This window comes from Stenotrophomonas sp. 2619, assembly GCF_040548725.1.
GTDB lineage: Bacteria > Pseudomonadota > Gammaproteobacteria > Xanthomonadales > Xanthomonadaceae > Stenotrophomonas > Stenotrophomonas maltophilia_AP.
This window is the reverse complement of record NZ_JBEPSF010000020.1, coordinates 1-57048: the sequence shown is the minus strand read 5'-3', so window position 1 is coordinate 57048 and position 57048 is coordinate 1. Positions and strand designations below refer to the sequence as shown.

The window sequence follows — 57048 nt, the reverse complement described above, 5'->3', positions numbered from 1 at the left end:
CAACTTCATTCGCGAAGCGCTCGATCTGGCGCCCATTCCCGCCAGCGTGGCCATTCCGCGCCAGGGCCCGGCCCGGCCCGCGCCCGGTGCGAAGGGCAAGGGCGAGGCCGACAAGGCCGGGGGCAAAGCGGGCGGCGGCGGTGGCGGAGGGATGGGTGGAATGGGCGGTGGCGGCATGGGGGCCGGCAGTGCCCATCACGACGACGACACCGCGCCGCGCTGACCTCACCCGCCGTCGTGCTGCCTGCCCAGTTCGTAGGCGGGTGGCGTGTCACCCATCAGGTGCATGACGAAGTAGTCCCACATGCGGCGCATGTAGTACGTATCGTTGCGGAACAGTTCGTGGTCCTGGTTGGCCAGGTACAGCAGGTCGTAGTCTTTGTTGGCGGCGTTGAGCGCGCGCGCCAGCTGCAACGTCAGCGCCGGCATGGCGTTTTCGTCCAGGTCGCCATACACCAGCATCAGTTTGCCCTGCAGCTGCGCGGCCAACGCGCTGTTGTCCAGCGGCTGGAACACCGCAGGTACGGCCGCCGCATCGGGTCGCACCGCGCTGCCGTCGGCATACACCGGTTGCCCACCGACCAGCCGGTCCATGCCGTGGATGCCGCCGCCGTACATGCCCTGGAAGCTGTGGCTGCCCGCCGATGCCACGCCCACGCGGTAGAAGGACGGATGGCGCAACAGTGCCCGCGCGGCACTGTAGCCCCCGAAGGAATGCCCGTAGATACCCACGCGTGTCAGGTCCATGCCCGGGTAGCGCGATGCCAGTTGCCGGATCGCGGCGACGTGGTCGTCCAGCTGCACGTCGGCAGCGGTCAGGAAGCTGCTGTCGTGAAACGCCTTGGAGCGGCCGGGCGTGCCACGCGCATCGATGCTGACCACCACGAAGCCCAGCTGCGCCAGGCTGGCGCGCGCCACCGGATTCATCATGGCGGTGGCGTCCAGGTAGGCCACCGGGGCGTTGCTCACGTGCGGCCCGCCGTACATCGCATCGATCACCGGGTACCGGCCGTCGGCGGTGTAGCCGGGTGGCAGGTACACGGTGGCGTAGATGGGGGTGCGGCCATCAGCGGCCAGCAGCTGCTCACGGTGCGGTGGCTGCCAGCCGGCCGCACGCACGGCGCTGTCGTCGGCGTGTTCCAGTGGCAGCACCACGCGGCCGTCGCCGGTGTCGCGCAGTACGGTGATGGGCGGTGCGGCCACGGTCGAGTAGCTGTCCACCACCCAGCGGCCCGACGGTGCCAGCAGCTGCGGGTCACGCCCGCCCATCAGCGCGCCCGCCCCCGCATCGATGGCATGGTCGGCCGCTTCGGGGGTCAACAGCACCGGCGCGCCACCGTCCAGCGCCACCCGGTACAGGCGTCGCTGGTACGGGTCGCCGGGCTCGCGCCCGCCTGCGCTGAAGTACAGCTGCTGCTCGTCCGGATCAACGCCGACGATATCGCGCACCAGCCACGCGCCGCGGGTCAGCTGCCGGATCACCGCGCCGCTGGCGGCATCCACCAGGTACAGATGGCCCCAGCCATCCCGTTGCGAGAACCACACCACCTGGTTGCGGCCCGGCAGCACGCGTACCGCCGCGCGGTTGTAGGGATAGCTGTTGAGTTGCACGCGGGTGCTGGAGCTTTCCTCCACCAATGTGCGCACGGTGCGGCGGTGCAGATCGATTTCGACCAGCCGGATCCGCGCCGGGCGGTCATGCCGCACGATGGCGGTATATACCTTGTCCGCCCCACGCGACCAGCCGAGTACGCCGGCCTCGGTCAGGCTGTGCCAGCCATCGGGCACCGCGATGGTCTGCGTGCGCGCCGCAGCGACGTCGGTGACAAACCACGCATCACGCACCTGCTCGGCATCGCCCAGCAGGCCCAGCCGCACCTGGTGCAGCACCGGGCGAACGCCCTGCACCGGTGCCGTCGCCAGGTAGGGATAGGCCTGCACGTGGCGCTCGTCATAACGCACGCCGAACAGGCGGGTGCCATCGGGCGCCCAGGACACCGCGAACGGCGGCGGCTGCAGCCGGCCCTCGCGATAGGGAATGCCGCGCAGGGCGAAGTCGGGCAGCACGCCGTAGCCGTGGGAGGCCTCGCCATCGTGGGTGAGTGCGACGGCCGGTGTCGTGCCGGCCGGCAGCAGCCACAGGTTGTGGTCGCGTACCACTACGGCCCGCTGTCCATCCGGTGCCGTCAGCGCCTGCGGGTTCGGCGCGGGCAACGCGACTACCGCACACTGGTAGGCCGGTAGCGCGCACTGCAGGCCCTGCGCGGCGCCGCTGCGCAGCACCAGCTGCAGCGCGCCGGCATCGGCCGTGGGGGTGACGCTGGCCACCTGCTGCAGCACCTGGTCGGCGTCTGCAGCGCCCGCGGCCTGCAGCGCCACCCGCAGCCGCGCGCGATCGAACAGGGGCGTGCGCGCGGGCACGCGGGGGTCCACCAGCAGGTAATCGGTGCTGCCCTGGGCAGTTTGGTGCCGATACCAGAACCGGCCATCGTCCAGCCAGTTCGGCAGCACCGTGGCATTGCGCACTTTCCCGCGCAGGTGTCCATCCAGTACCCGTTCGGCGCGCGCGTAGTCGTCTGCGGTGGGGGCGGCCATCGCCGGCGCCAGGCTCACCCCAAGCAACCCCAGTAGTCCGGCCAGCACGTGCCGGTGGCGCGGTGCAGATCCTTCTGTCATCGATGCAGCTCCTGTACGGCGCCCAGTGCGGCACGCGCCGCCGGGCCTGGCCGGTGGGCCTTGAGCATGCCGCGCACCCGCCAACCGGGCAAGCGCATCCCGACGCGGATGCGCTGCCCCCGCCGGCGCGCTTAACCGCCCAGTTCCACCACCGGCACGAAGCCGCCGTAGATCATGCGCTTGCCGTCAAACGGCATCGGGTTGTTTTCCGGGTTCATGCGCGGGTCTTCCATCATCTTCTGCATGCCGGCATCGCGGGTGGCCTTGTCGGGCCATTCGATCCAGGAAAACACCACCGTTTCATCGTCCTTGGCCTCCACGGCGCGGAAGAAGTCGGTCTGCTTGCCGTGGCTCACATCGTCGCCCCAGCATTCGACCACGCGCAGCGCGCCGTGCTCGATACAGATCGCATCGCCCTCGCGGGCGTGGGCAAGGAACTTCTCTTTGTTGGCGGTGGGTACTGCAAGCACGAAACCGTCGATGTAGGACATGGCTGCCTCCAGGGTGGGCGATGGCGCGCCGGAACGGGCGCCTTCATGGCATACGACGTGCGGGGAAGGGGGAGATCGACAATGCGCCCGGGCATGCGTGGCCGACGTGATGGATGTGCGCCCCGTCTTGCGACAATGTCAACACTTTCAATGACTTGCCCGATACGTGGTAGCAAGCTTCCGTATGGGGGGTCAGAAAAATCCTAACGAGGGAGAGGAACATCCTGATATTCCAGCTGACGCGTTCAGCACACTATGGGGACGCCGGGCAGGACCTTTCCCCAAGGGCCTGCACCTTGTCGCACACCCTGCGCCGAGCGGTGCAACACGGAGATGGACGCGTTAGCCGGTTACTCCCCAAGAGCGGCTTCCCCAGCGCGTGACGCCCCGCAAGGGCATCGTCGTGACCAGAATCCTCCTCGCGCGTATCGCCGCCGCCGTCGCGCGCCGGCAGGTGCCTCGCGCCCTCCCGCGCACCGTTCCTCACCTCGCCTGCACGCTCGACAGCTGTTTTTCCGCTGGAATCTGCGCGCGCGTATGTCACAGCGCAACTGAACCCCTGCCAAAAATTCACGCAGGTGAAGGGGGCTCATTTCAGGGCGGGTTGTGTCGAATAACGGAGAATTTACATTTCCGATGCAACCGACGTCCGCGTCAGCTGCAAGTAGTTCAAGACAGAGGTGTACCCCCATGAAGACTTCGTTGATTGCCCTGGCGCTTGCCGCCGCCCTGCCGTTCGCCGCCTCCGCTGCTGAAGGCCTGTCCTACAACTACGCCGAAGGCGACTACGTCAAGACCGACGCAGACGGCGGCAAGGCCGATGGTTGGGGCGTGAAGGGCTCCTACGCGTTCCTGCCGAACTTCCACGCGTTTGGTGAGTTCAACCAGCAGAAGGCCGATCTGGACGATGCCAAGACCGACCAGTGGCGCGTCGGCGTGGGCTACAACCAGGAAATCGGCAACAGCACCGACTTCGTGGGCCGCGTTGCCTACAACAAGTACGACCCGCGCCATGGCCTGGACTTCAACGGCTACAGCGCCGAAGCCGGTATCCGCACCGCGTTCGGCCAGCATGCCGAAGTCTACGCAATGGCCGGCTACGAAGATTTCAGCAAGAAGCACGGCATCAATCCGGATGGCCAGTTCTACGGCCGCCTGGGTGGCCAGGTGAAGTTGAACCAGAACTGGGGCATCAACGGCGACATCAAGATGGATCGCCACGGTGACAAGGAATGGTCGGTCGGCCCGCGCTTCAGCTGGTAATTCCAGCGTGATCGCATCGCCACGCGCCTGATTGGCGTGGCAGGAAAGGCCCGGCATTGCCGGGCCTTTTTCGTTGCTGCATCGTCGGCCGTGTCAAATCGCCGTGGCCACCCGCGCCGCACTGCGCGACAGCACTACCCGCGACGCCGGCGCCGTGCCCAGCAGGTGCAGGCACGCATGCACCATGCCGGGCAGGCGCTCGCAGTGCACCGCCACCCCGGCCTGCGCCAACCGTGCGGCGTAGTGCTCGCCTTCGTCGCGCAGCGGGTCGTACTCGCACACCAGCACGGTGGCCGGCGGCAGCCCGCGCAGGTCATGCGCCCGCGCAGGCACCGCCAGTCCATCGGCGCTGGCCACGCCCTCGCCGAGGTAAGCGTCCCAGCACCGCTGCATCAACGCGGTGCTCAGGTAGTAGCCCTCGCCGAACTGCCGGTGGCTGTCGGTGTCGATGGCGGTGTCCAGTGCCGGGTACAGCAGCAGCTGGTGGTGGAGGGGCGGCCCACCGCGATCACGCGCCAGCAGGGCCACCGCCGCGGCCAGGTTGCCGCCGGCACTGTCGCCGCCCACCATCAACCGTGCCGGGTCGATGTCCAGCTGCGCCGCCTCGGCATGGCTCCAGCACAGTGCGGCATACACGTCCTCCAGCGGAATCGGGAAGCGGTGCTCCGGGGCCAGCCGGTAATCCACTGCCAGCACCACGCAGCCGGTGGCATTGGCCAGCGCCCGGCATGGGCCGTCGTACACCGCCAGCGAGCACTGGAACCACCCGCCGCCGTGGGCGAACAGCAACCCCGGGCGCGTCTGGCCCGCGCGGTGACCGGCCGGCCAGTACGCGCGTACGGTCAGGGCGTGGCCGTCGCCGGTGGCCACACTGAAATTGCGTACGTCGGCCACCGGCTCCGCCGGGCCCTGCAGGGCGGGCAGGGCATGTTCGCTGGCCGCGCGGATCTGCTGCAGCGTCATCCCTGCCACCGCCTCCGGCGGTCGCAGGGTCTGCAGGAAACGGGCGATGTCCGGGTCCAGGCTCATGCCGCGGCGTCCGGCAGCAGGAAGGGCAGCAGCTGGTCCAGGAAGGCCTGCGGAGCTTCTTCCATCACGAAGTGGCCGCAGTCGGCAATCATCGTGCCGCGCAGGTCGGCGGCGTGCGCGCGCATGGTGTCCATCGGCATGTTGGCGGTGGCATGTTCGGCACCGATGGCCAGCACCGGCATGGCCAGCGGGGTGCGTGCGCGCTGCTGGTTCTGGCGGATGGTCTCGGGAATGGCGCGGTAATAGCCGAAACCACCGCTCAGCCCACCCGGCGCGGCGTACGCGCGGATGTACACCTCGCACGCCACCGCTTCGCGACGGTGCGCCCAGCGGTCGAACATGAAGGTCAGGTAGGCGCGCTCGCGCCCGGCGATCAGCGCTTCGGGCAGGTCGCGCACCTGGTTGAACATGAAATGCCACAGGAAGATGTTGTCTTCCGGTGCCACGAACACTGGCGGTGCCTCGGCCAGGCCGGGAATCACCGCCTCGGTGATGGCCAGCCGCTGCACGGCCTCGGGTTGGTCGCTGGCCAGCGCGTAGGCCACCCACATGCCCACGTCATGGCCCACCACCTGGTAGCGTGCATGGCCCAGCTGCTGCATCACCGCGTGCAGGGTGGCGGCGATGGCGCCGGTGTCGTAGCCGTGGGCCGGCGTGTCCGAATCGCCGGTGCCGGGCGGGTCCACCGCAATGGCCTGGAAGCCCTGTGCGGCCAGCGCCTGCAGGATGTGCCGCCAGGCGTACCAGGTCTGCGGCCAGCCGGGAATCAGCAGTACCGGCCGGCCTTCGCCCAGGATCGCGCAATGCACGCTGCGGCCGTCGATGCGCACGTGGCGGTGGGTAATGCTCTCAAGTGCGGTGGTCATCAGTGGATCCCCAGCATGCCGTGGATCTGCGCACGGCTGACCGGCGCGCCGGCGAAGTCGTCGAAGATGCGGTCGGTCACGGTGATGATGTGCGCGTTGATGAAGGCCACGCCCTCGCGTGCACCGTCTTCCTGGTTCTTCAGGCAGCACTCCCATTCCAGCGTGGCCCAGCCGTCGTAGTCGTACTGGGCCAGCTTGGAGAAGATGCCCTTGAAGTCCACCTGCCCATCGCCCAGCGAACGGAAACGCCCGGCGCGCTCGGTCCAGCCGCTGTAGCCGCCGTAGATGCCCTGGCGGCCGCTCGGATTGAACTCGGCGTCCTTGATGTGAACCATGCCGATGAAGTCGCGGTAGATGTCCAGGAAGCTCAGGTAATCCAGCTGCTGCAGCACGAAGTGGCTGGGGTCGAACAGGATCCGGCAGCGCCGGTGGCCACCCACCGCGGCGTGGAAGCGCTCGAAACTGGTGCCGTCATGCAGGTCTTCGCTGGGGTGGATTTCGTAGCAGAGGTCGATGCCGTGCGCGTCGCACACGTCCAGGATCGGCAGCCAGCGGCGGGCCAGCTCTTCGAACGCGGCCTCGATCAGGCCGTCCGGGCGCTGCGGGAACGGGAACAGGTACGGCCAGGCGAACGAACCGGAGAAGGTGCCCATGCGGTCCAGACCCAGCCGCTGCGATGCCTTGGCCGCCAGTTTGATGCGCTCGATGGCCCAGGCGCTGCGCGCGTCCGGGTCGCCGTGCAGGGCAGCGGGGGCGAAGCTGTCGCACAGCGCGTCATAGGCCGGGTGCACCGCCACCAGCTGGCCGAAGATGTGCGTGGTGAGCTCGCTGATCACCAGGCCGTGGCCGGCCAGCATGGCGATCATGTCATCGCAGTACTGCTGGCTGTGCGCGGCCTGTTCCACATCGAACAGGCGCTCGTCCCACGCCGGGATCTGCAGCGCCTTGAAGCCTTGGCTGGCGGCCCAGGCGGCAATGGAGGGCAGGTCGTTGAAGGGGGGCTGGTCGGCACTGAACTGGGCCAGGTGCAGGCTGGGGCCTTGGATGGTACGCATGGGGGTGTTGCCTCATTGTTTGTCGAGCGACAAAGAATAGGCGTCAAATCCGCCCCGGTCAACGTCGGGTGTCGCTAGAATTGCCGCACCGCTTCTTTCCGTAGTGATGCCCCATGGCCGGCCGCCCCCGCGAATTCGACAAAGACCACGCCCTCAAGCAGGCGATGCTGCTGTTCTGGGCGCGTGGGTACGAAGGCACGTCGATGTCGGCGTTGGTGGAGGCACTGGGCATCGCCTCGGCGCGCATCTACGCCGCCTTCGGCAGCAAGGAGCAGTTGTTCCGCGAGGCCGTGGCGCTGTACGAAGCCGGCGACGGAGGCTTTGCCGACCGCGCGCTGCGCGAGCAGGCGGTGCGCCCGGCCATCGAACGCATGCTGCACGACGCCGTGCTCACCTACACCAAGCGCGGCCGCGCGCAGGGTTGCCTGGTGGTGTCGGCGGCCACCAGTACCGCACCGGAGAACGAGGCGGTGATGGACTGGCTGGCCGAACACCGCCGCCAGCGTACCCAGCAGATCATCACGCGGCTGCAGCAGGCCGCCACCGCCGGCGAGCTGGCCGACGGGGCGGACGTGCACGCGCTGGGCGACTACTTCGCCACGGTGCTGCACGGCATTTCCACCCAGGCCCGCGACGGCGCCAGCCGCGCCCGCCTGCTGGCCGCGGTGGCGGTGGCCCTGCAGGTCCTGCCGGAGCAGGCCCATGGCTGATGCAACTGCTGCCCAGCAACCGCGCGTGGGCTGTGGCGCAGTCATCCAGCGCGCTGACGGCGCGGTGCTGCTGGTCCAGCGCGGGCGCCCGCCCGAGCAGGGCCACTGGGGCCTGCCGGGTGGCAAGGTCGACTGGATGGAAACCGTCGAAGCCGCCGTGGTCCGCGAAGTGCACGAAGAAACCGGGCTGCGCGTGGCCATTGAACGGCTGCTGTGCGTGGTGGACCATTTTGAGCCGGCGCTGCAGCAGCACTGGATCGCGCCGGTGTATCTGGTTCGAACGCTGGACGACACCACTGCCGTGCTGCAGGAACCGGAGGTGCTGCTGGCGTTGGCCTGGTTCAGCCCCGACGCCTTGCCGGCGCCGCTGACCCTGTCCGCGCGCCAGGGTCTGGCACACCTCTCAGCGACGGGCTGAGTCCACCCAACGGGTCAGCGCTTGGCCGCCGCCGCATCACCGCGCGCCACCGCTTCCACTTCCTCCAGGCTGGTGCACGCGGTGTCGCCCGGCGTGGACATCGCCAGCGCTCCATGCGCGGCGCCCAGCTCCACCGCCGCCTGCTCGCCCTTGCCGGCCAGCAGCGCATGCACCACGCCGGCCACGAACGCGTCGCCGCCACCCACCCGGTCCAGCAGGTCCACCTCGCGCCGGCGCGACACGAACAGCATGTCGCGCGTGCGCAGTGCGCCGGCCCAGCCGTTGCGTGCGGCATTGCTGGCATCGCGCAGGGTGAAGGCCACGGCCTGCAGGTTCGGGAAGCGCTGCAACGCGCGCTGCGCGGCCGCGTCGGCCGGGCCCACGTCCATCGGTGTTTCGCGCCTGCCCAGGTCGGCCAGGTCCATGCCCAGGCAGGCCGCGAAGGAATACTCATCGCCCACCAGCAGGTCGCACTCGGCGGCGATGGCGCAGTTGGCGTGGCGCGCCGCGTCCGGATCGGGGTGGCTGTCCCACAGGCTGGCGCGGTAGTTCAGGTCGTAGGACACCGCCACGCCGTGGCGGCGCGCGGCCTGCAGGGCGGTGATGGCGGTCTGCGCGCTGTGCTCGGACAGCGCGGCGAAGATGCCACCGGTATGCAGCCAGCGGGCACCGTCGCGGCCGAACACTGCGTCCCAGTCGTACTCGTGCGGCTGCAGTTGCGAGGCGGCCGAATACGCGCGGTCGGAAATGCCCAGCGGCGCGCGCACGCCGAAGCCCCGCTCGGTGAAGTTCAGGCCCATGCGCGTGTTGCGGCCGATGCCGTCGTAGTCCCGCCAGACGATCTGGCTGGTGTCCACGCCACCGGCCTGGATCAGCTGCTGGGCCAGCGCACCCAGCTCGTTGCGCGGCAACGCGGTAAGCACGCCGCTGCGGTGGCCGAAGGTGCTGCACAGCCCGCGCGCCACGTTGTACTCGCCGCCGCCTTCCCACACGTTGAACTGGCGCGCGTTGCGCACGCGGCCTTCGCCGGGGTCGAAGCGCAGCATCACTTCGCCCAGCGCCAGCGCATCCCAGCGCTGGCCGCTGGAGGCGGCCACCACGAATTGCTGGCCGCTCATCGTGCCCGGCACCCAAGCAGGCCCAGGTCGATGCCGGCGGCCATGCGCCGGTAGCCTTCATCATTGGGGTGCAGATGGTCGCGGGTGATGTCCTCGGGCAGATTCTCCGGCTTGGCCGGGTCGCGCAGGATCGCGTCGAAGTCGATCAGCGCGTCATAGCCGATGCGACCGCCGCGCATCCAGGTGTTGAGGGTGGTGCGGGTGGCCGCGGCAACCGGTTCGTAGCGGTCCGAATCGCCGAACGGGGTGATGGTCGCCGCGATCGCACCGATGCCATTGCCGTGCAGGCGCTCGGCGATCTGCCGGTAGCCCAGCACCATGTCCTCGGCGTTGCGGCCGGCCTTGGGCGGGGTGCCGCCGTCGTGGCGGATGTCGTTGATGCCTTCGAACACGATGACCTTGCTGACGTTCGGCAGCGCGATCACGTCGCGGTCCAGCCGCGCCAGTGCGCTGTGGCTGCGGCCGTGGTCCATTACCTTGTTGCCGCTGATGCCGGCATTCACCACTACGACCTGGTCCGGGCAGGCCTGCTGCAGGCGGGTGGACAGCAGCGCCGGCCAGTCGCCGTTGCTGCCGCGCGTGGCGGTGGCGCCTTCGGTGATCGAATCGCCCAAGGCGACCACCACCACCGGTTTGTTGGCGCGCTCGGCGAGCACCGCCGACACCACGTTCTGCCGGTAGGCCAGTTTGACCTTGTCGCCCACCTCGGCCAGGCGACCGTCGGCAATGCGCAGCGCCGTGCGGCGCACCGCCGGTTTGGTGGGCTGCGGGAAATACACGGTGAGCGATACATCGGCCAGTGCCGGCACCGTCATCGCCACCGGGTCGCTGAGCAGGGCAGCGCCGACCGGCACCACCACTTCGCTGCGACCGTTGAAGGTAACCAGCTTGGCCGGGGTGGCCGTGCCGGTGCGTTGGGCCGATGCGCCGCCGATGGTCAGCGGCGCATCCCCCAGTTCATTGCTGATGCGGAAGCGCAGCGCGGTGGCTGAACTGGCCAGCCGCATGTCCTGGCGCACCGTCTGGTGCGCGAACTGTACCGGCGCTTCCGGGGTGCCGTCTTGGCGGTCTGGCGCGGGTGAGGCGGTCCATGCCGGCACCCACACCTGGGCATGGGCGGGCAGCGCAGCGGCGCTGGTGGCAAGTGCAAGTGACAGTGCAGTGGTCCAGCGCAGCATGGCGGCCCTCCCAGGCGGTCAGCGAAGCAAAACAATCAGGAGAAGTAGGTGCCGCCGTTGACGTCGACGTTGGCACCGGTGATGAAACCGGCCGCGTCCGAGGCCAGGTACACGGCGGTGTCGGCCGCTTCCTGCGGGCGGCCCTGGCGGCGCAGCGGGGTGTTGCCGGCCACGGCGGTGCGCACTTCCGGCTTGGTGAATTCATCGTGGAAGCGGGTGGCGATCATGCCGCAGCACAGCGCGTTGACGCGGATGCCGCGCGGGCCCAGTTCCTTGGCCATGGCGCGAGTGAAGGTCATCACCGCAGCCTTGGCGGTGGCATAGATTGCCGCACCCGGGCCACCGCCATCGCGGCCGGCCTGCGAAGCGAAGTTCACGATCGCACCGCCTTCGGGCATGTGCGGCACCACCGCGTGCGTGGTCAGGTAGACCGAGCTCATGTTGAGGTCCATCACCTTGTGGAAGAACGCTTCGTCGATCTCGGCCAGCGGGCGGCGCTGCACCATGCCGCCGGCCACGTTCACCAGCACGTCGATGCGCTCACCGAAGGCGGCCTGGGTGGCGGCAACCATGCCGGCCACGGCCTTGGCATCGGTCACGTCGGCGCGGTGCACGATGGCGGTGCCACCGGCCGCTTCGATCTGCTTCAGGGTGTCCTGCGCGCTGGCTTCGTCGTTGGCGTAGTTGATGCACACCTTGGCACCGGCCGCAGCCAGCTTGATCGAGATCTCGCGGCCGATGTCACGGCCGCCACCGGTGACGATGGCCACCTTGTTGTTGAATTGGGTCATGGAAAACTCCAGTAGTGCGTTGGGGGAAAGGGAAAAAGGGGGTCAGCGCGGCTGGGCCGGGCCGTCGAGCTTTTCGACGCGGCCGGTCACCAGCCACAGCGCCAGCAGCGAGGCCGGCACCAGTGCGGCCACCAGGATGAAAATGGGTGCGTAAGAGTCGTGGGTCATCGCCGGCACCAGCCAGGTGGTGATCAACGTGCCGGCCACCGCGGCCATGCCGCCCAGGCCGGCTACCGAGCCCACGGACTTGCCGCTGAAGATGTCGCCGGGCAGGGTCTGGATGTTGCCGATCGCGATCTGGAAGCCGAACAACACAAAGGCAATGGTCACCACCGCCCACACCGGGTCGGTGGCCAGCACCGCGCCCAGCAGGGCCGGGGCCATGATCGCCCCGCCCAGGGTGATGACCACCTTGCGTGCCTTGTCCACGCTCCAGCCGGCGCCGATCAGCCGCCCGGACAACCAGCCGCCGCCGAGGCTGCCGATCATCGCGCCCACGTAGGGCACCCAGGCGAAGATGCCGATCTGCTTGATGTCAAAGCCGAAGGTGTCGGCCAGGTAGAGCGGCAGCCAGGACACGAACAGCCACCAGATCGGGTCCAGGAAAAACCGCGAAATCAGAATGCCCCAGGTCTGCCGATGGCCCAGCAGCTGGCGCATGCTGGGCACGTACTCGGCCTTGGGCGTGGCCGGCTGTTCGGTGGGCGCATCCAGGATCAACGCACGCTCGGCCGCGCTTACCCACGGGTGCTTGTCCGGGCCGGCGCGGTAGATGATCAGCCACGGCAGCAGCCAGATGAAACCGATCGCACCGATCAGGATGAAGGTGCCGCGCCAGCCCAGCCACAGGAACAGCACCGCGATCAGCGGCGCCGACACGATCGCGCCGATCGACGCACCGGCGTTGAACACGCCCTGCGCCAAGGCCCGCTCGCGCGCGGGGAACCACTCGGCGTTGGCCTTCACCGCGCCCGGCCAGGCGCCGGCCTCGCTGATGCCGAGCATCGCGCGGACCAGGCTGAAGGACAGGATGGAGTGGGTGACCGAGTGCAGCGCGATCGAGATCGACCACACCGCAATGGACAGCGCAAAGCCGAGCCGCGTGCCGATGATGTCGAACAGGCGCCCGAACACGAACTGGCCGGCGGCGTAGAACAGCATGAACACCGTCACCAGCAGCGCGTAGTCTTCCTTGGTGGCGCCCACGTCCTTGGAAATCTGCGGCCACATCACCGCCAGCGCGTTGCGGTCGATGTAGTTGATGACCGTGGCAATGGCGATGAGCGCCACAATCAGCCAACGGACGTAGGTACGGGCCTGCGTGGTCACTTTCATTTGCTGTCCTTGCCGGTGCTGCTGTCAAAGCGCTTCCAGCCGCCGTCCCAGCGCCAGCTGTGCCCGCCGCCACTTACCTCATGGCTGCCGGGCTTGCCCGGTTCATCGGCAATGCCCACCGCCACCCGCTTGCCGCCGGCCAGGTCCAGCACCAGCACGTCGGCATCCTTGCCGCGGTAATGTGCAATGGCGTCGATGCGGCTGTTGGCACCGCGCACGGTCTCGGCGGTGCCGTCGTACTGGCCGTGCGGTTCCAGCACGCCATAGAAGGTAGTGGCGGCCTGGCCATCCACGCGCTGCAGCAGCATCGGCTCGCGGCGCAGGTTGAACGACGGATCATTCGCGCCGCTCTCGCCGATCAACGCGCGCGACGGCGCGGTGCTGGCGAAGCGGTACGTATAGAAGCGCCCGTCCAGCAGCCAGGTCAGGCTGCGCGCCTCGCTGCTGGGCTCGCTGGAGGCATCCACCCACACGTGCTGGTAGCCGTTGGCCTTGCCCAGCACCGGGCGGCTGGTCACCGCCGACTGGCTGTTGAAGCCCACGTCCATGATGTGGCCGTTGAAGTGCAGCGGCAGGTCGTAGCGCGCCGCCTTGCTGCCGGTCACGCGCAGCAGGTCCAGCACCACCGGCTCGCCCAGCGAAGGGTGGGCCAGCAGCAGCTGGGTGCGGGTGAAGCTCACCCCGTCGTAGGCACTGTCCATGCGTGCCGAGGCAATCTGGGTGTCGTCGCTGGTGGCAAACAGTAACGGCGTCGGCGCCAGCGGCTGGCCCTTCTTCCAGTCGCCGCCGAAGTGGCTTTGCTCGTTCACCACCAGCGTGTTGTGCGCGATGGTCTGACGTGCCCAGCTGTTGTTCTCGGGCAGGTAGATGCCGCCGGCCTTGGCCTCGATGTTGAGGAAGCGCGCCGCGCCGTAGTCGGTGACCACGCGCTGGCCGTTGTCGTAGAACAGCCAGTTGAGCTTGTCGAAGTGGCCGTGGCCCATGCCCTGCTTGGTGTTCTTCATCACCAGCGCCTGGCCGTCCTCACCGCCCATGCGCAGGATCGCCAGCGCCCCTTCGGTGCCGTCCGGGCCGTCGCGCAGCAGCGTGGGCACGAACGCGAACGGCTTGGCCTTGTCCTGCGCCAGCGCCTGGGCCACCTGCAGGCCCTCGGGCGACAGCAGCACGCGCTTCTGCGCCTTGGCCACCGACAACAGGCGCGCATCGGTGGTGCGCGCGTAGGCGATGTCGATGCCGGCCACCAGCTCTTCGGTGTCCAGACCCTTGTCCAGGATCGCGTCGTTGATCGGGAAGAAGTAGCCGCCGTAGCTGCTCTGCACCAGTGCATCCACCGCCTTGAGCAGCACGCCGTCGCGGCGCTTGAAGATGCCCTGCTGCGGGTCGTTGCGCTCGATCGCATTGGCGAACAGGATGAACGGCGCCAGCGCATAGCGCTGGTAGTAGGGGCCTTCCTCGTAATAGCCATCGGGCGAGAACAGCTGGTCCACCTGCTTGAGGAAGCCGGCGCTGCCATCGCGCTTGCTGCCCTTCAGTGCCTTGTCAACATAGGTGGGATCGCGCAGCACGTAACCGGTCATGCCCACCGCCGCCACCGCCCAGGTCGCATGGTTGTGGATCTTGTCGAAGTTCTCCGGCGTGCCGCTCAGGAAGTCGGCCATCGGCCGGAACACGTTGTCGTCGATGGTCTTCCGGTCCGCGGCGCTCAGGCTGTCGCGGATCGCGTCGTAGCCCTGCACCGCGCTCACCAGCCATACCGAATCGTTGAGCGTCTGCCAGAACAGCCGGCCGGGAATCTGGCCGCGTCCCTGCGGGTGCGCGCCCAGGCCCGGGTAGAGCTTGGCGTAGCCCAGCAGCAGGTCACGTGCGTAATCGGCATAGGCCTTGTCGCCCGTCAGCCGGTACAGCGCACCGGCGGCCTGGATGGCCTGATAATTGCGCTTGTGCTGCTCGTGGGTGTAACCGCCGCCCTTGTCCTTGGGCACCGGCACATCGATGCCGGCCTTGATCATGCCGCGCACCAGGCGTTCGGCGCGCTGCTGCTCCTTGCTGAACACCGGGTAGCGGGCGCCGTCGCTGCGCATCTGCTGCCACTGTGCGGCAGTGACCAGTACCGGCGCACTGGCGCTGGTGGCGGGCTGCTGGGCGCTGGCAGGCGCGGCAGCAACGGCGGGCAGGGCCGCGGCGCTGAAGGAAGCAGCCAGCAGCAGCATCAAGGGCGTGGAACGCGTCATGGCAGGGTCTCGGCTGGAGTATCAGACTGCATTGCCGCCGTGGCGGTAAGCACGTTGTTGCGTACGCGCAGGTGGGGCTCGCCGACGCGGTGGCTGAAGCGCACGCGGCCGCTGTGCGCGAACTGGTTGTCTACCAGCGTGGCCTGCTGCACGCCCTGCAGGCGCAGGCTGGTGTCATCGGCCACGCCCACCTGCTGCAGCTGGTTGCCCTGCAGCAGCAGCGACGGCCCGAAGGTGCTCTCGTCGGTGCCGCCGCGGTACAGGGTCAACAGCGGCCCGCCGATGCGGGTAAAGCGCGACGCCACGATCTCCACCTGCTCGGCGTTGTAGGTGCCCAGGTCGTCGGTCTCGGCGGCGGCAGAAATCACGCTGCCACTGATGTCATCCACCGTGGTGTTGCGCAGCGTGATGCGCGCGGCCAGGCTGCCCTTGCCGGCGTTGACCACGTCGAAGGCCTTGTTGGCGGTCAGCCCATGGATGCGGCTGTCTTCAATGTGCAGGGTGTAGTTGAACGCCTGGCTGCCCGGGGCGATGCGCACCACCGCGTTGCCGGCCGCATCGGGCGCCAGCGCGCCGTCGATCTCCAGCCGCGACAGCTTCAACGCGCCGCCGGCACGGATCTCGAACAGGCTGGGGCGGGTGAACTGCAGGCTGGCCTGGCCACGCGCCGGCCCGATCACGCTCAGCGGATGATCCACGCCCAGCACCTGGTCCACCCGGTACTGGCCGCGCTGCAGCTGCAGGCGGTCGCCCGGGGCGCTGGCCGCGATGGCGCGGGTCAGAGTGTCTTCGCCCGGGGCCACCTTGCGCACGCTGCCGCTGTCCAACGCCACCGTGCTCAGCGCTTTCGGGTACCACGCCACGCCCACCTGGTCGCGGGCGACCGGTGCCAGGTCGCGCGGGGCACCGGCGGCGACCGTTTCCACCGGGTACTGCAGGCCGTTGGCCGCGCGCTGCAGGGTGACCTGGCGCGCGCTGACACCGGCCGGGAAGCCGGGCGACACGGCCGGGCTCTGCACGTTGCCGCTGAAGGCAATGCCGCCCAGGTCGCCCTGGCTGCGCAGCAGCGCGTTCCTGCCATCGCCGATGAACAGGTTGCCGGCCATGCGGCTGTTCACCGGCATGGCGTTGCGCTCGTCATCCAGCCCCGCGCCCAGGAACAGCTGGCGCACGTTGATGAAGCTGTTGCGCTCGATCACCGCATCGTCCACCTGCTCGTAGCGGTTCAGCGGCGCGTCGCGGGTGCCGGCCATCACCGCCAGCGCGGCGGCGAAGTTGTCGCCGGCGATGTTTTCGAAATAGTTGTCGCGCACGATCTGGTGGCGGTTGATCACCCGCACGCCGCCGGTATGGGCCTTGTTGTTGCCCAGGAACACGTTGCGCTCCACCACGTTGCCGTGCCCATGGCGCAGCACCATCGAGCCGCGCGATTCAAAGAACACGTTGCCGCGGTACAGATTGCCGCCGGACTTGTTGGACACTATCTCCACTTCGCCGTCGCACTGCTCGAACCAGTTGTTCTCCACGACCGTATTCGAGTTGGACTGCGAGTCGGTGCTGGTGCCCACCCGAATGGTCTCGCCGCCGTTGCTGCCCAGATTGGGGCGCGGGCCGAACCAGTTGTGGTCGATGCGGTGGCGGTTGTCCAACCCGCTGGTGGCGTTGCGCACCACCACCAGGGTGGTGCCGGCGTTGGTCTTGCCCACCAGCTGGTTGTGGTCGAAGCGGTTGTGCTGGCCGTACATGCCCACCCAGTTGTCCGACTGCTGGCGGTCCGGCTTGTTGTAGCCGTCGATCACCACCCCGGTCACCCGGCTGTGGGTGGCCCACTCCTTGGACGAGGCGCGGAAGGACACCACTTCGCCGCCGGGTGCCCAGCCATCGCGGAACACCAGGTTGGACACCTCCAGGTAGCTGCCGGCCAGCCGCAGCTGCGACTGACCGCTCAGGATCACCTTGCCGGGGGTCTGCGCCGTCAGTCTAATTGGTTGACCAATTTTGCCGGTACCGCGCAGAAGCAGATCGGTATCGCGCCATACGCCGTCCGCGAGGATGACCGTATCGCCGGGTTGCAGGGTGTTGGCCACCTGCGCATAGGCGGCAGCGTCGTGGACCAGGTGATCGGCGGCGAAGGCGGGCAGGGCGCCCAGCAACAGGCCCGTGGCCAGTGCCGCAGCAAGCGGGCGCAGCGCCCATGGCGCATGCGAATGGTGCAAAGTCACAGGCTTACCCTCCCAGATCAACCGTGGCGTCCAACGCGAGTCCGGATCGTAACAGGTCGGGCGCGGCGCGCGTCAACCACAATCGCATACCACTTTAGGTGCATGTGGTTGGCCGGTTGCGCATATTCCTGCTGCATCCGCACATTAAATCCGCGCAAAGTGGTCTAGGCGGATCACAGGGGTAGACTTTAGTACCAATTCATTGACATTGGTCCAGCAACCGTGAATTGTCCGGATCGAATCCGTGTAGTCGGACGATCCATCCTGGGAGGGAGATCACGATGTTGCATGACCGCCGTACGGCCTCGCCACGAGGCCTTCGCCGCACCGCGCTGCATGGCGCGCTGTTGTATGCCCTGTCTGTCACCGCGGCCGTGCCGCTGGTGTATGCACAGGACGCCGAAGCACCGCCCGCACAGCCCACTACCCTGGACCAGGTCCAGGTCACCGGCGTGCGCGGCACCATCCAGACCTCGATCGACAAGAAGCGCGAAGAGACCGTGGTGTCCGACGTGCTTGCTGCCGAGGACATCGGCGACCTGCCGGCCCTGTCCATCGGCGAGGCCATCGAAACCATCACCGGTGCCTCCACCCATCGCGAGAAGGGCGGTGCGTCGGAAATTTCGATCCGTGGCCTGGGCCCGTTCCTGGGCTCGTCGACCTTCAACGGCCGCGAAGCGACCAATGGCAGCGGCGACCGTTCGGTGAACTTCAACCAGTTCCCGTCCGAGCTGATCAACAGCGTGGCCATCTACAAGACCCAGCGCGCCGACTTCGTCGAAGGCGGCGTGGCCGGCACCGTGAACATGGAAACGGTCAAGCCGCTCGAGTACGGCAAGCGCACCATCCAGGTGGATGGCCGCGGCACCTGGCAGGACTACGACGACCGCCTCAAGGACAAGGACGGCGTGGGCTGGCGCGGTACCGCCAGCTACATCGACCAGTTCGACATGGGCGGGGCCGGCAAGCTCGGCGTCTCGGTGGGCGTGCAGGCCCTGCAGGGCAGCAACCCGGAAGAAATGTTCTCCAGCAGCTCCACGTGGGTGGCCTGCGACGGCCGCGAAACCGTGGGTGCCACCCGCAACTGCACCCCGGTGGACGGCAACCAGGTCGCCAACGGCGTGCCGTATTACCTGGTGCCCAGCAGCCGCATCTACCGCCAGTTCATCGAACACGACAAGCGCGACTCGCAGTTCGCCGCGCTGCAGTGGCGCCCCAACGACACGGTGGAAGTGAACGTCGATTACCAGCATTCCAAGCGTGACTACACCGAAGACCGCTCGGACCTGTCGCTGTCGTCGATGATGCGCAACCTCAACAACCGCGTGGTCACCGACGACGGCGCGCTGCTGCACCACACCGGCAGCACCACCATCGACTCCACCGGCAACTTCCTGGAGCGCATGGAGGAATACACCGGCGGCGGCTTCAACGTCATCTTCCGGCCCACCCCGGCCTGGACGCTGTCCACCGACCTGTCCTACTCCAACACCCAGCGCGACCAGATCGAGCGTTCCACCCGCCTGCGCGCCGGCCGTACCGACGTCAACGGCAAGCCGGTGGGCGGCATCAAGAACACCCGCTACGTCGATTACACCTACGACTACAGCGGCGACGTGCCCAGCATCACCCTGGATCCGGCGTTCGACGTGAACAACCCGGACAACTACACCGATTCGGCGCTGATCCGTCGCCGCCAGCAGAGCCGCGAACACACCATCCGTGCGCAGCGCTTCGATGCGGCGTTCACCCCGGAAAGCGGCTTCTTCACCGCCATCAAGGGCGGCGTGCGCCATTCCGAAGCGACCTACACCGACTTCACCGACACCCGCGACATCACCACCACCAATGTCGCCGCGATCCGTGCGGCCAACCGCGCCTGCCGCCAGGAATTCCCGCAGAAGGACTTCCTGGCCAACGCCAGCGGCAACACCATCGACCAGTGGGCCAGCTTTGACAGCCGCTGCCTGTTCAACGCCTTCACCGGCGTGGACGACACCGGCCTGAGCGCCGACCTGCGCAACCCGGCCAACAACGATGTCACCGAGAAAACCAACGCCCTGTACCTGATGGGCGACTACAGCAGCGAATGGTTCGGCCTGCCGGTCACCGGCAACATCGGTGTGCGCGGCGTGCGTACCGACGTGCGCTCGGTGGGCCTGCGCAGTGGCCTGGATGTCATCAATAACTCCGATGGCACCGTGACCCTGCGCCCCACCGGCGACTTCACCCGGCAGATCCTCAAGTCCAGCAACACCGAATGGCTGCCCAGCTTCAACGCCGCCTTCGAACTGCGTCCGGACCTGCTGCTGCGCGTGGGTGCCTACCGCGCCATGTCGCGCCCCGACCTGGCCGCCGAAGGCTTTGGCCGCAGCTTCACCCTGGACGAGGCCGACACCGATTTCCGCACGGTGGCCGAAGCGCTGGGCAACATCACCGCCACCGGCAACCCGCGCGCCAAGCCGCTGATGTCCTGGAACGCCGACGTCTCGCTGGAGTGGTATGCCAACGAAGACTCCATGCTGTCCACCGCCATCTACTACAAGCAGTTCAACGGCGGCTCGGTACCGGTGGTGGTGGGCGAGACCTTCGACATCGACGGCCAGAGCGTCACCGTGCCGGTGGAGCAGCTGGCCACCAGCGACCAGAAAAGCGACCTGATCGGCTTCGAGCTCACCGGCTCGCACAGCTTCAGCTACCTGCCGGGCATCTTCTCCGGGCTGGGCGTGAAGGCCAGCTACAACTACGCCCATTCCAACTTCAAGACCGAAGACCTGCGCCTGGGCGAGTCCACCGACCCCATTACCGGCGTCTTCACACCCGGGATCGTCGAGCCGGCCAATATCTTCGGGCTGTCCAAGCACGTCGCGTCGGCCCAGGTGTACTGGGGCCTGGGCAAGCTGGACCTGCAGGCCATCTACAAATACCGCTCGGATTATTACCAGCAGTTCGTCGGCGACCCGTCGCAGAACCGCTACGTGCGCGACAATGGCTCGCTCGACTTCCGCGCCACCTACAAAGTGAACAAGCACTTGTCGCTGTCGTTGTCGGCCAGCAACCTCACCGACGAGCCGCGGGTGTCGGATATGCCCATCCTGGGCAGCTTCCGCGAGTACACCACCTACGGGCGGCGCTATTATCTCGGGGTGCGCTACCGCTTCTGAGGTCAGTGGCGCGGTTTTCCCGACCGCGCCGCTCTCTGAGGGCGCGGGTCGCATGATGGTCCCCAGCCACCGTACAGCCAGGTCTTGATGATGTCCGAACCCCGTCTCTACCAGTCCATTGCCGCCGAAATCGTCGCGCTGATCGAGAAGGGCGAATTCCCGCCGGGCTCGCGGCTGCCCGGCGAACGCGACCTGGCCGAGCGCCTCGGCGTCAGCCGGGTGACCGTGCGCGAGGCGGAAATCGCGCTGGAAGCGCAGGGGCTGATCACCATCAAGACCGGCTCGGGCGTGTATGTGAAGGCGCGCCCGTCGCAGGCCCCCGGCGCGCTGCCGGACGTGTCTGCCTTCGACCTCACCGCCGCTCGCGCGGTGATCGAAGCCGAAGCGGCGGCCATGGCCGCCAGCCGCATCACCGAAGAAGAACTCCAGGACCTGGCCGGCCTGATCGCGGCCATGGTCGACCCGGCCTCGGGCGAGGCCGCCGCCAGCGAAGCCGACCGCCAGTTCCACCTGTCCATTGCCCGCATTGCCGGCAACCCGGTGGTGGAGCACTGCGTGCAGCTGATCTGGCGCATGCGCAATGAACTGCCGCGGGTGCGGCAGGTGTATGCCAACGTCTGCCACAACGACGACGACACCCGCGACGAAGAACACACCGCCATCCTCGACGCCCTGCGCGCGCGCGACCCGGCGGCCGCACGGCTGGCCATGCGCAACCACTTCCAGCGCCTGTTCGAATCCATGCTGGAAGCCACCGAAAACGAGGCGCTGGCTGAAATCCGCCGGCGTACCCAGCAGGACCGCGAACGCTTCATGGCCGCCACCGGGCACTGAGCCCGGCGCGGGCGGGGCCGGTTACTCGCCCTGGTACTGCTTTTCTTCCACCAGCTGCGAACCGGCCACGCGGTTGATCTCGTTCTTCACCTTCACCCGCTCGCCGTTGGTGCCGTACACCCCACGCGCCAGCTGGATGAACGCATCGTCGAACACCTGCGCCGCTTCCTTGTCGCGCAGCTGGTCCTGGATGTCCCACATGCGCACGTTGATGGCCTTGAGCTGATCCTTCAGCGCGTCCAGCCCCGGCTGGCTGGCCAGCTGATGCTGCCACAGCGGCCACAGGCCATCGAGTTCCTTGCGGACGTTGGCGTTCTTGCCCGCATCGCTGATGCGTTCGGCCTTGATTTCCAGGATGGTGATCTTGTCGATCAGCTCGCCAATCGATACCGGGGTCAGGATCGCGTCCACGCCATTACTCGCAACAGGTCAGAGCGGCCCATGATAGCGCGGCCCCCGTGCGGCATCGTGGACGCAGGATTTACGCTGATTTTGCGCCCCTGCCGCCGCCGCGGCATGGCGGCTTTACGGCCCCTGCGGGAACACTGCCCACCTCGACGGCGCCGCCGTCCGATGGAGTGCTTACCGTGGTGGTTGAACAGATGAAAGGGCGCAGGGCGCGCCGCTGCAGCGTGCTGCTGCTGGGCCTGGTGATGAGTGGTGCGGCGGCGGCCGCGGTGGAGGGCAATGCGACCCTCACCACCGATTATGTCTGGCGCGGCAGCTCGCAGAGTGACGGCGACCCGGCCGCACAGGCGGGCGTCAAACTGGGCAGCGAAAGCGGCTGGTACGCCTCGGTGTGGGGCTCAGGGGTGTCGTTCCAGCCCGACAACGGCGCGCGCAGCGAATTCGACGTGGTGGCCGGGTGGGGTGGGGCGCTGGGCCAGGACTGGGCACTGGACGTCAACCTCACCCGCTACCTCTACCCGTCCAGCACCGTGGATCTGAACTGGACCGAGCTCAACAGCACCCTCACCTGGCAGCAGCGTTACTGGCTGCAGGTAGGCGTGTCCGACGACGCGCTGGCCGGCGGCCACACCGGCACCTACGCCCAGCTCGGCGCGCGCCTGCCGCTGGGCGAACAGTGGCGCCTGGAAGCGGCCGTGGGCCATTACTGGCTGGCCAGCGCGCAGGCCGACGACTACCTGCACGGCCAGCTCAGCGCCATCTGGAAGGTGCACGGCCCGTGGGAGCTGCGCCTCACCGCGCACGACACCGACAGCGCGGCCAAACGTCTGTTCCCCGGCAACGCAGGCTCGCGCGTCGAGTTCGCGGTACAGACCGCCTTCTAACGGAGCGCCCACCCACCCCGCGCGGCATTCCGACCGCCGGGCACACACCCCATCCGGTAGAGCCGACCGTTGGTCGGCTGCCCCAGGCGGCGCGCAATGCAGCCGACCAACGGTCGGCTCTACCGGGCGGCACGCAAATGCAGCCGACCAACGGTCGGCTCTACCGGGCGGCGCGTTTCTCCGCCACCACCGCCACCGCCCACACCGCCATCGCCACCGCGGCCACGCCCGCGCCGGTTACGCAGACCCCGGTCCAGCCGAACGCGCCATACACCTGCGCCGACACCAGCGACCCCAACGACCCGCCAATGAAGTACCCGGTCATGTACCCCGCATTGAGCCGGTTGCGTGCTTCCGGTCGCAGCGCGAACACCACGTTCTGGTTGCTCACATGCAGCAACTGCGCCGCCAGGTCCAGCACCAGCACGCCCACCACCAGCGCCACCAGCGACTGCGTCGAAAAGCCCAGCGGCAACCACGACGCCGCCAGCAGCACCAGCGCCAGTGTCGTCGCCAATGCCGCCTTGCCACGGTCCGCCATCCGCCCGGCTACACCTGCGGCCAGCGTGCCCGCCGCGCCGACCAGCCCGAACAGCCCGATCGTCGCATCGCTGTAGTGGTACGGCGCGCCCGCCAGCAGGAAGGCCAGCGGCGTCCAGAACATCGCGAACATCGCAAAACTCAACGCCCCCAGCAGCGTGCGCAGCCGGAACACCGGCTCCTGCGCGAACAGCGTGCCGATCGAACGCAGCAACGCCCCGTAACTCAGGCCCGCGTGCTGATGGAAACGCGGCAACGTGCGATACAGCACCCACGTGGTCAGCACCAGCGTGGCCGCCGCCATCCAGTACACCCAGCGCCAGTCGCCCAGCGACGACAACGCCCCGGCCACCGTGCGCGCCAGCAGGATGCCCAGCAGCAGCCCGCTCATCACCGTGCCCACCACCCGGCCACGCTCTTCCGGCCGCGCCAGCGTGGCAGCGAACGGCACCAGCACCTGCGCCACCACCGAGAACAACCCGGTGATCGCCGTGCCCACCAGCAGCCAGGCGAACTCATGGCTCAACGCGCTCACCACCAACCCCGACGCTGACAACAACGACATCACCACGATCAACCGCCGCCGCTCGAACATGTCGCCCAGCGGCACCAGCAGCACCACGCCCACGCCATAGCTCAGCTGCGCCGCCGTCACCAGCGTGCCCGCGCGGCCGAACGACACCCCGAACTCGCCGGCAATGGTGTGCAGCAGCGGCTGGGCGTAGTAATTGCTGGCCACCGCCACGCCGGTGGCAAAGGCCATCAACAGCACCTGCCAGCGGCTCAACGGGGTGTGTACATCGGCGGTCATAACGCGTCCAGACTCCAGGGGGACGCCAGTGTCCGCCTCCCTTCGCGATGATGGAAATGAATAGTTATCATCCAATGCATCTGAAAAATAGATGGGTGGTGGAGATGTCGGCGTGAACCTCAAACAGCTCGAGTTCTGCGTGGCCCTGGCCGAAGAGCGCAACTTCACCCGCGCCGCCGCGCGCTGCCACGTGGTGCAGTCCGCGCTGAGCCACCAGATCGCCCATCTTGAAGAAGAACTGCAGGCCACCCTGTTCGAACGCCTGCCGCGCCAGGTGCGGGTCACCCCGGCTGGCGAAGCGCTGCTCAGCCACGCCCGCCAGGTGCTCGATTCGCTGCGGCACCTGCGCGAAGACGTGGCCGCCGTGGCCGGCCAGGTGCGCGGCACCCTCACCATCGGCCAGATCACCTCGCTCACCGCCGTGGATCTGGTGGCCTGCCTGGCCGCCTTCCACACGCGCTACCCGCAGGTGGAATTCCGCCTGCGCATGGACAAGAGCGAAGTGCTGATGGAAGACGTGCGCGAGCGCCGCGTGGATGTCGCGCTGGTAGGCCTGTCGCCCGGTACCGCCATCGACGGTGCGTGCCACCGCCTGCTCGCCGAAGAATCCATGGTGGCCGTGCTGCCACCGAGCCACCCGCTGGCCAGCCGCAAGCGCCTGTCACTGGCTACCCTGGCCGAGCTGCCGCTGGTGGATTTCCAGTACGGCAGTGGCGCACGCCGCCAGACCGACGAAGCCTTCGCCGCGGCCGGGTTGCCGCATCGGGTGCCGTTCGAGATCAACCACATGTCGCTCATCGAGCGCTTCGTCCAGCAGGGGCTGGCGGTGGGGATCGTGCCGGTGGCCATCGCCGCCGGCTTCACCGGCGTGGCCTGCGTAGCCATCCAGGATGCGCCCGTGCGGCGCGTCCATGCGGTGTGGTCGCGGTTGCCCACGCCGGCGGCGCGGGCCTTCATGCAGGAACTGCTGCAGCACGTGACCCCGCAGGCGGAGCCACGTGCCAGCGTGGGGCTCAGGCGCCGCGCACGCGCAGGGTGAGGCCCTTCAGGAAGTTGCGCAGCAGCTGGTCGCCGCAGGCGCGGTAGTTCTTGTGGTCCGGCTGGCGGAACAGCGCCGACAGCTCCGGCTTGGACACCGGGAAACCGGCCTGCTGGAAGATCTCGTGCATGTCCACGTCCTTCAGCTGGAAGGCCACGCGCAGCTTCTTCAGCACCAGGTTGTTGGTGATGCGCTTTTCCACCGGGCGCAGCGGCTGGCTCTCGTCGCGGCCACGGAAGTGCACGATCAGCCCGTCCAGGAAGTGCGCCAGGGTGCGGTCGTCGCAGGCCACGAAGCCTTCCTCGTCTTCCTTGCGCAGCCAACCGGCCACGTCGGCCTTGTCGATCACGAAGGCCGGATCGGCCAGGGCACAGGTGTCGGCGATCATGCCGTCGCTGAGGTCGAGCATGTAGCGGATGCTGCGCAGTACATCGTTGTTGATCATGTGACGTCCAATACCGCCGGCGCGGCTGCGCGGCTGGCGGCCATTTTACCCCCTGCCGGCCTCAGCGCCCGGCGCGACCGGCCGCGCTGTCATCTGGCTGCCATGAAAGTGCAGCACAGTGCCGCCATCGAGCATCAACAGGCAGTGGAGCAGGCAATGCGCAGGTGGCAGGTTCTGGCGGGTGTGGGCATGGTCTGGCTGGCCGCAACGGCCGCCGCCCAGGCCCCGTATGTGGCAATCGAACAGCGCGTGGACCCGCAGGCGCTGGCCCAGGTGGGGCTCAGCCCGGCCCAGCTGCAGACCCTCAACCGCCTGCTGCGCGAGGCCGAGGCCCGCACCCCGGCCCCGCCGGCCGCCGCCGCCCCGGCCGCCGCCCCCGGCGCGCCTACCCCGGCCCCCATGTTCCCGGGGCTGGACGACGGCCCCATTACCGCCAAGGTCACCGGCCAGGTAGACGGCTGGGCACCCGGCACCGTGTTCACCCTCGACAACGGCCAGCAGTGGCAGGTGCTCAAGGGCGAGATGAAGCTCAAGGCCAGCCGCAGCAACCCCGAAATCGTGGTGGTGCCCGGCATCGCCGGCCGCTGGTTCCTGCAGGTGGACGAAGACCTGCCCAAGGCCCGCGTCTTCCGTATCCGCTGACCGCAGATCGCGTAGAGCCGGGCTCTGCCCGGCTGCGCTCCGCGTCCCACGTAGCGCCGGGCTCTGCCCGGCTGCACGCGAACCGGCCACCCACGCACAGCCGGGCAGAGCCCGGCTCTACGCCATCCCGCCCCGTGCGGCACATTGCCCCCGGCACACACCCCCCGCATCGGTGCGAAAATACCCGTGATTCCCACGGAGTACCCCGATGACCCGTACCGCTCTGATTACTGGCGCCACCTCCGGCTTTGGCGCTGCCGCCGTCCATCGTTTCGCCCAGGCCGGCTGGCGCGTCATCGCCACCGGCCGCCGCGCTGAACGGCTGCAGCCGCTGGTCGACGCCTACGGTCCAGAGCGCGTACATGCGGCCGTCTTCGACGTGCGCGACAGCGCCGCCATGGAGGCCGCTCTGGCCGCCCTGCCGGCCGACTTCGCCGCCATCGACCTGCTGGTCAACAACGCCGGCCTCGCCCAGGGCACCGCCCCGGCGCAGAGCGCCTCGCTGGAAGACTGGCGCACCATGATCGACACCAACGTCACCGCGCTGGTCACCCTCACCCACCGCCTGCTGCCGCAGCTGGTGGAGCGCAAGGGCGCCATCATCAACATCAGCTCGGTGGCCGGCGTGTACCCGTACCCGGGCGGCAACGCCTATGGCGGCACCAAGGCCTTCGTCAGCCAGTTCTCGCTCGGCCTGCGCGCCGACCTGCACGGCACCGGCGTGCGCGTCACCACCATCGAGCCGGGCATGGCCGAAACCGAGTTCACCCTGGTGCGCACCCACGGCAACCAGGCCGCCTCGGACACCCTCTACACCGGTGCCAACCCGATGACCGCCGACGACATCGCCGAGCAGATCTTCTGGGTAGCCAACCTCCCGGCGCACCTCAACATCAACCGCCTGGAACTGATGCCGGTAAGCCAGTCGTTCGCCGGTTTCCAGGTCGCACGCGACTGATCCAAGGGCACCGCTGGCCGACACCTCGGCCACACGCCCGAACAGGCCACCACCGCGGCCACACTCCGAACAGGCCACCACCGCGGCCGCACGCCCGAACAGGCCACCACCGCGGCCGCACGCCCGAACCGGTAGAGCCGACCGTTGGTCGGCTGCCCTTGAAGCACACCCACCGCTCACGGCAGCCGACCAACGGTCGGCTCTACCTCAGGCGGCTGTCCACACCGCCAACTCATACCCATCCGGATCGCGGAAATGAAACCGCCGCCCACCCGGAAAGTCGAACGCCGCCCGGCAGATGTCCGCCCCGGCCGCTTCCACCCGCTGCTGCGTGGCTACCAGCTCGTCGGCATACAGAATCACCAATGGCCCACCCGCACGCACCGGCGCATCGGTGGTAAACCCACCGCGCAAGCGGCCATCGTCGAACTCGGTATAGCCCGGGCCGTAATCGGTGAACGACCAGCCAAACACGCTGCCGTAGAACGCCTTGCTGCGCGCGATGTCAGCCACGTTGAATTCAATGTTGTCGATCCGGCGATCGTTGCCGTGTGCGGTGCTCATGGAGGCATCTCGTTGAAAGGAGCCCCAGCATCGCCACCGCGGCCGCGCCGGTCTTGAACAAAACGGCCAGTCAGCTGCGCCACTGCGCGCACAACTGCGCCGCCCCGATCCCCGCCAGCGCCCGCACCTCGCGGCTCAGGTGCGACTGGTCGGCATAACCCACGTCCGCCGCCAGCCCCGCCAGCCCATCCCCCGGCCGCGCCCGGGCCAGCGCCAGGAACCGCTGCAGCCGAAGAATCCGCTCCAGCATCTTCGGCCCATAGCCAAACTGCTCATGGCACAACCGGCGCAGGCTGCGCGTGCTCACCTGCAGCGCCGAACCGATCGCGGCCAGATCGCTGCCCCCGGCCCGCACCTGCTCGAACACCCGCGCCGCCAGCGCGTGGCGGCTACCGGTGGAGCGGGGCAGCCCAGCCAACGCCTGCGCAAACAGCCGCTGCCGCGCATCGCCATCGCCCACCTCATTCAACCGCGTCGCCATCTGCCGCGCCTGCGGCCCCAGCACCGCATCCAGCTCCACGGCCGTGCCCACCATCTCGCCCAGCGGCACCCCCAGCCACGCCCGCGCCGCACCCGGCTGGAACCGCGCGCCCAACACCTGCGCACCCGGCGTCAGCTGCGGGTGCGCCGCCACCACATCCGGCCCCACCACATACAGCCGCCCATCGCGCCACAGGATGTCCACGCAGCCATCGGGCAGCACCGCCACCTCACCGCTATGGCCCGCCGGCAGATCGCTGCGCCACAGCTGCCCGAAGCATCCCTTCAGCGCAGGCGGCGGCGCCCATTCGCGGTAGCGGCCGGTGGCACCGGCAACGCCGGGCAGGTCAGCAGGATCAGGGCGGGAGGACATGCGCGGACGATAGCGCATCCATATCGGACGGCGGCGAGCGGTGATCAATCACGCCGACAACTGCATCCCCGGACGACCGCCCCGCAATGGCTCGCAAACGTGTGACATCCGGGCCGGAGTGAAAAAGAAAAAGCCCCGCAGTGCGGGGCTTTTTCAGGGCTCAAGGCCAAATAGGTGAAGCAAAGGGCTCAAAGGCCAATGACGCGATGCTACCACCTCTCCTACCTTTGGCTGGTACCGCAATGCCATTGTCGTGCCCTCCCTGGTGCGCGTTGGCGTGCTCTGCTCAGGCCGGCTTATTGCGCCTTGATCGCCATCGCCTGAAGCCCCGTCCCGTCCAGCTTCTGCTTGGCCTCCGCCAGCTCCCCGGCGCTGCCATACGGCCCCATGCGCACGCGGTACACCGTCTTGCCGTTGATCTGCGCCGATTCCACCCGCGCCGCCAAACCGATCATCGCCAGCTTGGCCTTGGTCGCCTCGGCATCGCCAGACGCACCAAACGCACCGGCCTGCAGGATGTAGCGCACGTTGCTGGTCGCAGGCTCAGCCGCCGCCGCAGCAGGCGTCGCCGCTGCAGTGGCCGCCGGCTTCGGTGCCGCCGGGGTAGCCGCCGCGGTCTGCGCCGGCGTTGCCGCCGGAGCCGTGGTCGCCGCCGGGCGCTCCGCCACCGGGGCGGGCAGCGGGGCGGTGCTCACTGCCGCAGGCGAGGTGGTTGCCGCGGTGCTGGTCGGGGCCGGTGCCGGTGGCAACGGGCGTCCTTCCAACGCCGCCTGCGCGCGCTGCGCCTCGGCCTTGGCACGGCGCTGGTCTTCAGCACGCGCGCTGGCCGCCAGCTCCGCATCGGACATTTCCACTTCCTTGCCGGGCAGCAAGGTGTAGAAGTCGTACTGGGTAGCCGCCGGCTTGGCCGGTTCGGCAGGCTTGGCCGCCGCGCCCGGCTTGGGCAGTTCAGCGCCCACGTCGGTGTCGGCGTCGCTCACCGGGGCGGGCTGGGCGTTCGGGTTCGGCTGCGGGCCTACCCGCAGGAAACCGTCACCGTCGCTCTTGAACAGGTTCGGTGCCGCCAAAAACACTACGGCCGCAATCGCCACACCGGCCACCAGCCACACCCATCCCGGCGTGCCCTGGTTGCTGTTGCGTCGTGCCTGGCTCTTGCCGCGTCGTGCTGCCATTTACTGCTTCTCCACTGCTTACATTTTTTCCGGGGCGGAAACGCCCAGGACGTTCAGACCATTGGCCAGCACCTGGCGCGCCGCGCAGGCCAGCGTGAGCTTGGCATTGCGTTCGGCGTCGTCAGCCACCAGTACCTGCGTGCCGTGATACCACGTGTGGAAGGCGTGCGCCAATTCACGCAGGTACTGCGCGATCAGGTGCGGCTCCAGCGCGATACCGGCCGCTTCCACCACTTCCGGGAAGCGCGACATTTCAATCATCAGCCACAGCGAGGCATCGTCGTTCAGCGAGGCCATGCCGGCCAGGCCTTCGCCCTGCGTATAGCTCAGGCCCTTCTCCTGGGCCTGGCGCAGCAGGCTGCACACCCGGGCGTGCGCATACTGCACGTAGAACACCGGGTTGTCGTTGCTCTGCGCGCGGGCCAGGTCGATATCGAAGGTCAGCTGCGAATCGGGCTTGCGCGCGATCAGGAACCAGCGGGTCGCATCGCGGCCGGCTTCTTCGATCAGGTCGCGCAGGGTCAGGTAGCTGCCGGCACGCTTGGACAGCTTCACTTCCTCGCCGCCGCGCATCACCGTCACCATCTGGTGCAGCACGTACTCCGGCCAGCCCTTGGGAATGCCCACGTCCAGCGCCTGCAGGCCGGCGCGCACGCGCGCCAGCGAACCGTGGTGGTCTGCGCCCAGCTCGGTGATGGCGCGCTCATAGCCGCGCTGCCACTTGCTCAGGTGGTAGGCCACGTCCGGCAGGAAGTAGGTGTAGGTGCCGTCGGACTTGCGCATCACGCGGTCCTTGTCGTCACCGAAGTCGGTCGAGCGCAGCCACAGCGCGCCGCCTTCCTCATAGGTGTGGCCGGCCGCCTTCAGCTGGGCGACGGTCTCTTCCACCTTGCCGTCCTTGTACAGCGAGCTTTCCAGGAAGTAGATGTCGAAATCCACCCCGAACGCCGCCAGGTCCTGGTTCTGCTCGTTGCGCAGGTAGGCCACCGCGAAGCGGCGGATGCCATCCAGGTTGTCCGGGTCGCGCTCGCCCACCACCGAGTGGCCTTCCAGCTCCACCGTGGCGCCGGCCAGGTAGGCGTTGGCCACGTCCTGGATGTAATCGCCGCGGTAGCCCGCTTCCGGCCAGCCGGCGTCATCGGGCTTGAGCCCCTTGGCGCGCGCCTGGGTGGACAGGGCCAGGTTCTCGATCTGCACGCCGGCGTCGTTGTAGTAGAACTCGCGCTTGGCGTTCCAACCGTTTACATCCAGCAGGCGCGCCAGGCAGTCGCCGATGGCGGCAGCACGGCCATGGCCCACGTGCAGCGGGCCGGTTGGGTTGGCCGACACATACTCCACGCCCACGGTACGGCCGTTGCCGCTCAGGTTGCGGCCGTAATCGGCGCCTTCCTTGAGCACGCTGGCCGCTTCGCGCTGATAGGCGCTGGGGGCGAGGTGGAAATTGATGAAGCCCGGGCCGGCGATCTCAACGCGCAGTACATCGGCGCTTTTGGGCAGCGCATCCAGCAGCGCCTGGGCCAGGGCGCGCGGGTTGCTGCGCGCCGGCTTGGCCAGCAGCATCGCGGCATTGGTGGCGAAATCGCCGTGCTCACGGGTCTTCGGGCGTTCGACCACGAATTCCGGGGTCAGGGTATCGGCCGGCAGAGTGCCGTTGGCGCGCAAGGCTTCGATGCCTTGGCTGATCAGGGCGCGGAGGAGATTTTTCACAAGGCCTGCTTTGGGACTGGAGCGGCGGAATCGGCAATTTTAGCCTAGATGGCGGGCCGATCCATTGAACGGGGTTGGGGCAGGGGGCTTTAGGGGGCTTGGGGCCGGTTTCGGGGCTCCGGACAGGGGTATCTGGGCTGACTGGGGCGTTCAGCCCCGGAAGGACAGGGTGGGTTCGAGCCAGCCTCGTTCAGCCATGGAGACGGGGGTGCCTTCGCCTACTACTACGTGGTCGAGGAGGCGGACGCCGACCAGCGGCAAAGCCTTTTCCAGATGGCGGGTGATGTCCCGGTCGGCGGCGGACGGTTCGGCGCTGCCAGAAGGGTGGTTGTGACCAATGATCACCGCTGCCGCGTTGTGGAACAGGGCGCGGCGTGCCACTTCGCGCGGGTAGACCGCCGCCGCATCGATCGTGCCGTGGAAGAGTTCCTCGAACGCCAGCATGTGATTGCGGGTGTTCAAGAACATGACCGCAAAGACCTCATGGGGGCGCCCGCGAAGCCGCTGTTTGAAGTAGCGCATGGCTGCCTTGGGATCGCACATGCCTTCACCCAGGTCCAACTTTGCACGCAGATGGCGGTCGGCGAGTTCCAGTGCGGCTACCAGCTTGCAGGCCCGTGCCGGGCCGAGCCCGGGCAGTTTCCTCAGCTTCTGCGCGCTCATATCAAGCAATAGGCGCAGGGGGCCATGATCCTTGAGGAGAAGGCGTGCGTTCTCCATGACGTCCAAACCCTTACAGCCGGTGCCCATGAACAATGCGAGTAGCTCAGCGTCGGAAAGCGCTGCCGGCCCGCGTGCCAGCAGCTTCTCGCGCGGTTGTTCGTTCTTGGGCCAGTCTTTGATTGCCATGGCCTAGTATCAAATGAATGGCGGAGGCAGGCCAATCGGTCAACGGCGCTCAGTACGGTAGGGAATAGCGGCACGCATTGCGAGCTACTTATCCTTGGCCCAGGAAATTGCTGTTCGGTGCGTCTCTCATATGCTAGTGCTCGATTGAGTGAGTCGCATAGAGACGCTCACCTTGGAGTGTGAATTGTTAAAGAGATGCGGTTTCGGCAGCAGGGCTGCTCATCTCCCCATCCAAAGCTGCAGTGCACGGCCGGTGTTCACGCCAATAGCCACGACTAGCACTCAACCTCAATGGATGGTCTGCGTACGTCACTCCTCCCAGTCAGGAGGAAGCGGGCGCCATACGCTGGGTAAGCCATCAGTAAGTCGCTCAAGCTCCCGTTTGGCGTCTGCGTACTTGCGAGCCATGAGTGCTTTGCGCAGTTTTCCAAATCGATCTGTGGCTTGCTTATCACCACCGTGGAATGCTTGGAGGCTAGCAATCGGAATATCCACATAGACGATATCGTCTACGTCGCGCTCTATTAGTCGACACAAGTCTCGTTCCCATCGCTCTGTCCTTGGTGCCCACGCGCGACAATCGGAATAATGTCCGTTATTAGAAATTGCGATAATTGCGTGAAGCTGGAAGCCGACCGATTGAATGAGGTGGTCATAGGATGCAGTGTCGGGATTCCACGCCGGACAAAGAACAACATCCGCACGCCCGAGTAAGTCCGCAGTAAGTCTGGCCTCAATGAGCTCGCTGCAAATTAATACCGAGAATGTTCCCCAGTTGGAGTGAATGACCGTTCGTGGCGGCGGGTTCCCCGCCGGTGGAGAAAACGACAGGGGTATGGGCATCTTAGATAGCGAACGTGCCTCCTCCCGGGCGGGCATTCGCTTTGTCCAAGGCCATGTCGCCACAGACATCAGTGGACCTGGGAGCACTGCGAAAGCTTGATTGGCAACTTGGTTAGTGGTTGGGGAGTGTAGATATTCCAAGCCCGTGACCAAGCCAAACCTCCCGAGCTTAACAACGTGATTGGAAACAGTTCTAAACCATTGTCGGGGGATTGATAGTTCAGGTAAAACCAACATCTCTGATGAGTTCTTCCGAGATGCTCGCTCCGCCTTCTCGAGAACATCTGCCAATCCACGCAATCGCGGCCAAGTTAAAGATGGTCTGCCTGCTGAACTTCCTGAGACTCTTGTGGCCGCCCCTTCCCACCATTCGTTTTTAACTACCAAGTTCCCAAGGATAATGCGAGGGTCGTTGTTGTGGTAGGAATCATCAATAGGTTTGGCTGCCTGTTTCCCTTCAATTGCAATAGTGTTCGTATCGAGAACTCGTCCAACCGGGTCGCCATAGCTGGTTCCACGGACTGCATTCACAACGTCTATTAGCTTTTCGAAGATTGAACTATCAAAGCCGTTATCCTCAACTTGGTATAGCCATCGATGAGCGACATCGAAGTAAGACGGCGGTCGAGTGCAGAGGAATAGGCGCGCAGCCGGCATGTTCCAAGCCGGATCGCCCAGTCTCCGGCAGCGTTCAATGAACTCATCAATTGAAGAGAGGCGTAAAGCTAATTCTGGATCACGTCGAAGTGATCGGCGTAGCTCGTTCATTCGCCCCTCGGAAGCGGCGCAAAGGAGTGATCCGTCTTCTTCGCGATCTCTAGTCCGAAGATCTGTCAGTGCCAGCAGCTCAGATCGCCTGCGAAGAGTTGTGGCTCCTATTTTATGAGTGCGTACGCGTACACCTCCAGGGAAGCTGCTATCAATTTCGTCAGCGTGCATGCCGATTGGGAGGCAGGCGCAAATCGCCTCGAGGCGTCGCTCATGAAGATAGTTTCGGAGCCATATCCAGGGTGATCTCCTAATGGGGTCGAGCCTCTGGTTTCGGTAATAGAGCGTTCCAGCAGATGCGCGCAAGGCTTCGGTTGTGCCCCAAACACGATCCAGTCGACTACGTAGGTCTATTGCCGAGACCCAGTCACCTGTGATTATTGCGAGCTTCAGTAGTCGTAACGCGACGTCTAAGTCATCAACCCAGTCATTCTCAGAGTCGAGTACTCGGACTACTCGCTCTAGACATTCCCTAACCATTTTCTTCGCCTCAGCATGATTAATCATGCTTGTCACTCGTTCAAGCGATCGGAGGCTTGTGGAGAGAGCGAAGTGCTCGAGGCGGGCACGGTCCGCTTCCCTAAGAACGCGCAGCGGTGATCCAGCGCCATTGTTCGCACGAATTAAATGAGCTACCCCGCCGCCGACTAGTGTTGAGGAGTCGATGAAGGCCCTGCGCTCACTCAATGCTCTCGCGAAGTCGGAGTCCACGGCTTTGACGAAATCCGCGCCTGGTTCTCCATGAAGATGGTGAACCTTAATCTTCCTCTGCTGAACCTGAAACTCTGACCCCCTGCGTCCAAGAATTTCAGCATTTAGGTGAAGTAGCTCGCTTTTGCTGGAAATAATTGGCAGGTAGTCAGAGATCACCTCCAGCGCAGTGGGTTCTCCCTTCGCCTCAATTACGATGACTAAGTCGTCAACGTAACGCGCGTAGCATGCAACCTCTGGGCGCGAGCTTACAAATCTATCCAAGGTAGCAAGTGACACATTGGCAAGCACTCTACTAGTGAGTGCGCCAATTGGTATTCCAATATGTACCGGGACTGTTAACCGCTTCGAGGCAATAGCCCTGAATCGATCATAAGAAGAAAGAAGGGACGAGGTGGCATGCTTAAATCTCTTCGTCGCCCTTGTACTCGCGCCATTCTCCCTGAGCTCCCTTAGAAAGGTTTTCTCCAAAAGAAAGGATGGTTCAACGGTATCGTAGAAACTAGCAAGGTCGGCGCTAATTATGACGGCATCCGAGTCATTGGCCAGAATTCGTGCTGCTGCTGCTAGCGGGGCTGATCTAAATTCTTGGTAGCGCTTAGGCCAGTACTCGAAGAGCCATCGTCGATGCTTTGATATTTCATTATTCTTTACATCTAATCTGTAGCCAACTACATCTTCGGATAATAATGATTCAAGAAGTTCGCCAAACTCCCAAAGATAGAGAACCTCAGTAATTGCATAATCAGGATGGGGGGATAGGCGAACCTGAACATCTACTGATCTCGCTGCTTGATCTTGCTTCGGAGAGCCGATTCGAATTACGTCTTCACCTTCCGCAGGCGGATCGCGAAAGCGCTTAGGTACTATCCAAACTTCACCAACTTCCAGTTGGTCAAACCAAGCCCCATTCGCTAACTTTTTCCGCAAACTTTTCAGATTTTCGTAAAGATTTTGTTCGTATTCTGCAATTTCGCGAAGTCCTACGCCCCGCTTCTCAAAGAACAGCGATGACTTGGCCTGACGAAATGCCAGATACAGTTCCGAAATTTTGGGTGCATGCTCTGGCATCCTTGTTCCTCGTAGCTCTTCCGCGGATTTGAAAGTGACAGTGTAGGAGCGGCCAACAGCGATCCCTGCTTTGACCGATCTTAGGCTGGCCAGCTCAAGTACAACAAGTCGGGCCATCGGTGAAGGGCGAGTTTGAGTCGCCCCTCATGACCAAAAACACCCCCCTCATGCCCCTGAGGCATGAGCCCCCCACACCCCATCAGGTAAGCTAAACGCCTCAGTTCGACAGGAAATTCGCAGGTGGCTGACTCCCCCCAGGCTTCTCCGGCGTCCGCGCGCCCGCTGCAAGGCCAGAAGCTGTTGTTGTGCGTAGGGGGCGGCATTGCCGCCTACAAGTCGCTGGAACTGGTGCGTCGCCTGCGCGATGCCGGGGCCCAGGTGCAGGTCGCCATGACCGCCGGGGCCCAGCAGTTCGTCACCCCGCTGAGCTTCCAGGCCCTGTCCGGCCAGCCCACTCGCACCACCTTGTGGGACAGCGCCGCCGAGCAGGCCATGGGCCATATCGAGCTGGCCCGCTGGGCCGATCGCATCGTGGTGGCCCCGGCCACCGCCGATCTGCTGGCCCGGCTGGCCCACGGCAATGCCGATGACCTGGTCACCACGCTGTGCCTGGCTACCACCGCGCCGCTCACCGTGTGCCCGGCCATGAACCACCGCATGTGGCAGCACCCGGCCACGCAGGCCAACATCGCCCTGCTGCGCCAGCGCGGCGCGCAGGTGATCGGGCCCGAAGACGGCCCGCTGGCCGAAGGCGAATCCGGCCCGGGCCGGCTGACCGAACCCAATGCGATTGTTGCGGCACTGGCCGCGCTGCAGGCGCCGGCCGGTGCTGAAGCCGCGCCCGAGCAGCAGCTGAAGGGCCTGCGCGTGGTCATCAGTGCCGGCCCCACCTACGAAGACCTGGACCCGGTGCGCTACGTGGGCAACCGCAGCAGCGGCAAGATGGGCTATGCGCTGGCCGCCGCCGCCGTGCGCCAAGGCGCGCAGGTGGTGCTGGTGAGTGGCCCGGTGCAGCTGCCCACCCCGACCGGGGTGCAGCGGGTGGATGTGCGCTCGGCCGCGCAGATGCGCGAAGCGGTGCTGGGCGCGCTGCCCGCCGACATCTATATAGGCGCGGCCGCGGTGTCCGATTACACCCCGCGCCAGGTGGCCCCGCAGAAATTGAAGAAGACCGCCGGCACCCAGACCCTCACGCTGGAGCTGGTGCGCACGCCGGACATCCTGGCCGAGGTGGCCGCGCAGACCAACGCGCTGAAGCTGGTGGTCGGCTTTGCCGCCGAAACCCACGATGTGGAGAAGTACGCGCGCGGCAAGTTGGTGGACAAGCGCCTGGACCTGGTGATTGCCAACCAGGTGGGCATTGCCACCGGCGGTTTCGAAAGTGATGAAAACGCGGCCACGGCCTACTGGCAGGGCGGCGAACAGGTGTTCCCCGGTACCTCCAAGGCGCTGCTGGCCGAACAACTGTTGTCCCTGATTGCCCAGAGGTTGCACGCATGAGCGTTGATTCCACCCTTCAGCCGTTGCAGGTAAAGCTGCTCGACCCGCGCTTCGGCGATACCTGGCCGCTGCCGGCCTACGCCACCGAGCACAGCGCCGGGCTGGACCTGCGCGCGGCGCTGGAAACCGAGCTCACCCTGCAGCCGGGCGATACGGCGCTGATTCCCAGCGGTATCGCCATCCACATTGCCGACCCGAACCTGGCCGCCGTGGTGCTGCCGCGCTCGGGGCTGGGCCATCGCCACGGCATCGTGCTGGGCAACGGCACCGGGCTGATCGACGCCGATTACCAGGGCCCGCTGCTGATCAGCGCGTGGAACCGTGGCCGCGAGGCCTTCACGCTGCAGCCGGGCGACCGCATCGCGCAGCTGGTTGTGCTGCCCATCGCACGCGTGGGCCTGCAGGTAGTAGATACTTTCACCGACAGCGCCAGGGGAACGGGTGGATTCGGCCATACCGGGGTGCGCTGACCAGGGGGAAGTTCCATGAGCAAGGCGAAGGCGGAAGGGCAACCGAAGCTGGCAAGCAAGCGCACCGGGCCACTGGTGGTGGTCGCGCTGGTGCTGCTGGCCGCATGGTTTGGCTGGAGTGCGGTGCGGCAGTGGCGGCAGGCCTCGGTGGGCACGGAGCTGGAACAGTCGCGTGACCAGATCGTGGGCGGGGTGCAGACGGCCTTGAACGGCCAGCTGGACCAGCTGCGCAAGCTGATGAAAAGCGAGCGCGTGGCCACGGCGCTGGGCAACGGCGATGGCGAAGCCACGGCCGTGGCCATCCGCGAAGGCTGGCCGGGTACCGAAGAGGTGCAGGTCATCCCCGCCAGCCTGGACGCGGCCTATGCCGACCCGAAGGCCTTCGGCTATTCGCGCCTGGCGCTGCTGGAAGCGGCCAACGCCCAGAACGCGGTGGTGGCACGCGTGGTGCGCGATGCCGGGGGCCAGCGCCTTGGCCTGGCGGTGCCGGTGGTACTGGGCACGCAGGGGCCGGCGCTGGTGTACGTGCGCCAGCCGCTGCTGCGGCTGACTGCCACCTTCGACCAGGTGCGCGTGCCGGGCGCGGGCTACGTGGCCCTGCGCCAGGGCAACCACAATGTGATTGAACAGGGCAACGCGGGCCTGGCCGACGGTGCCGAGGCATTGGCGCGCCCGATCGGCAAGAGCGGGCTACGCCTGGCCGCGGCCGTGCCGGATATCGAGCCGGGCCCGCTGGGCCTGGGCGCCATTTCCAGTGCGGTGGTGGCGGTGCTGCTGCTGGCCATCGCCGGCATGCTGCAGTTCGGCAAGGGCAAGGTGGCGCTGCCGCGCCGTCGTGCGTCGAAAGACGCCACCGAAGAAGAAGGCCTCACCCTGCGCGAAAGCCTGGAGCAGGCACCGCTGGCGGTGGTGCCTGCCATGGCCGAAGGCGGTCCGCCGCCGGTGCCGGGCGTAGCGGGGCAGGAGGTACCGGCCGGTATCTTCCGCGCCTACGACATCCGCGGCGTGGTGGGGCGTGAGCTTACCCCGCAGGTGGCGGCGCTGATCGGCCAGGCCATCGGCTCGGTGCTGCAGGTGCAGGGTCTGCGCGAGATCGTCGTGGGCCGCGATGGTCGCCTGTCCGGCCCGGAACTCAGTGCCGGGCTCATCGAGGGCCTGCGCCGCGCCGGCTGCGATGTCATCGACATCGGCCTGGCGCCCACCCCGGTGGTGTACTTCGCCAGTTACCACCTGCGCGCGGGCAGCTGCGTGGCCGTTACCGGCAGCCACAACCCGCCGGACTACAACGGCTTCAAGATCGTGGTGGGCGGTGAAACCCTGTCGGGCGATGCCATCACCGAACTGTTCCAGCGCATCCGCGACGGCCAGCTGCATGTGGCGGCCGAGCCGGGCAGTCTGAAGCAGCGCGAGGTCAACGCCGATTACATCCAGCGTATCGCCGACGACGTGCAGCTGGACCGCCCGCTCAAGGTGGTGGCCGATGCCGGCAACGGCGTGGCCGGCGAACTGGCCCAGCCGCTGCTGGAAGCCATCGGCGCGGAGGTCATTCCGCTGTACTGCGATGTGGATGGCACCTTCCCCAACCACCACCCGGACCCGAGCGACCCGCACAACCTGGAAGACCTGATCCAGACGGTGAAGCGCTTCGACGCGGACATCGGCCTGGCCTTCGACGGCGACGGCGACCGCCTGGGCGTGGTCACCCGCGAAGGCAAGATCATCTATGCCGACCGGCTGCTGATGCTGTTCGCCGCCGACGTGCTGATGCGCAACCCGGGCGCGCTGGTCATCTACGACGTGAAGTGCAGCGGCAAGCTGTCCGACTACGTGCTGCGCAATGGCGGCAGCCCGCTGATGTGGAAGACCGGGCATTCGCTGATGAAGGCGAAGATGCGCGAAACCGATGCCGAGCTGGCCGGTGAGATGAGCGGGCACTTCTTCTTCAAGGAGCGCTGGTTCGGGTTCGACGATGGCCTGTATGCGGCCGCGCGGTTGCTGGAGATCCTGGCCCAGCGCGAGGAGACGCCGTCGGAGGTGCTGGACGAATTGCCCGACAGCGTGTCCACGCCGGAGCTGAAGGTGCCGGTGGAATCGGGCACCCCGCACGCGCTGGTGTCGTTGTTCGTATCGGCCGCGCAGGTGGAGGAGTCGCCGTTCGCGGGCGCCCGCCTGTCCACCATCGACGGCCTGCGCGCCGATTTCCCCGATGGCTGGGGACTGCTGCGCGCGTCCAACACCACGCCGGTGCTGGTGCTGCGCTTCGAGGCCGACGATGAAGCGGCGCTGGAACGCATCAAGACGCTGTTCCGCGACCAGCTGCAGCCGTTGCTGCCGGGTGTGGACCTCGGGTTCTGAGGAATGTAGGTACCGGCCAACCGCCGGTACCTACCGTCTCGCCATCGGGTAAGCCACGACCGTGGGTCGCGGTGCCTCCTCACCCCTTGAACCGCAATCCCACGCCCGGTTCGGTGAACACGTACCGCGAATCCAACGCGGAATCGCCCAGCTTGTGCCGCAACTTGCCCACCAGGATCCGCAGGTAATGCGTGTCTTCCTGATGCGTTGGCCCCCAGATTTCCTGCAGGATCTGCGGCTGGGTCACCACCCGCCCGGCGTTGCGCAACAACAACGACAACAACGCATATTCCTTGCGCGTCAGCGCCACCGGCGCGCCGTCCAGGTGCACCTCGCGGCGCACCAGGTCGATGTGCAGGTGCCCGTCATCGAACTGCGGCAACACGCCATCGGCCGACACCGTGCGCGAGCGCAGCAACGCCCGCACCCGCGCCATCAGCTCCTGGGTGCCGAACGGCTTGGTCACATAGTCGTTGGCGCCGTTGTCCAGCGCCCGCACCTTCTCGGTTTCACCGGCGCGCACGGTCAGCATGATCACCGGCACCTGGCTCCACTGGCGCAGTTCGGCCAGTACCTCGTGGCCTTCCATGTCCGGCAGGCCGATATCCAGGATCACCAGGTCCGCGCCCTCGCTTACCAGCGCTTCCAGCCCGGCCTGGCCGGTGGCGGCCTGCACCACGCGGTAGCCCTGCGCGCGCAGGCTGATATCGAGGAAGCGCCGGATCTGCGCTTCATCGTCAATCACCAGCACGCGCGCCGGGGGCGCACCTTGGGGCAGGTCAGGGGTCGTCGTGGTCATCGGCAGGGTGGGGTTGCAGCAGGGGCAGCGTAATGCGGATCAGGGTACCGCGTCCGTCGCGGCCCGGCAGCGCCTGCACGCTACCGCCATGGGCGCCGATCATGCCCTGGCAGATGGTCAGCCCCAGCCCGGTGCCATGCCGGCCGCGGTCGCCACGCTCCACGCTGTAGAACATGTCGAAGATGCGCGCGCGCTCGTCGTCGGGAATGCCGGGGCCGGCGTCCAGCACGTCGATGCGCAGTTCGCCCTCCACCAGCCGCGCCTGCACCTCCACCGCCGCGCCCGGCGGGGAGAACTTGGCCGCGTTCTCCATCACGTTGAACACGGCCTGTTCCACCAGCGCCGGGTGCACCCAGATCGGCGCCAGCGTGGCCGGAATGTCCAGCTTCAGCTGCACCTCCGGCTGGTAGCGCTGCAAGCGGCGCGCGGCCGAGCCCACCAGCTCGTCCACGCCGATCCAGTCGCGGTTGATCTGCAGGCCCTCGTGGCCCAGCCGGGTCATGTCCAGCAGGTTCTGGATGTAGCGGTCCAGCCGCTCGCCTTCCACCAGGATGGTGTCCAGCAGGGCGCGGCGGTCCTGCGCGTCCATCGCGTCGGCATAGCTGGAGAGGCTGTCGGCCGAGCCGATCATCGCCGCCAGCGGCGAGCGCAGGTCGTGCGACACCGACGACAGCAGCGCCGAGCGCAGCCGCTCGGTCTCGTTGCTCACATGCGCCTTTTCCAGGTCGGCCACCAGCTGGGTGCGCAGCGCGGCCTGGGCAATGTCATCCACCATCGCCTCGGCCAGCTGGCGCTGCTCGGGGGTAAGCCGCGGCGCGGTGCGGGCGAAGCGCATGCCGGCCACGCCGATGGCGCGGTCATCGCCATCCAGCAGCGGCAGGAACCACCACTCCGCACCGGCCAGGGTGTCGGTGAAGCGACCACTGGGCTGGCCGTGGCGGCGCGCCCAGTCGGCGGCGGCCAGGTCGGTGTCGCCCGGCGCGGCACTGCCGCTGGTGCTGGTGTCCTGGCCGATGCGCAGCCACGCCGGGGCGTCCATTGCCTGCTCCAGCGCCTCGCGCCCGGCCTGGGCCACCTCTTCGTTGCTGGCCGCGCGGGTCAGCTGCCGGCCCAGTGCCTGGCGCGCGTTGGCATGCCGGTTGGCCGCGCGCAACGCCAGCACCTGCATGCGCAACCGCGACGCCAGCCGCCCGGCCACCAGCGCGGCGGCCAGGAACAGGAACACGGTAATCACGCCCTGGCGTGCGCTGATGGCAAAGGTGAAGCGCGGGGCGATGAAGAAGAAGTTGTAGGCCAGGAAACACAACGCCGCGGCAATCACCGCCGCACTGGTGCGGCTGCGCGCGGCCACCATCACCACCGCCACGATGAACACCATCGACAGGTCGTACAGCCCCACCCAACGCTCGGCCACCAGCGCCACCAGGCAGGCAATCGCGGTGGCGCCCAACGCCAGCAGGGTGTCCTGGCCGGTGCTGCGGCTGGGCACGCTCAACCCGGTGCGCCGCGCCCGTGCCCGTGCCTGCGGGGTGCCGATGATGGTGATCTCGTAGTGCGCGCCACGCTGGATCAGCTGCTGGGTGAGCGTGCGGTTGAGCATGCGCGCGAACGGGCGCTCGCGGGTGCGGCCCAGCACCAGGGTCGACACGCTGTTGTGTGCGGCATGGTCCAGCAGCGCATCGGCAATGCTGGACCCGTGCAGCAGCTCGGCCTCGCCGCCGAGGCGGCGGGCGAGGGCGAACGCCGCGTCGATCTCGCGAAGGGTGGCCTCGTCGTTGCGCCGGCCCTGCACGGTTACGACCGTCCATGGTGCATCGCGACGCTCGGCAATGCGCCGGCCCACGCGCACCAGGTACTCGCTCTGGCCCCCGCCATCGATGGCCACCAATACGCGGCGGCGCAGTGGCAGGTTGCCCTCGCCACGCGCGGCGCGGGTCTCGCGCAGGCTGCTGTCCACGCGGTCGGCCGCTTCCTGCATGGCCAGTTCGCGCAGTGCGGTCAGGTTGGCCGGCGAGAAGAACGCCTGCAGTGCCTGCGCGGCCTGCTCGGGCACGTACACCTTGCCCTGCTGCAGGCGCTCGATCAGTTCGCGCGGCGGAATGTCCACCAGCACGATGTCGTGCAGGCGGTCCAGCACCGCATCGGGCACGGTTTCGCTCACGCGCACGCCGGTGATGCGCATCACCACATCGTTGAGGCTTTCCAGGTGCTGGATGTTGACCGTGGTCCACACATCGATGCCGGCTTCCAGCAGTTCCATCACGTCCTGCCAGCGCCGCTCGTGGCGGCTGCCGGGTACGTTGCGGTGGGCCAGTTCGTCCACCAGCACCAGCGCCGGGTGGCGCGCCAGCACGGCGTCCAGGTCCATCTCGCCCAGCACATGCTGCTGGTAGTCGCGGTGCACCAGCGGCACCTGCGGCAGGCCCTCCAGCAGCGCCGAGGTCTCGGCGCGGCCGTGGGTTTCCACCAGTCCCACCACCACGTCCACGCCGCGACGCAGCTGTTCGTGCGCGCGGCTGAGCATGCTGAAGGTCTTGCCCACGCCGGGGGCGGCACCGAGGAACACGGTGAGTTTGCCGCCGGCTTCGCGTTGCAGGCGTTCAACCAGGGCATCGGCCTGGCGGGTGCGGGGGTCGCTCATGGGTGGCGATTGTGCGCCCCGGACGGTACGCAGCGCATCAAGGCATCCCGTGGAGCGGGGCCTTGCCCGGCTGCCCGACCTGCGCATCCAACGCCAGGTTCAAGGTCATCACGTTCACGCGTGGCTGCCCGAACACGCCCCATTGCGGACCCTGCGTATTCGCTTTCACCAGCGCCGCCACCTGTTCAACCGGCAGCCCGCGGCTGCGGGCCACGCGCGCCATCTGCACCTGCGCCGCCGCCGGCGACAGCTCCGGGTCCATGCCTGCGCCCGATTGGGTCACCAGGTCGCCGGGCACCTGCGCCGGCGCTATCCCTTCGCGCGCGGCCACTGCGGCGATGCTGGCCTGCACGCGTTCCTGCAGGGCCGGGTTGCTGCGCGCCAGGTTGCTGCCGGCCGCCGCCATCGGGTCGTAGCTGGCCGCCGAAGGACGCGCCTGGAAGTAGCCGTCGCCGGTGAACGGCTGGGCGATCAGCTGCGAGCCGCGCACCTGGCCGTCGCGGATGAGCAGGCTGCCATCGGCCTGCGCCGGGAACAGCAGCCGGCTGGCACCGGTGGCGGCCACGGCGTACGCCAGGCCGAGCAGCAGCAGGCTGACCAGGCCCAGCATCAGCGCCGGACGCCACGCGCCGTGCTGCTGCAGGGTAGCCGCATCCACGGCGCGGGCGCGCGCGGTGCGGGGCAGGGTAGCCGCATCCACGGCGCGGGCGCGCGCGGTGCGGGGCAGGGAGGTTGCAAGTGAGCGGTTCATGCGCCGAATACCGAGACAAGGAAGAGGTCGATCAACTTGATGGCCGCGAACGGCAGCAGCACGCCGCCCAGGCCGTACACCAGCATGTTCCGGCGCAGCAGCGCGGTGGCCGTGGCCGGGCGGAACCGCACCCCGCGCAGTGCCAGCGGAATCAACGCCGGAATCACCAGCGCGTTGAAGATCAGCGCCGCCAGCACCGCGTTGCGCGGGCTGGACAGGTGCATCACGTTCAACGCCGCCATCGCCGGCAGGGTGGAGGCGAACAGCGCCGGCAGAATCGCGAAGTACTTGGACACATCGTTGGCCAGCGAGAAGGTGGTCAGCGCACCGCGCGTGATCAGCTGCTGCTTGCCCACTTCCACCACCGCCAACAGCTTGGCCGGGTCCGAATCCAGGTCGACCATGTTGCCGGCCTCCTTGGCGGCCTGCGTGCCGGAGTTCATCGCCAGGCCGATGTCGGCCTGGGCCAGCGCCGGGGCGTCGTTGGTACCGTCGCCCACCATCGCCACCAGCCGCCCACCGGCCTGTTCGGCACGGATGCGGGCCAGTTTGTCTTCCGGGCGCGCCTCGGCGATGTAGTCGTCCACGCCGGCTTCGGCGGCAATGGCGGCCGCGGTGAGCGGGTTGTCGCCGGTGATCATCACCGTGCGGATACCCATGGCCCGCAGCTGCGCGAACTTCTCGCGCATGCCGTGCTTGACCACGTCCGACAGCTCGATCACGCCCAGCACGTGCCGGCCTTCGCACACCACCAGCGGGGTGGCACCGTTGCGCGCCACCTGTTCCACGCGGCCCGGCAGCTCGGCCGGCACCGTGCCACCCAGCTCACGCACATAGGCGGTGATCGCATCGGAGGCACCCTTGCGGATGCGGCGGCCGCCGTCCAGGTCCACGCCGGACATGCGGGTCTGCGCGGTGAACGCCAGGTAGTCCGCACGGTCCGGTTCGGCGGTGGTGCAGCCCTGCTCGCGCGCCAGGCGCACGATGGATTTGCCTTCCGGGGTCGGGTCGGCCAGCGACGACAACAGCGCCGCTTCGCGCAGCTGCGTGGCGTCGATCCCGGCCAGCGCATGGAAGTGGGTGGCCTGGCGGTCGCCGTGGGTGATGGTGCCGGTCTTGTCCAGCAGCAGCACGTCCACGTCGCCAGCCACTTCCACCGCCTTGCCGGATTTGGCCAGCACGTTGGCGGCCAGCGCCCGGTTCATGCCGGCAATGCCGATGGCCGGCAGCAGCCCGCCGATGGTGGTGGGAATCAGGCACACCAGCAGCGCGATCAGCAGCAGCGGATCGACCTTGACGCCGACGAAGGCGCCAATGGCCGGCAGCGTGGCCACCACGATCAGGAAGGTGAGCGTCATCGCCGCCAGCAGCAGGGTCAGCGCGACTTCGTTGGGCGTCTTCTGCCGGTTGGCGCCTTCCACCAACGCGATCATGCGGTCCAGGAAGCTGTGGCCCGGCTCGGCGGTGACCCGCACGATGATCTGGTCCGACAGCACCTTGGTGCCGCCGATCACGCCGCTGCGGTCGGTCCCCGCCTCGCGCAGCACCGGCGCCGATTCACCGGTCACCGCCGCTTCGTTGATGGTGGCCAGGCCCTGCACGATCTCGCCGTCGGCCGGAATCAGCTCGCCGGCACTGACGATCACGTGGTCGCCCGGGCGCAGCTCCGCTGCCGGGACCTGGGTTTCGCTGGCGCCGGCGTGCGCGGCCGCCAGCCGACGCGCGCTGAGGTCCTGGCGGGCCCGCCGCAGCGACGCCGCCTGGCCCCGGCCGCGCGCTTCGGCCACGGCCTCGGCGAAGTTGCCGAACAACACGGTCAGCAGCAGGATCGCGGTGACCGCCAGGCCGAAGCCCAGCGGTGCGTTGCCGCTCAGGGTCACCACCAGGCTGACCACGGTGCCGGCCATCACCACCGCCATCACCGGGCTGTGCAGCAGGTGCCGGGGCGACAGTTTGATCACCGCATCGCGCAGGGCGCGGCGCCAGCCGGCCGCGTCGAGCAGGCGCTGGCGGCGGTGGGAAGAAACGTTCAAGGGATAGGTACTCATGGGCTCACGTCTCAGTGCAGGGTCAGCGACAGGTGGTCGGCCACCGGGCCCAACACCAGCGCCGGCATGAACTGCAATACGGTCAGGATGACGATCAGCGCGATCAGGGTCAGCGCGAAGGTCGGGGTTTCAATCTGCAGCGTGCCGGCCGATTCCGGGGCGCGCCGCTTGGCGGCCAGCTGCGCGGCCACGATCAGCGGAATCACCAGCACCGGGTAGCGGCCCAGCAGCAGCACCAGCGTGCAGCTCAGGTTCCACCACGGGGTGGCATCGCCCAGGCCTTCGAAGCCCGAGCCGTTGTTGGCGAACGCCGACACATACTCATAGAACACCTGGCTGATGCCGTGGAAGCCGGGGTTGGAGGTGCCGGTGATCGACGGAATGGCCAGCGTGATCGCGGTGAAGCCCAGGATGGTGATCGGCTGCAGCAGCACCAGCAGGGCCAGCAGGCGCACCTGCGGGGTTTCCAGTTTGCGGCCGAGCAGTTCGGGGGTACGCCCGGTCATCAGGCCGGCCAGGAACACGCCCAGCAGCAGGTACACGATGAACTGCTGCAGGCCGCAGCCAATGCCGCCCCAGATCGCGTTGACCAGCATGTTCACCATCGGCACCGCACCGGCCAGCGGGCTCAGCGAGTCATGCATGCCGTTGACCGAGCCGTTGGACACCTGGGTGGTGATGGCCGCCCACAAGCTGGTGTCGTCCGCGCCGAAACGCACTTCCTTGCCTTCCATCAGCAGCGGGCTGGCCGCGGTGGCCGAATGCCCTTCTAGCCACACCGTGGCCGCCACCGACACGCTGGACATCGCCAGCATGCAGCCGAACACCAGCCCGGCCAGGCGCTTGCGCCCGGTGAACGCGCCCAGCATGAAGATCACCGCGATGGGAATCAGCAGGATGCCGATCAGTTCCAGCGCGTTCGACAGCGGGGTGGGGTTCTCCAGCGGCATCGAGCTGTTGGGGCCATACCAGCCACCGCCGTTGGTGCCCAGCTGCTTGGCCGCCACCATCGCCGCCACCGGACCCAGCGGCAGTTTCTGCGTGTCCATGCCGGCCGCGGCATCGATCGGCGTGGCCTGCGGGCCAGCGGCCAGCGTCGAGGGCACGCCCTGGCTGGTCAGCAGCACCGCCCACAGCAGGCACAGCGGCAGCATGAAGCGCACGCACGCGCGCACCACGTCGGCGTAGTAGTTGCCCACGTCCACGCGGCGGTCGGCGCTGAGCTGCGCGGCCTGCTGCGCGTCCACGTCGTCCGGGCGCGCACCGAACAGCGCACGCAGGGTGGCCAACACCAGCGCCAGGCCCATCATCGGCGTCACTACCTGCAGGCCGGTGATCGCGGTCATCTGCGAGAAGTACGACAGCTGCGCCTGGCCCGAATAGTGCTGCTGGTTGGTGTTGGTCAGGAACGACACCATGGTGTGCAGCGCGGTGTCCCAGCGCATGTTGGGAATCTGGTCGGGGTTGAACGGCAGCCAGGCCTGGGTCATGAAGACGGCCTGCACCAGCACCGCGATCACCACGTTGCTCAACAGGAACGCGCCCACATAGCCGCGCCACGACATGCCACGCGCCGGGTTCACCCCCAGCAGCCAGTACAGCGGTTTTTCAACCAGCCCGAACAGCGCATCGCCGCGCATCGGCGCACCGCGCATCACCCGGGCCAGGTACAGCCCAAGCGGAAAGGCCAGCACGATGCTGGCCAGCAGGATCAACAGGATCTCGGTCATGGTCGTCTCCGATCAGAACGCTTCGGGCCGAAGCACGACATACAGCAGGTAGGCGGCGGCAACGAGCACAAGCACGCCGCACAGCAGGGAAAGCCAGGCAGACATGGCAGTGGCCTCAGGCGCAGGAAAGAAGGGCGGCGGTGCAGGGCGCACCGGCGGCAGGGGAAACAGGCAGAAACAGGCTCATGGGACGTCCAGGTGGAACCACTCCACGTCAGGCGCCCATCGTGTTCCCCACCGGCGTAAACGCTCCACGCCGCAACCGGCCCCGCCGCGTAAAAAGTGCATAAAACCTGCGCAGGCACCCCCATCGCGCCACCCGCACACCGCCCGTAGCACCGGGCTCTGCCCGGCTGCCGCAACGCATCCCCTGCTCCGGATCTACGGCAGCGGGGCAGAGCCCCGCTCTACGCCGGTGGGTCGCCCACGCCACGCCGCTGGGGCGCCTACGCCACGCCGGTGGGGCGCCCACGCCCGGTACCCACCCTCCGCCCACAAAAAAGGCGGCCCAAGGCCGCCTTCATTCCCTCCGCACCCGCGCGTTTACCCGCGCGGATCGGTGCTCACACCCTTCAACAACCGGTACCGCTGCAGCGTCTCCTCGATCTCCACATCCAGCGCACGGCGCTGCTGCTCGAACGAGTTCTGCATGCGCAGCTGCGCCACCAGCTCGGTGTGCCGCTGGCGAATGCTCGCCGCGTGCTTCTCGATCACCGGCTGCCCGGCCAGTTCGCGATCACCGGCCGTGCCCAGCAGGCTCACCAGTGCGTCGCGCAGGCTGGCCACGTTGTATCGCGCGGTCTGCACGTTGTTGTCGATGATGCCCGTGCGCTCCACGAATACGCGGCGCAGGTCATTCTCGTTTTCATACGTGGACAGCATCGCCTGCTCGGTGCGCTGGCGGGTCTCCTCGGCGGCCAGGTCAAGCTGGCGCTGTGCGGCGGCAACGGCCGCATCAGCGCGCTCTTCCTCGGTCAGGGTGCGCTCCACCTCGCCGCGGCGCAGGCCACTGGTGGCGCTGAACTCCTCGCGTGCGTTGTTGATCGCCTCCTGCGGCAGCGTATCGCTGCAGATGCGCTCGGACCCCTTGTTCCAGCAATACAGCTTCTTCGCCTTCGCCTCGCCCTTGCCGCTCTGCGCGTGCAGGGGCACCGTGGCGACGGCCAGCAACAGGCCGATGGCGGTGATCGAAACAATCCTGGACATGGTGGTCAGAGCCCCCTGCTCTCAACGCGTAGGACGGGTGCCGTAGCGGGACCGGTAGTCCTCCAGCGGCTGCCGGTACCCCACAAGTTCCGGATTTCCGGAGGCAAAATCAAGCAGGTCGGCCAGCGTGGCCACGGCCACCACCGGAATGCCGGCTTCCTCGGCCACGGACTGGGCCGCCGAACGGCGGTCGGTTTCCGAGGCGATCTCCTGGCGGTCCAGCGCCACCACGATCCCGGCCGGGGTGCCACCGGCGTCCTTGATGATGCCCAGGGCCTCGCGGATGGCGGTGCCGGCGGTGATCACGTCGTCCACGATCAGCACGCGCTTGCCATTCATGTCCGCGCCAATCAGGTTGCCACCTTCACCGTGGGCCTTGGCTTCCTTGCGGTTGAACGACAGCGGCAGGTCGCGGCCGCGCTGGGCGAACTCGCAGGCGGTCGCGGTGGCCAGCGGGATGCCCTTGTAGGCCGGGCCGAACACCACGTCGAACTTCAGCCCGGTGGCCTCCACTGCGTCGGCGTAGCAGGCGGCCAGCTGGACCATGCGCGCGCCCGAATCGAAGCGGCCGGCATTGAAGAAATAGGGGCTCAGGCGGCCCGACTTGAGGGTGAACTGGCCGAAACGCAGGGCATCGGCGGTCAGGGCCAGTTGCAGGAAACGGTGGCGATGGTCGCTCATCAGGACTCTATTCAATTCATTTGGACCGCAAATCCTAATGCATGGGCGCGTTTTTCGCCCTCCGGGGCCCCGCGGCGCGGGGTCGCAGCCGGGACAGGGGGGCCCGCCAGCACACAGTGCCGCCGCATTCCGGCACGCCGCGGCAGGGTCTTCCCGGTATGCTTTCCCGGTTACCGTTTCAGACCTGGACCCGCATGCGCATCATCAGCTTCAACGCCAACGGCATCCGTTCGGCCGCCACCAAGGGCTTCCTCGACTGGTTCCGCGCCCAGGACGCCGACGTGCTCTGCATCCAGGAGACCAAGGCCCAGGAAGACCAGCTGACCGACCCGATGTTCCGCCCGGACGGCCACCACTGCTTCTACCGCGACGCCATCACCAAGAAGGGCTACAGCGGCGTGGCCATCTACAGCAAGCGCGAGCCCGACCAGGTCATCACCTCGCTGGGCTGGGCCCCGTTCGACGACGAAGGCCGCTACATCGAGGCCCGCTACGGCAACCTCAGCGTGGTCTCCTTCTATATCCCGTCGGGCAGCTCGGGCGACCTGCGCCAGGGCTTCAAGTACGAAGTGATGGAGTGGCTGCGCCCGATCCTGGCGGAGTGGCTGGCCAGCGGCCGCGACTACGTGCTCTGCGGCGACTGGAACATCGTGCGCTCGGCGCTGGACATCAAGAACTGGAAGTCCAACCAGAAGAACTCCGGCTGCCTGCCGCCCGAGCGCGACTGGCTCAACGGCCAATGCGTGGACACCGACCAGGCGCTGGATATCGCCGCCGGCCAGGGCTGGACCGACGCCTACCGCCTGCTGCACCCGCAGGGCGAGGACTACACCTGGTGGAGCAACCGCGGCGCGGCCCGGGCCAACAACGTCGGGTGGCGCATCGACTACCAGTTCGTCAGCCCCGGCCTGCGCGACCGCCTGCGCGCCTGCTCGATCTACCGCGATGAGCGCTTCTCCGACCATGCCCCGTTCACGGTGGACTACGCCCCATGAGTGAAGCGGTCGCCAAGCCGCGCCGCCCCTGGCAACGGGTGCTGGCCAATCTGCGCCAGCGCAAGGTGCTGGCCATGCTGCTGCTGGGCTTCAGTTCCGGCCTGCCGATCTACCTGGTCGGCAACACGCTCGGCTTCTGGATGCGCAAGGAAGGCATCGAGCTCACCACCATCGGCTTCCTGTCGTGGGTGGGCCTGGCCTACTCGATGAAGTTCCTGTGGGCACCCTTGGTGGACAAGGTCAATGCGCCGCTGCTGGGGCGCTTCGGCCGCCGCCGTGGCTGGATGCTGCTGTCCCAGCTGGTGGTGGCCGTGGCGCTGGTGGGTATGGCGCTGGTCCAGCCCAAGGGCGGCCACTTCGTCTTCCTTGGCATCGCCTGGGAACACCTGGTGGTGTTCGGGATCATGGCCACCGTGGTGGCATTCGCGTCTGCCACCCAGGACATCGTCATCGATGCCTGGCGCATCGAGATCGCCGACAACAGTGAACAGCTCGGTCTGCTGACCTCCTCGGCGGCGCTGGGCTATCGCACCGCGTTGCTGGTGACCGATGCGCTGATCCTGCTGATCGCCGCCCGGGTGGGCTGGCAGATCTCCTACGAAATCATGGCCGGGCTGATGGCGCTGGGCGTGGTGGCCGTGGTGATGGCCAAAGAGCCGGCGCGCGCGCAGCTGGCGGTGCAGACCCAGGCCGCCGCGCTGTGGACGCCGCGCGGCCTGTTCGACGCACTGGTTGGCCCGTTCGTGGCCTTCCTGCGCGAACACCGCAGTGGCGCGATCCTGATCCTGCTGGCCATCAGCATCTACCGCATGGCCGATTTCATCATGGGCCCGATGGCCAACCCGTTCTACGTCGACCTCGGGCTGGCCGAGGAAACCGTGGGCGCGGTGCGCGGCTCGGTCGGGCTGGTGGCCACCTTCATCGGCATTGCCGCTGCCGGCCTGGTGTCGGTGCGCTGGGGCGTACTGGCCACCTTGCTGGTCGGCGCGGTGCTGGGCCCGGCGTCGAACCTCGCCTTTGCGTGGCTGGCCTATGTCGGCCCGGACCCGACCAGCTTCGCCATCGCCATGGCCATCGACAACATCTCCGGTGGGTTCGCCGGCACGGCGTTGATCGCCTACATGTCCAGCCTGACCAGCATCGGCTACACCGCCACCCAGTACGCCTTGCTGAGTTCGTTCTACGCAATGCCGGGCAAGGCGTTGAAAGGCCTCTCGGGGTGGGCGGTGCAGTCGCTGGCCCAGGGCCGCACCCTGCTGGAGGGATATGCGCTGTTCTTCACCGGCACCGCGCTGATCGGCATCCCGGTGGTCATCCTGTGCGCGTTGTTGATCCGCCAGCAGCGCAAACGCGCCGCGGCCGCCTGACCCTCGCAGTTGCCCGGCGCCCCCCGCTGCGCCATGATCGACCCCGTTGTGCCGTGGGGGCGGTGCTTGCCAACGGGGAGAACAATGGTCGATCTGCTGCTGCGGGATCTGGACCCGCTGTTGAACGAACGCATCCGGCGCGTGGCCGTCGCACGCGGCTGGACCCGCGAATACACCTGTGTGGTGCTGCTGGAGCAGGGCCTGTTCACCAGTGAACTGGAGGTCCGCAGCGGCTTCCAGAGCCCGGAAGTAGACGCCCTGGCCGACGCCATCGCCGCCTTGCAGGCCCTGCCAGACGCACAGGGCGTGTAGCGCCGGGCTCTGCCCGGCAGTTCCCGCGCCAAGGTTCATGATTGCCGGGCAGAGCCCGGCGCTACGATCCGGTCCGCGATTGCCGGGCAGAGCCCGGCGCTACGAACCATCCCCATTGCCGGGCGTTGGCGTTACGCCAGATGGATCGCTCCCAGGATCCGCGGCCCACGTGCCCCACTCACGCTCGGCAGGTTTCCCGGCAACCCGTCCAAGGTGCGCTGCGCCAACCACGCAAACCCCATCGCCTCCAGGTAATCCGGGTCCAGTCCGTGCACCGCGCTCGACTCGATCACCACCCCCGGCAGCCGCGCCGCCAGCCGCCGCAGCAACTGCGGATTGCGCACCCCGCCGCCGCACACCAGCACCCGCTTGGCGCCCGGCAGGTGCGCCAGCAGCGCGTCGGCCACGGTCGCGGCGGTCAGCTCCAGCAGCGTGGCCTGCACATCGGCCGCCGCGTGCTGGCCCTCGGCCATCGCCGCCTCCGCCCACGCCAGGTGGAACTGCTCGCGCCCGGTGCTCTTCGGCGGCGGCAGCGCGAACCACGGCTCGGCCAGCCACTGCGCCAGCAATGCCTCATCCACCTGCCCACTGGCCGCAAACGCGCCATCGGCATCGAACGGCACCCCGCGATGGCGCTGGCACCACGCATCCATCAGCGCATTGGCCGGGCCGGTATCAAAGCCGCGCGGTACGCCGTCGCGCGGAATCAGGGTCAGGTTGGCAATGCCGCCCAGGTTGAGGATCGCCCGGTCTTCCTCGGCGGTGCCGAGCATGGCCAGGTGGAAGGCCGGCATCAGCGGCGCGCCATGTCCCCCGGCGGCCACGTCGCGACGGCGGAAATCGCCCACGGTGGTGATACCGGTGGCTTCGGCAATCCGATTGGCATCGCCCAGCTGCATCGTGAAGGCCGGGTCGGCCAGCGGCCGGTGGCGCACGGTCTGCCCGTGCGAGCCGATCGCCCGCACCTGCGCCCGGTCCACGCCGCTGCGTTCCAGCAGGGCATTGGCCGCGGCGGCGAAGGTGATCCCGATCTGCGCATCGATCCGCCCCAGCGTATCCAGCGATTCGACAGCGCCGCCTTCGCCGAGCGCAATCAGTTCCGCGCGCAGCGCCGGGTCCCACGCATGGGTGTGGCCGGCCACGAACCGGCAGCCGCCCGCCTCGGGAAACTGCACCAGCGCGGCATCGATGCCATCGGCGCTGGTGCCGGACATCAGGCCCAGGTAGAGCGGGGTTTGCGGGTCAACGACAGCGGTCATGGCGGCACAGTCAAAACGGGGTGCGCCCAGCTTCCGCGCAACCCGTTGCCGCCGTCAATGCGCGCGTGTCCGCTTGCTGTACCGGGCGATCAGCCGCGGCTGCGCTTGGTCGGCTTGGCCACGCTGGCGGTCTGCGTCTGGGCCGGGGCGTCGGCCGGGGCGGCCTGCGGCGCCGGGCTGGCGTCGGCGTAGATCAGCTTTTCCATGCCCTGGATGCGGGCCAGCGCCGGTGCGGTCTGCGCACGGAAGGCTACCAGCTCGGCACCCTTCAGCGGCTCCGGCGGCGGCATCGTCACCGACAGCGGGTTGCGGTGCTCGCCGTTGACGCGGAATTCGTAGTGCAGGTGCGGGCCGGTCGCCATGCCGGTCGAGCCCACATAGCCGATCACCGTGCCCTGGGCCACGCGCTGCCCGGTCTTGATCGCCCCGAAGCGCGACATGTGCCCGTACAGGGTGGTGTGGCCGCGGCCATGGTCCAGGATCACCACGTTGCCGTAGCCACGCTGGGTGCCGGCGAACTGCACGCGGGCGTCGCCGGCGGCCATGATCGGGGTGCCGGTACGCGCGGCGTAGTCCACGCCCTTGTGCATGCGCATCTTGCCCAGCACCGGGTGCTTGCGCGCGCCGAAGCTGGAGCTCAGCCGCGCGAACGGGATCGGCATGCGGATGAAGCTCTTCTTCAGCGGCCGCCCGCTCACGTCGAAGTACTCCGACTTGCCGTTGCGGTCGAAGCGGAAGCCGCTGTAGGTCTTGCCGCCCGAGGTGAAGGTGGCCGCCAGGATCTTGCTGGTGTCCACCTTCTCGCCTTCGCGCCAGGTCTCATCCAGCACCACGCTGAAGCGGTCGCCCGGCTGCAGGTCCTTGGAGAAGTCGATGTCGTACTTGAAGATCTCGTCGGTCATGGTCGCAATCGCCGACGGCGACAGCCCGGCCTTGCGCGCGGCCGCATACAGTGAACTGGTGATTTCCCCGCTGGCCACGATGCGGCGGGTGGACGACTCGCGCTTGATCACCTTCTCGGCAATCTTGCCGTCGGCCAGCGACAGCTCGACCCGGTTGTCGGCATCGCGATCGAAGCGGATGGTGCGCAGGTCGCCGGACAGCGGCAGGTCGAAGGCGATCTCCGCGCCGGGGCGCAGCTTGGTCAGCGCCTCACGCGCGCCCGGGTGCTCCAGCACCTGGTGCATCACCGTGGCCGGGATGCCGGCCTCGTCGAACAGATTGCTCAGGGTCTGGCCGCGCTGCACCCGCAGCACCTGCCAGCTGTCGCCCGGTACCTGCTTCTGGCGCTCCAGCGACAGCGGCGGCAACGGCAGGGCCAGCGTGGAGTGGCCGACCGAGTAGGGCGATTCAATGGTGTGCGAGAAGCCCGGCACGATCGTGGCCACCAGGGCGCCGATGGTGGCGAACAGGCTGGCGTGCATCCAGTGCCGGCGCGTCCAGCGCTGGTTGAAGGCCGCGGGAAGATGCTGTTTGAGCTTCCGATGCAGGGCGGTGTCGTGGAGGACGTGGAGACGTTCCTTGAAGCGCGTCTTGCGCGCGCGGCCTTGATCGGAATTGAGCATCGTCGGTCTGTTCCTGGCTGGCCCGGGAGCGCGGGCCCAAACGTCGGTAACATAGACAGGTATAAATACCGCGTCAAACCCTTGTGCCTATTGGCTTTTGTGAAGCGCTTGCGGTTAACTAGTACTTAACGTCATTCATATAAATAAGGCATTGCCGGGAGCTGTCACGTGTCATCGATTGAAGAAGCCATCGCCCTGATCGGTCGCGGTGCCGACGAAGTCCTCAAGCCCGAGGAGCTGCGTCAGCGCCTGGAAAGCGGCCGCCCGCTGCGGATCAAGGCCGGTTTCGACCCCACCGCGCCGGACCTCCACCTGGGCCACACCGTGCTGCTGAACAAGCTGCGCCAGTTCCAGGACCTCGGCCACCAGGTCATCTTCCTGATCGGCGACTTCACCGGCATGATCGGCGACCCGTCGGGCAAGAACGTCACCCGCAAGCCGCTCAGCAAGGACGACGTGCTGGCCAACGCACGCACCTATGAAGACCAGGTCTTCAAGGTGCTCGACCGCGACAAGACCGAAGTGCGCTTCAATTCGGAGTGGTTCGGCACGATGGGCGCGGCCGACATGATCCGCCTGGCCGGGCAGCACACCGTGGCACGCATGCTGGAACGCGATGACTTCGCCAAGCGCTATGCCGCCCAGCAGTCCATCGCCCTGCACGAGTTCCTGTACCCGCTGGTGCAGGGCTACGACTCGGTGGCGCTGGAGGCGGACGTCGAGCTCGGCGGCACCGACCAGAAGTTCAACCTGCTGATGGGCCGCGGCCTGCAGGAGCACTACGGCCAGAAGCCGCAGATCGTGCTGACCATGCCGCTGCTGGAAGGCCTGGACGGCGTGGCCAAGATGTCCAAGTCGCTCAACAACTATATTGGTATCAGCGAACCGGCCATCGACATCGTCACCAAGACCATGAAGATCGGCGATGACCTGATGTGGCGCTGGATCGAGCTGCTCTCCTTTGATATCAGCCAGGCTGAAGCGCTCAGCCTGCGCCAGCAGGTGGAGGCCGGCGGCTTGAACCCGCGTGAGGTCAAGCTGCGCCTGGCCCGTGAGCTCACCACCCGCTTCCATGATGCCGCCGCGGCCGAACAGGCCATCGCCGGCTGGAATGCGGCCGTAACCGGGCAGGGCGATGTGACCCTGTTGCCGCTGCAGCAAGTGGTGATCCCGGCCGAAGGCCTGCGGATTGGCGCGCTGCTCACCGCTGCCGGGCTCACCCCGAGCAACTCCGAAGCCTCCCGCAAGCTCAAAGAGCGTGCGGTGAAGGTGGATGGCGAGGTCGTGGACGACGCCCAGCAGGTGTTCGTGCCCGGTTTTGAAGGCCTGGTGCAGGTGGGCAAGCGCAACTTCGCGCGCGTCCTGTTGGTCTCGGCCTAAGTGGCACAAGGGGTTCGGGCAGTTCCGGACCCCTATAGGATGAATGGGAGGGCGGCGACGTGAAAAAAGTCGTCCCACCCCCTTCACAAACGAGGTGGAAAGGGACATACTTTCCCTCCCCCGACGCAGGGGTCGCCGCAAGGCGGCAACCGTGGAAGGAACCGGACGCCAACCACTTCGAAAGAAGGTGTTGACGGAAACGAAAAGCCTGACATAATAGGCGGCTCGCAACGACGAAAGCCTCTCGGGGCAAACGACGAAGCGGCATCGGCAACAACGTTTCGCTTCGGTGAAACGGCCTTGAAAAAAGGTGTTGACGAAGCAGATAAGCCGGTCTACAATG

47 protein-coding genes (1 of these 47 only partly in view) are annotated in these 57048 nt (G+C 67.3%); 17 read left to right on the top strand and 30 right to left on the bottom strand.

The window, feature by feature from the left end; all coding sequences use genetic code 11:
* A protein-coding gene (locus tag ABIA71_RS17995) for a hypothetical protein (protein ID WP_354287020.1) crosses the window boundary here: on the top strand, positions 1-223 show its 3' end. Its footprint begins 464 nt before the window's first position; 223 of the gene's 687 nt are visible here — the last part of the coding sequence; its start codon lies beyond the left edge, outside the window; the stop codon is at positions 221-223.
* 2 nt (positions 224-225) lie between these two features.
* On the opposite strand, the gene ABIA71_RS17990 is transcribed toward ABIA71_RS17995, so the two are convergent.
* Together ABIA71_RS17990 and ABIA71_RS17985 are read right to left on the bottom strand one after the other, a co-directional pair.
* Positions 226-2676 (bottom strand): S9 family peptidase, encoded by a 2451-nt coding sequence (locus ABIA71_RS17990; protein WP_502961278.1) that lies wholly within the window; start codon positions 2674-2676, stop codon positions 226-228.
* Between the two features lie 131 nt (positions 2677-2807).
* Complete coding sequence (locus tag ABIA71_RS17985) at positions 2808-3167, bottom strand: DUF1428 domain-containing protein (RefSeq protein WP_354287018.1); 360 nt, start codon at positions 3165-3167, stop codon at positions 2808-2810.
* A 690-nt stretch (positions 3168-3857) separates the two neighbouring features.
* Here ABIA71_RS17985 and ABIA71_RS17980 point away from each other — a divergent pair.
* The gene (locus ABIA71_RS17980; RefSeq protein ID WP_354287016.1) at positions 3858-4430 is read left to right on the top strand and encodes an OmpO family porin; all 573 of its coding nucleotides are present in this window, start codon (positions 3858-3860) and stop codon (positions 4428-4430) included.
* Positions 4431-4523: 93 nt separating this feature from the next.
* Here ABIA71_RS17980 and ABIA71_RS17975 read toward each other — a convergent pair whose 3' ends face one another.
* Genes ABIA71_RS17975 through ABIA71_RS17965 form a run of 3 tightly spaced genes read right to left on the bottom strand, consistent with a single transcriptional unit; the run spans position 4524 to position 7380 of the window.
* On the bottom strand, positions 4524-5459 hold the full coding sequence (locus ABIA71_RS17975; RefSeq protein ID WP_354287014.1) for an alpha/beta hydrolase: 936 nt from the start codon (positions 5457-5459) through the stop codon (positions 4524-4526).
* Positions 5456-6325, bottom strand: coding sequence for an alpha/beta fold hydrolase (locus ABIA71_RS17970; RefSeq protein WP_128096137.1), 870 nt, complete (start codon positions 6323-6325; stop codon positions 5456-5458). Before ABIA71_RS17970 ends, ABIA71_RS17975 begins: the two co-directional genes overlap by 4 nt.
* Positions 6325-7380 (bottom strand): sugar phosphate isomerase/epimerase family protein, encoded by a 1056-nt coding sequence (locus ABIA71_RS17965; RefSeq protein WP_128096138.1) that lies wholly within the window; start codon positions 7378-7380, stop codon positions 6325-6327. The genes ABIA71_RS17970 and ABIA71_RS17965 overlap by 1 nt, the downstream gene beginning before the upstream one ends.
* A gap of 113 nt (positions 7381-7493) precedes the next feature.
* Here ABIA71_RS17965 and ABIA71_RS17960 point away from each other — a divergent pair, with 113 nt between their 5' ends.
* Positions 7494-8090 carry a TetR/AcrR family transcriptional regulator gene (locus ABIA71_RS17960; RefSeq protein ID WP_354287012.1) on the top strand — a complete coding sequence of 199 codons (597 nt, stop codon included), beginning with the start codon at positions 7494-7496 and terminating at the stop codon, positions 8088-8090.
* Positions 8083-8508 (top strand): NUDIX domain-containing protein, encoded by a 426-nt coding sequence (locus ABIA71_RS17955; protein WP_354287010.1) that lies wholly within the window; start codon positions 8083-8085, stop codon positions 8506-8508. Before ABIA71_RS17960 ends, ABIA71_RS17955 begins: the two co-directional genes overlap by 8 nt.
* A gap of 14 nt (positions 8509-8522) precedes the next feature.
* On the opposite strand, the gene ABIA71_RS17950 is transcribed toward ABIA71_RS17955, so the two are convergent.
* Genes ABIA71_RS17950 through ABIA71_RS17925 form a run of 6 tightly spaced genes read right to left on the bottom strand, consistent with a single transcriptional unit; the run spans position 8523 to position 17383 of the window.
* The gene (locus tag ABIA71_RS17950) at positions 8523-9626 is read right to left on the bottom strand and encodes a sugar kinase (RefSeq protein ID WP_354287008.1); all 1104 of its coding nucleotides are present in this window, start codon (positions 9624-9626) and stop codon (positions 8523-8525) included.
* Positions 9623-10804, bottom strand: a complete 1182-nt coding sequence (locus ABIA71_RS17945; protein WP_354287006.1) for a GDSL-type esterase/lipase family protein — start codon at positions 10802-10804, stop codon at positions 9623-9625. The genes ABIA71_RS17950 and ABIA71_RS17945 overlap by 4 nt, the downstream gene beginning before the upstream one ends.
* Positions 10805-10839: 35 nt before the next feature.
* Positions 10840-11595, bottom strand: a complete 756-nt coding sequence (locus ABIA71_RS17940) for an SDR family NAD(P)-dependent oxidoreductase (protein WP_128096004.1) — start codon at positions 11593-11595, stop codon at positions 10840-10842.
* A 42-nt stretch (positions 11596-11637) separates the two neighbouring features.
* The gene (locus ABIA71_RS17935; RefSeq protein ID WP_128096005.1) at positions 11638-12930 is read right to left on the bottom strand and encodes an MFS transporter; all 1293 of its coding nucleotides are present in this window, start codon (positions 12928-12930) and stop codon (positions 11638-11640) included.
* Positions 12927-15161, bottom strand: coding sequence for an oligoalginate lyase (locus tag ABIA71_RS17930; protein WP_354287004.1), 2235 nt, complete (start codon positions 15159-15161; stop codon positions 12927-12929). The genes ABIA71_RS17935 and ABIA71_RS17930 overlap by 4 nt, the downstream gene beginning before the upstream one ends.
* Positions 15158-17383 carry a polysaccharide lyase 6 family protein gene (locus ABIA71_RS17925; RefSeq protein WP_354287002.1) on the bottom strand — a complete coding sequence of 742 codons (2226 nt, stop codon included), beginning with the start codon at positions 17381-17383 and terminating at the stop codon, positions 15158-15160. Before ABIA71_RS17925 ends, ABIA71_RS17930 begins: the two co-directional genes overlap by 4 nt.
* A gap of 281 nt (positions 17384-17664) precedes the next feature.
* Here ABIA71_RS17925 and ABIA71_RS17920 point away from each other — a divergent pair, with 281 nt between their 5' ends.
* Positions 17665-20547 (top strand): TonB-dependent receptor, encoded by a 2883-nt coding sequence (locus ABIA71_RS17920; RefSeq protein WP_354287001.1) that lies wholly within the window; start codon positions 17665-17667, stop codon positions 20545-20547.
* Positions 20548-20637: 90 nt separating this feature from the next.
* On the top strand, positions 20638-21381 hold the full coding sequence (locus ABIA71_RS17915; RefSeq protein WP_354286999.1) for a FadR/GntR family transcriptional regulator: 744 nt from the start codon (positions 20638-20640) through the stop codon (positions 21379-21381).
* A 21-nt stretch (positions 21382-21402) separates the two neighbouring features.
* Here ABIA71_RS17915 and ABIA71_RS17910 read toward each other — a convergent pair whose 3' ends face one another.
* Complete coding sequence (locus tag ABIA71_RS17910) at positions 21403-21792, bottom strand: DUF6165 family protein (protein WP_354286997.1); 390 nt, start codon at positions 21790-21792, stop codon at positions 21403-21405.
* A gap of 191 nt (positions 21793-21983) precedes the next feature.
* Between ABIA71_RS17910 and ABIA71_RS17905 the strand changes: the two genes are divergently transcribed.
* Complete coding sequence (locus ABIA71_RS17905; RefSeq protein ID WP_463271014.1) at positions 21984-22673, top strand: TorF family putative porin; 690 nt, start codon at positions 21984-21986, stop codon at positions 22671-22673.
* Positions 22674-22833: 160 nt separating this feature from the next.
* Here ABIA71_RS17905 and ABIA71_RS17900 read toward each other — a convergent pair whose 3' ends face one another.
* A complete protein-coding gene (locus tag ABIA71_RS17900) occupies positions 22834-24024 on the bottom strand; it encodes an MFS transporter (protein WP_354286996.1) in 1191 nt (396 codons plus the stop codon).
* A gap of 112 nt (positions 24025-24136) precedes the next feature.
* Here ABIA71_RS17900 and ABIA71_RS17895 point away from each other — a divergent pair, with 112 nt between their 5' ends.
* On the top strand, positions 24137-25063 hold the full coding sequence (locus tag ABIA71_RS17895; RefSeq protein ID WP_354286994.1) for a LysR family transcriptional regulator: 927 nt from the start codon (positions 24137-24139) through the stop codon (positions 25061-25063).
* Here the strand turns inward: ABIA71_RS17895 and ABIA71_RS17890 are convergent.
* Positions 25038-25508, bottom strand: coding sequence for a YehS family protein (locus ABIA71_RS17890; RefSeq protein ID WP_159495508.1), 471 nt, complete (start codon positions 25506-25508; stop codon positions 25038-25040). The two genes, ABIA71_RS17895 and ABIA71_RS17890, sit on opposite strands and share 26 nt — an antisense overlap.
* Positions 25509-25610: 102 nt before the next feature.
* Between ABIA71_RS17890 and ABIA71_RS17885 the strand changes: the two genes are divergently transcribed.
* Both ABIA71_RS17885 and ABIA71_RS17880 read left to right on the top strand, forming a co-directional pair.
* Positions 25611-26150, top strand: coding sequence for a hypothetical protein (locus tag ABIA71_RS17885; RefSeq protein ID WP_354286991.1), 540 nt, complete (start codon positions 25611-25613; stop codon positions 26148-26150).
* Positions 26151-26358: 208 nt separating this feature from the next.
* Entirely contained in the window at positions 26359-27108 is a 750-nt protein-coding gene (locus tag ABIA71_RS17880) for an SDR family NAD(P)-dependent oxidoreductase (RefSeq protein ID WP_128096768.1), read from the top strand.
* A gap of 207 nt (positions 27109-27315) precedes the next feature.
* Here the strand turns inward: ABIA71_RS17880 and ABIA71_RS17875 are convergent, their stop codons facing one another.
* The 6 genes from ABIA71_RS17875 to ABIA71_RS17850 all read right to left on the bottom strand — a co-directional run bounded on the left by ABIA71_RS17875 (position 27316) and on the right by ABIA71_RS17850 (position 35646).
* Entirely contained in the window at positions 27316-27672 is a 357-nt protein-coding gene (locus ABIA71_RS17875) for a VOC family protein (RefSeq protein ID WP_354286990.1), read from the bottom strand.
* Positions 27673-27742: 70 nt separating this feature from the next.
* Entirely contained in the window at positions 27743-28525 is a 783-nt protein-coding gene (locus ABIA71_RS17870) for a DUF6597 domain-containing transcriptional factor (protein ID WP_354286988.1), read from the bottom strand.
* A 296-nt stretch (positions 28526-28821) separates the two neighbouring features.
* On the bottom strand, positions 28822-29697 hold the full coding sequence (locus ABIA71_RS17865; RefSeq protein WP_354286986.1) for an SPOR domain-containing protein: 876 nt from the start codon (positions 29695-29697) through the stop codon (positions 28822-28824).
* Positions 29698-29715: 18 nt separating this feature from the next.
* Positions 29716-31404: an arginine--tRNA ligase gene (gene argS / locus ABIA71_RS17860; protein WP_354286984.1), complete on the bottom strand. Its 1689-nt coding sequence runs from the start codon at positions 31402-31404 to the stop codon at positions 29716-29718.
* A gap of 150 nt (positions 31405-31554) precedes the next feature.
* The gene (gene radC / locus ABIA71_RS17855; RefSeq protein ID WP_128095384.1) at positions 31555-32253 is read right to left on the bottom strand and encodes a RadC family protein; all 699 of its coding nucleotides are present in this window, start codon (positions 32251-32253) and stop codon (positions 31555-31557) included.
* A 309-nt stretch (positions 32254-32562) separates the two neighbouring features.
* Entirely contained in the window at positions 32563-35646 is a 3084-nt protein-coding gene (locus ABIA71_RS17850; RefSeq protein ID WP_354286982.1) for a hypothetical protein, read from the bottom strand.
* A gap of 240 nt (positions 35647-35886) precedes the next feature.
* On the opposite strand from ABIA71_RS17850, the gene coaBC reads away from it, so the two are divergent.
* From coaBC to ABIA71_RS17835, 3 genes are read left to right on the top strand one after another with little or no spacing between them, the layout of a single operon-like run.
* A complete protein-coding gene (gene coaBC / locus ABIA71_RS17845; protein ID WP_354286980.1) occupies positions 35887-37146 on the top strand; it encodes a bifunctional phosphopantothenoylcysteine decarboxylase/phosphopantothenate--cysteine ligase CoaBC in 1260 nt (419 codons plus the stop codon).
* On the top strand, positions 37143-37616 hold the full coding sequence (gene dut, locus ABIA71_RS17840) for a dUTP diphosphatase (protein WP_128096038.1): 474 nt from the start codon (positions 37143-37145) through the stop codon (positions 37614-37616). The genes coaBC and dut overlap by 4 nt, the downstream gene beginning before the upstream one ends.
* A gap of 15 nt (positions 37617-37631) precedes the next feature.
* The gene (locus ABIA71_RS17835; RefSeq protein WP_354286978.1) at positions 37632-39971 is read left to right on the top strand and encodes a phosphomannomutase/phosphoglucomutase; all 2340 of its coding nucleotides are present in this window, start codon (positions 37632-37634) and stop codon (positions 39969-39971) included.
* Positions 39972-40050: 79 nt separating this feature from the next.
* Here ABIA71_RS17835 and ABIA71_RS17830 read toward each other — a convergent pair whose 3' ends face one another.
* From ABIA71_RS17830 to pyrE, 8 genes are all read right to left on the bottom strand, one after another.
* The gene (locus tag ABIA71_RS17830; RefSeq protein WP_051598917.1) at positions 40051-40770 is read right to left on the bottom strand and encodes a response regulator transcription factor; all 720 of its coding nucleotides are present in this window, start codon (positions 40768-40770) and stop codon (positions 40051-40053) included.
* Complete coding sequence (locus ABIA71_RS17825) at positions 40751-43411, bottom strand: ATP-binding protein (RefSeq protein WP_354286976.1); 2661 nt, start codon at positions 43409-43411, stop codon at positions 40751-40753. The genes ABIA71_RS17830 and ABIA71_RS17825 overlap by 20 nt, the downstream gene beginning before the upstream one ends.
* Before the next feature lie 37 nt (positions 43412-43448).
* On the bottom strand, positions 43449-44162 hold the full coding sequence (gene kdpC, locus ABIA71_RS17820) for a potassium-transporting ATPase subunit KdpC (RefSeq protein WP_354286974.1): 714 nt from the start codon (positions 44160-44162) through the stop codon (positions 43449-43451).
* Positions 44159-46210, bottom strand: a complete 2052-nt coding sequence (gene kdpB, locus ABIA71_RS17815) for a potassium-transporting ATPase subunit KdpB (protein ID WP_354286972.1) — start codon at positions 46208-46210, stop codon at positions 44159-44161. The genes kdpC and kdpB overlap by 4 nt, the downstream gene beginning before the upstream one ends.
* Positions 46211-46221: 11 nt before the next feature.
* Positions 46222-47940, bottom strand: a complete 1719-nt coding sequence (gene kdpA, locus ABIA71_RS17810) for a potassium-transporting ATPase subunit KdpA (RefSeq protein WP_354286970.1) — start codon at positions 47938-47940, stop codon at positions 46222-46224.
* A 12-nt stretch (positions 47941-47952) separates the two neighbouring features.
* Positions 47953-48045: a potassium-transporting ATPase subunit F gene (locus tag ABIA71_RS17805; protein WP_038690964.1), complete on the bottom strand. Its 93-nt coding sequence runs from the start codon at positions 48043-48045 to the stop codon at positions 47953-47955.
* A gap of 438 nt (positions 48046-48483) precedes the next feature.
* On the bottom strand, positions 48484-49146 hold the full coding sequence (locus ABIA71_RS17800; protein ID WP_354286968.1) for a hypothetical protein: 663 nt from the start codon (positions 49144-49146) through the stop codon (positions 48484-48486).
* Between the two features lie 21 nt (positions 49147-49167).
* The gene (gene pyrE, locus ABIA71_RS17795) at positions 49168-49827 is read right to left on the bottom strand and encodes an orotate phosphoribosyltransferase (protein ID WP_128096031.1); all 660 of its coding nucleotides are present in this window, start codon (positions 49825-49827) and stop codon (positions 49168-49170) included.
* Positions 49828-50021: 194 nt separating this feature from the next.
* Between pyrE and ABIA71_RS17790 the strand changes: the two genes are divergently transcribed.
* The 3 genes from ABIA71_RS17790 (at position 50022) to ABIA71_RS17780 (ending at position 52501) form a co-directional block, all read left to right on the top strand.
* Positions 50022-50822: an exodeoxyribonuclease III gene (locus ABIA71_RS17790; protein ID WP_038690958.1), complete on the top strand. Its 801-nt coding sequence runs from the start codon at positions 50022-50024 to the stop codon at positions 50820-50822.
* Positions 50819-52189 (top strand): AmpG family muropeptide MFS transporter, encoded by a 1371-nt coding sequence (locus ABIA71_RS17785; RefSeq protein ID WP_354286965.1) that lies wholly within the window; start codon positions 50819-50821, stop codon positions 52187-52189. Before ABIA71_RS17790 ends, ABIA71_RS17785 begins: the two co-directional genes overlap by 4 nt.
* 84 nt (positions 52190-52273) lie before the next feature.
* Positions 52274-52501: a hypothetical protein gene (locus ABIA71_RS17780; protein ID WP_038690954.1), complete on the top strand. Its 228-nt coding sequence runs from the start codon at positions 52274-52276 to the stop codon at positions 52499-52501.
* Positions 52502-52632: 131 nt separating this feature from the next.
* Here ABIA71_RS17780 and ABIA71_RS17775 read toward each other — a convergent pair whose 3' ends face one another.
* A complete protein-coding gene (locus ABIA71_RS17775; protein WP_354286963.1) occupies positions 52633-53760 on the bottom strand; it encodes an anhydro-N-acetylmuramic acid kinase in 1128 nt (375 codons plus the stop codon).
* An 89-nt stretch (positions 53761-53849) separates the two neighbouring features.
* A complete protein-coding gene (locus tag ABIA71_RS17770; protein ID WP_354286961.1) occupies positions 53850-55325 on the bottom strand; it encodes a M23 family metallopeptidase in 1476 nt (491 codons plus the stop codon).
* Positions 55326-55493: 168 nt separating this feature from the next.
* Here ABIA71_RS17770 and tyrS point away from each other — a divergent pair, with 168 nt between their 5' ends.
* Entirely contained in the window at positions 55494-56705 is a 1212-nt protein-coding gene (tyrS, locus tag ABIA71_RS17765) for a tyrosine--tRNA ligase (protein ID WP_354286960.1), read from the top strand.
* Positions 56706-57048: the final 343 nt, after the last annotated feature.

Bases quoted from the DNA above. Each gene is read 5' to 3' on its own strand.
- ABIA71_RS17955 (WP_354287010.1), top strand. From the start codon at position 8,083: ATGGCTGATGCAACTGCTGCCCAGCAACCGCGCGTGGGCTGTGGCGCA.
- ABIA71_RS17935 (WP_128096005.1), bottom strand. From the start codon at position 12,930: ATGAAAGTGACCACGCAGGCCCGTACCTACGTCCGTTGGCTGATTGTG.
- ABIA71_RS17985 (WP_354287018.1), bottom strand. From the start codon at position 3,167: ATGTCCTACATCGACGGTTTCGTGCTTGCAGTACCCACCGCCAACAAA.
- ABIA71_RS17920 (WP_354287001.1), top strand. From the start codon at position 17,665: ATGTTGCATGACCGCCGTACGGCCTCGCCACGAGGCCTTCGCCGCACC.
- ABIA71_RS17885 (WP_354286991.1), top strand. From the start codon at position 25,611: ATGAAAGTGCAGCACAGTGCCGCCATCGAGCATCAACAGGCAGTGGAG.
- ABIA71_RS17890 (WP_159495508.1), bottom strand. From the start codon at position 25,508: ATGATCAACAACGATGTACTGCGCAGCATCCGCTACATGCTCGACCTC.
- ABIA71_RS17900 (WP_354286996.1), bottom strand. From the start codon at position 24,024: ATGACCGCCGATGTACACACCCCGTTGAGCCGCTGGCAGGTGCTGTTG.
- ABIA71_RS17880 (WP_128096768.1), top strand. From the start codon at position 26,359: ATGACCCGTACCGCTCTGATTACTGGCGCCACCTCCGGCTTTGGCGCT.
- pyrE (WP_128096031.1), bottom strand. From the start codon at position 49,827: ATGAGCGACCATCGCCACCGTTTCCTGCAACTGGCCCTGACCGCCGAT.
- ABIA71_RS17830 (WP_051598917.1), bottom strand. From the start codon at position 40,770: ATGACCACGACGACCCCTGACCTGCCCCAAGGTGCGCCCCCGGCGCGC.
- ABIA71_RS17870 (WP_354286988.1), bottom strand. From the start codon at position 28,525: ATGTCCTCCCGCCCTGATCCTGCTGACCTGCCCGGCGTTGCCGGTGCC.
- ABIA71_RS17945 (WP_354287006.1), bottom strand. From the start codon at position 10,804: ATGCTGCGCTGGACCACTGCACTGTCACTTGCACTTGCCACCAGCGCC.
- ABIA71_RS17915 (WP_354286999.1), top strand. From the start codon at position 20,638: ATGTCCGAACCCCGTCTCTACCAGTCCATTGCCGCCGAAATCGTCGCG.
- ABIA71_RS17790 (WP_038690958.1), top strand. From the start codon at position 50,022: ATGCGCATCATCAGCTTCAACGCCAACGGCATCCGTTCGGCCGCCACC.
- ABIA71_RS17770 (WP_354286961.1), bottom strand. From the start codon at position 55,325: ATGCTCAATTCCGATCAAGGCCGCGCGCGCAAGACGCGCTTCAAGGAA.
- kdpC (WP_354286974.1), bottom strand. From the start codon at position 44,162: ATGAACCGCTCACTTGCAACCTCCCTGCCCCGCACCGCGCGCGCCCGC.
- ABIA71_RS17850 (WP_354286982.1), bottom strand. From the start codon at position 35,646: ATGCCAGAGCATGCACCCAAAATTTCGGAACTGTATCTGGCATTTCGT.
- ABIA71_RS17970 (WP_128096137.1), bottom strand. From the start codon at position 6,325: ATGACCACCGCACTTGAGAGCATTACCCACCGCCACGTGCGCATCGAC.
- ABIA71_RS17975 (WP_354287014.1), bottom strand. From the start codon at position 5,459: ATGAGCCTGGACCCGGACATCGCCCGTTTCCTGCAGACCCTGCGACCG.
- ABIA71_RS17965 (WP_128096138.1), bottom strand. From the start codon at position 7,380: ATGCGTACCATCCAAGGCCCCAGCCTGCACCTGGCCCAGTTCAGTGCC.
- ABIA71_RS17800 (WP_354286968.1), bottom strand. From the start codon at position 49,146: ATGTCCAGGATTGTTTCGATCACCGCCATCGGCCTGTTGCTGGCCGTC.
- kdpB (WP_354286972.1), bottom strand. From the start codon at position 46,210: ATGAGTACCTATCCCTTGAACGTTTCTTCCCACCGCCGCCAGCGCCTG.
- ABIA71_RS17930 (WP_354287004.1), bottom strand. From the start codon at position 15,161: ATGACGCGTTCCACGCCCTTGATGCTGCTGCTGGCTGCTTCCTTCAGC.
- ABIA71_RS17835 (WP_354286978.1), top strand. From the start codon at position 37,632: ATGAGCAAGGCGAAGGCGGAAGGGCAACCGAAGCTGGCAAGCAAGCGC.
- ABIA71_RS17960 (WP_354287012.1), top strand. From the start codon at position 7,494: ATGGCCGGCCGCCCCCGCGAATTCGACAAAGACCACGCCCTCAAGCAG.
- ABIA71_RS17865 (WP_354286986.1), bottom strand. From the start codon at position 29,697: ATGGCAGCACGACGCGGCAAGAGCCAGGCACGACGCAACAGCAACCAG.
- dut (WP_128096038.1), top strand. From the start codon at position 37,143: ATGAGCGTTGATTCCACCCTTCAGCCGTTGCAGGTAAAGCTGCTCGAC.
- ABIA71_RS17775 (WP_354286963.1), bottom strand. From the start codon at position 53,760: ATGACCGCTGTCGTTGACCCGCAAACCCCGCTCTACCTGGGCCTGATG.
- ABIA71_RS17805 (WP_038690964.1), bottom strand. From the start codon at position 48,045: ATGTCTGCCTGGCTTTCCCTGCTGTGCGGCGTGCTTGTGCTCGTTGCC.
- ABIA71_RS17980 (WP_354287016.1), top strand. From the start codon at position 3,858: ATGAAGACTTCGTTGATTGCCCTGGCGCTTGCCGCCGCCCTGCCGTTC.
- radC (WP_128095384.1), bottom strand. From the start codon at position 32,253: ATGGCAATCAAAGACTGGCCCAAGAACGAACAACCGCGCGAGAAGCTG.
- ABIA71_RS17825 (WP_354286976.1), bottom strand. From the start codon at position 43,411: ATGAGCGACCCCCGCACCCGCCAGGCCGATGCCCTGGTTGAACGCCTG.
- ABIA71_RS17780 (WP_038690954.1), top strand. From the start codon at position 52,274: ATGGTCGATCTGCTGCTGCGGGATCTGGACCCGCTGTTGAACGAACGC.
- kdpA (WP_354286970.1), bottom strand. From the start codon at position 47,940: ATGACCGAGATCCTGTTGATCCTGCTGGCCAGCATCGTGCTGGCCTTT.
- ABIA71_RS17875 (WP_354286990.1), bottom strand. From the start codon at position 27,672: ATGAGCACCGCACACGGCAACGATCGCCGGATCGACAACATTGAATTC.
- ABIA71_RS17940 (WP_128096004.1), bottom strand. From the start codon at position 11,595: ATGACCCAATTCAACAACAAGGTGGCCATCGTCACCGGTGGCGGCCGT.
- ABIA71_RS17905 (WP_463271014.1), top strand. From the start codon at position 21,984: ATGAAAGGGCGCAGGGCGCGCCGCTGCAGCGTGCTGCTGCTGGGCCTG.
- ABIA71_RS17785 (WP_354286965.1), top strand. From the start codon at position 50,819: ATGAGTGAAGCGGTCGCCAAGCCGCGCCGCCCCTGGCAACGGGTGCTG.
- ABIA71_RS17950 (WP_354287008.1), bottom strand. From the start codon at position 9,626: ATGAGCGGCCAGCAATTCGTGGTGGCCGCCTCCAGCGGCCAGCGCTGG.
- ABIA71_RS17990 (WP_502961278.1), bottom strand. From the start codon at position 2,676: ATGACAGAAGGATCTGCACCGCGCCACCGGCACGTGCTGGCCGGACTA.